This window comes from Pseudomonas sp. AF03-9 (assembly GCF_020515815.1).
Lineage (GTDB): Bacteria > Pseudomonadota > Gammaproteobacteria > Pseudomonadales > Pseudomonadaceae > Aquipseudomonas.
This window is the reverse complement of the sequence record NZ_JAHPJF010000014.1, coordinates 53905-110593: the sequence shown is the minus strand read 5'-3', so window position 1 is coordinate 110593 and position 56689 is coordinate 53905. Positions and strand designations below refer to the sequence as shown.

The following is a 56689-nucleotide window of genomic DNA, read 5'->3' as shown; positions in this document are numbered from 1 at the left end:
ATGGGTGGTGGCGCTTGCCGAGCCATAACCGTACGGAATGCCCGAATCCGGCAGGTCGTTGCTTTCCATGTGGTAGTAGCTGAGGTTGACGCGGGTCGGGGTGCCCAGGCCAAAGGTCAGCGACGGGGCCACGCCCCAACGGTCGTAGTTGACCGCGTCGCGGCCGGCGACGTTTTGTTCGTGGCTCATCAGGTTCAGGCGGAACGCGGCGCTGTCGTCGAGGAACTGGCGGTTGACGTCAAGCACATAGCGGCGGGTCTGGTCGGAGCCGTAGGTGAAGCCGCCGTTGGTGAAGTCCCGCGCTTGTGGGGTCTTGCTGACCAGATTGAGGCTGCCACCGGCCGAACCACGACCGCCGAACGAGGAGTTCGGGCCTTTGCTGACTTCAATCGACTCAATGTCGAAGATCTCACGGCTCTGGCCGCCGGTGTCGCGCACGCCGTCGAGGTAGGTGTCGCCCTGGGCGTCGAAGCCACGGATGAATGGGCGGTCGCCCTGGGGGTTGCCGCCTTCTCCCGCGCCGAAGGTGATGCCCGGTACGGTGCGCAAGGCATCTTGCAGCGAGGTGGCGCCAGTGTCCTTGAGGACTTGCTGTGGCACCACGGTGACCGAACGCGGGGTGTCTACCAGCGGCGCGGTGTACTTCTGCGACGAGGCTTTTTCGACCTGGTAGGAGGTCTGGTCCTGTTCTTCGCCGGTGATGCTGGTGGCGCCCAGGGAGATGGTGTTGCGCTCGCCTTTTTGTTCAGTGTCTTCGGCCGCTTGCGCCAATTGGGCGGCAGAGCTGGCGGTAAGCGCGACGCCGATGGCCGAAGCCAGCAGGCGCGGTGAACTGGCAGGTGTTTTTATTGAAGTGCGCGACATGACGTGTCCTTTCCCCAAGGATGTGAGGCGGCGGAATATAGGGTGAACACGACTTTCTATCAATTGCGATACATTGCTAATTGCATTGAATTTACATTCTTTACACTTTTTGCTTACGGTTTTTACGATCTCATCCGTCCACGGCGTTTTACAGGCTTGATAAGAATCAATACCATTGGCGCCTCTCTGCATTCAGGTACTGCCCATGTTGCTGCACATCCCCGGCCTGTTCTCTCGCGAGGAAGTGCAGCGCATTCGCCAAACCCTGGAAAGCACCGATTGGGCCGACGGTAAAATCACCGCCGGGCACCAGTCCGCCAAGGCCAAGCACAACCTGCAATTGCCCGAAGGCCACCCGCTGGCCAAGGAAATCGGCGCGGCGATGCTTGAGCGCTTGTGGAAAAACCCGCTATTTATGTCAGCGGCGTTACCGCACAAGGTCTTCCCGCCGCTGTTCAACTGCTACACCGCCGGCGGCAGTTTCGATTTCCATATCGACAACGCCGTGCGCCAGGCCCGGGGTAGTTTTGAACGGGTGCGTACCGATTTGTCGTCCACCTTGTTCTTCAGCGACCCGGAGGAATATGACGGCGGCGAGCTGGAGATCCAGGACACTTTTGGCCTGCAACGGGTAAAACTGCCGGCCGGCGACATGGTGCTGTACCCCGGTTCCAGCCTGCACAAAGTCAACGCCGTGACCCGTGGCGCACGCTACGCCTCGTTTTTCTGGACCCAAAGCCTGGTGCGCGAAGACAGCCAGCGCACCCTGCTGTTTGAAATGGACGGCGCGATCCAGCAATTGACCGCCGATGTGCCCGACCATCCGGCGCTGATCCAGCTCACCGGCACTTATCACAACCTGTTGCGCCGCTGGGTCGAGGTCTGACGTGGGTTTTTTGTTACGTCGTGAAGAAGTACTCAACGTCGAACAACTCCAATCCATGCTCGACGACTCCCCGGTGCGTGCAGCCCAGGCCATCCTGATCGCGGCCAAGGCAGGCGTGGTGGATGCCCAGGCGCTGCTCGGCCAAATCCTGCTGGAAGGGCGTGGCATTGAGCGCGATGAAGCCTTGGCGCTGCGCTGGTTCCAGATTGCGGCGCAGGGCGGGCACTTGATGGCGCGCAATATGGCCGGTCGCTGTTTGGAGCATGGTTGGGGCTGCGCGGCGGATGAAGCGGCAGCTGCGCGGGAATACCGCAAGGGCGCCGAGGCCGGGCTGGATTGGGCCCAATACAACTACGCCAATCTGCTGGCGACCGGGCGCGGTGTTGCAGAGGATCAATCGCAAGCGCTGAGTTTTTATCGCCGGGCAGCTGAGCAAGGTCACGCCAAATCGATGAACCTGCTGGGGCGTTATCTGGAAGACGGCCGCTTCTGTGCACAGGATCTGGAGGCTGCCGTGGATTGGTATCGTCGTTCCGCCGAAGGCGGAGATTTTCGCGGGCAGTTCAGCTACGCGGCGGTGCTGGCGGACAGCGGCCAGGTCGATGCGGCGCTGGAGTGGTTGCGCAAGGCATTGGCGGGGGGCAATTTGAAGTTTTTACGCACGGCGTGCAAGGCATTGGCTGCGGCGAATGATGCGCAGATTCGCGCAATGGCCTATGCATACGAGGCGCGTGCTACACAGCTAACTCTGTAAACACCGGCTGTGGCGAGGCAGGCATAACCGGAACACCTGTTACAGCGCATCGATGAGCGCGTGCAAAAGGACCATCGCTACGCCTCGCGATCAGGCTTTTTGGCGACGGCGGCGTTGCGTGAGTTATCGGCTTAGCGGAAACAAAAAAGCCCATGACACGTCATGGGCTTTTTTTCTTGCAGCTTGCGGCTAAAAACTAACCGCTGCTCTTAAACGTAGAAGGATTTCAGTGGCGGGAAGCCATTGAACTCAACCGCGCTGTAGCTGGTGGTGTACGCACCGGTCGACAACCAGTACAAACGATCACCGATCGCCAGGTTCAGCGGCAGGCCGTACTTGTAGTTTTCGTACATGATGTCGGCGCTGTCGCAGGTAGGACCGGCGATGACCACTTCTTCCATCTCGCCTTTCTTCTCGGTCCAGATCGGGAACTTGATGGCTTCGTCCATGGTTTCGATCAGGCCGGAGAACTTGCCCACATCCGTGTACACCCAACGCTCGACGGCGGTACGGGATTTACGTGCAACCAGGACCACTTCGCTGACCAGGATGCCGGCGTTGGCGATCAGCGAACGGCCCGGCTCCAGGATGATTTCCGGCAGGTCGTCGCCGAAATCTTCCTTGAGGAAGCGGATGATTTCTTCGGCGTAGGTTTCCAGGCTGTTGGTGCGGGTGATGTAGTTGGCCGGGAAGCCGCCGCCCATGTTGATCAGCTTGAGGTGAATGCCGTCTTCTTCTTTCAGGCGCTCGAAGATCACTTTGACCTTGGCGATGGCAGCGTCCCACACGCTGATGTCGCGCTGTTGCGAACCGACGTGGAACGAGATGCCGTAAGGCACCAGGCCCAGGTCACGGGCGAGGATCAGCAGGTCCATGGCCATGTCGGTCTGGCAGCCGAATTTGCGTGACAGAGGCCAGTCAGCCGTGGTCGAGCCTTCGGTGAGGATACGCACATACACTTTCGAGCCCGGCGCGGCCTTGGCGATGTTGCGCAGGTCGGCTTCGGAGTCGGTGGAGAACAGGCGCACGCCCTTCTCGTAGAAGTAGCGGATGTCCTTGGATTTCTTGATGGTGTTGCCGTAGCTGATACGGTCGGCGCTGACGCCACGGTCCATCACTTTGTCCAGCTCGTAGATCGAAGCGATGTCGAAGCTCGAACCCTTTTCTTTGAGCAGGTCAATGATCTCGACAGCCGGGTTGGCCTTGACCGCGTAATAGACTTTGGCGAATTCGAAACCGGCGCGCAGGTCGTCGTAGGCCTGGCTGATCATCGCGGTGTCGATCACCACGAACGGGGTTTCTTGCTTGTCGGCGAACGCCTTCATTTTGTCAAATGTGGCGCGCGCGAAATAATCTTCGACCTGGATCGACATGCTGGGAACTCCTAAGGGCAAACTAGATTGATCAATGGGTGCAAATGAACGTCCTCCGTATCCCCACTTTGGTTCGCCTACTTCCCAAGGCATGTCGCCGAAAGCAAAAAGGCCATGGGATCTACCGCTTCCCTTGGCCTTGCTGTCTCGTCGTCAGTACTTGAGCCGGATGGATCGTTTCCAGCATGGACGTTCGGCGCGAACTTTAGGGCGTGAGGGGCTTGAGATCAACTAAAAATGTCGCGTTTTTGCACGCGTTCGTCGCGAGGACCCGTGCAGCTACTTATGTAACCGACAGGTGTGACGGAATGATGTTCCCCGGATGGGGCAAATTGGGGTGTTTCAGACCCAATAGAGATCCAATGTGGGAGCGGGCTTGCTCGCGAAAGCGGAGTGTCAGTCGATAGATGTTTGACTGATACGCCGCTTTCGCGAGCAAGCCCGCTCCCACAGTTTTGACCGAGTGGTGTCAGGTCAAGCCAGTGCGGTTTCGGCAGGCGAAACGATACTGGTCTTGCCACCCCGGGACTTACCGGAACTCAGGTACTCGGCAATCGATTCCTGGGTCACTTCCCCAAGGAACACCCGCTCCGCATCCATCACCGGCAACCACGAGCGATTGAACTCGTACATGCGCGACAACAGGATGCGCAAATGTTCGTCATACGCCGCCGTGGCGTTGAACTCGCGCAGGTATTGGCCGCAAGTACCGCTCTGGCGGTGCAGGTCGCGACGTCGTACATACCCCAGTGCCTTGTTCTCGGCACAGGTCACCACCACGTAGCGGCGGTCGTGTTCGTCCATCAGTTCCAACGCGTCGGCCACTGGGGTTTCCGGGCTCACCGACGGGGCGTTGTCCGCCGCGTCCTCGGCTTTGACCAGCAGCAGGCGCTTGAGAGTGCTGTCCTGGCCTACGAAGTTGCTGACAAATTCGTCGGCCGGGTGGGCGAGCAGGGTGTCCGGGTGGTCGATCTGCAACAGCTTGCCGGCGCGGAAGATGGCGATCTTGTCGCCCAGCTTGATGGCTTCGTCGATGTCGTGGCTGACAATGATCACGGTCTTGTTCAGCGCACGCTGCATCTCGAAGAACTCGTTCTGGATCATCTCGCGGTTGATCGGGTCGACCGCGCCGAACGGCTCATCCATCAACAGCAACGGCGCATCGGCCGCCAGCGCACGGATCACGCCGATCCGCTGTTGCTGGCCGCCCGACAGTTCACGCGGGTAGCGGTGCAGGTACTGCTTGGGCTCCAGCTTGATCATGCTCATCAATTCGCGGGCGCGGTCGTGGCATTTCTGTTTGTCCCAGCCGAGCAGTTTCGGCACGACCACGATGTTTTCCTCGATGGTCATGTTGGGGAACAGGCCGATCTGCTGGATCACATAGCCGATGTTGCGACGCAGGGTCACTTCGTCGAGGTCGGTGGTGTCTTCGCCGTTGATCAGGATCTTGCCCGAGGTCGGCTTGATCAGGCGGTTGATCATTTTCAACGTGGTGCTCTTGCCGCAACCCGAGGGGCCGAGGAATACGCAAATTTCGCCTTCGTTGACGGTCAGGCTTACATCGTTCACGGCGGTGACAGTCTTGCCGTTGCTTTGGAAGGTCTTGGACAGGTTTTGAAGTTCGATCATTTGAGCAATCCTTTTGGAGTCAGCGAGCGTTGCAGCCATTGCAGAAGCAGGTCGGCGAAGATGGCCAGGAGACTGACCAGCACGGCGCCAACGATCAGCATCGACATGTCGCTGCGGCTGATGGAAGCCAGAATAAGTACACCCAGGCCACCGGCGCCGATGGTGGCGGCGATGGTCATGACACCGATGTTCATCACCACTGCGGTGCGCACACCGGCGAGGATCACCGGCACGGCAATGGGCAACTCGACCATGCGCAGGCGCTGGCCGAAGGTCATGCCGATGCCTTTGGCGGCCTCGCGAATGCCCGGTTCCACGCCCGTCAGGGCCAGGTAGGTGTTACGCATGATCGGCAGCAGGGAATAGAGGAACACGGCGGTGATCGCCGGCATTGGCCCCAGGCCCTGGCCGAATTTGGAGTAGAACGGCAGCAGCAGGCCGAACAGGGCGATGGACGGCACGGTCAGCAACACCGTGGCGCTGGCTTGCAAGGGGCCTGCGAGGCTCGGAAAGCGCGTCATCAGGATGCCCAGGGGCACACCGATCAGGATCGCGAGGATCACGGCAATGCCGACCAGGGTGATGTGCTGCCAGGTCAGATGCAGGACTTGGGCCCAATCAAGATGGGAAAAGGCGTTCAGGAATTCCATGTCTTCTCCTCTTTAGTTGAGCGGATGCTGGCGCAGGAAATCGGCGGCAACAGTGGACGGGCTTTCGTGGTCGACATCGACCCGCGCATTCAACTGGCGCATGGTTTCATCGTCGAACAGTGCAGCGAGCGGTTTGAGGTCGGCGGCCAGTTGCGGGTGGGCGTCGAGATAAACCTGACGTACCACGGGCGCTGCGGTGTAGTCCGGGAAGTAGTGCTTGTCGTCCTCCAGCAGCTTCAATTTGAACGCGTTGAGGCGACCGTCGGTGGTGTAGACCAAACCGGCAAACACCTGGCCGTTACGCAGCGCGGTGTAGACCAGGCCGGCGTCCATTTGCCGGGTGTTCTTGCGGGTCAGGTTCATGTCGTACAGCTTGACCATGCCGGCCAGGCCGTCGGAGCGGTTGGCGAACTCAGTGTCCAGGGCCACCAGGCGATGGGCCTTTGCATCGTCCGCCACGGCTTGGGTCAGGTCGCTGATGCTGTTGATCTCGGGGTGCTCGGCGGCCACTTTTTCCGGCAGTGCCAGGGCGTAGGTGTTGCTGAAGCGCGATGGGGAGAGCCAGACCAGGCCTTTTTTCGCGTCGAGTTCTTTCACTCGGGCGTAGGACTGTTCGCTGTCGAGCTTCTCGTCCACGTGGTTGTAGGCCACCAGCGACACGCCGGTGTATTCCCAGATCAGGTCCAGTTGTCCGCTTTCCTGGGCACTGCGCGCCAGGTTGCTGCCCAGGCCGCCGGTCACGCGGGTGTCGTAACCCTTGGTGCGCAGGTACTGGGAGGTGATTTCGGCAAGCAGGGTCTGTTCGGTGAACACCCGGGCGCCGATGCGGATGACCGGTTTTTCAGCGGCTTGCGCAATGCCGGCGAGCAGCAGGACACAGCCTAATATCAAGCTAAGTTTTTTCATGTCGATTCCTTTGCCAAGCCTTAAGACGGACGCAACCCGCGTTCCAGCCAGAGGCGGCTGGCCATGGTCACCAGACCGTCAAGCAGCAATGCCAGCAACGCGGTGCACGCGGCGCCAAGCAGCAATTGCGGCTGATTGTTCAGGGCGATGCCAGGGAAAATCAGGCTGCCCAGGCTGTTGGCGCCAATCAGGAACGCCAGCGGTGCGGTACCGACGTTGATCGCCAGGGCCACGCGCACGCCGCCGATGATGATGGGCACGGCGTTGGGCAATTCCACGCGAAACAGCACCTGGCGCGGGGTCATGCCGATGCCGGTGGCAGCTTCTTTCAGGGAACCCTGGACGTTTTTCAGGCCTTCGTAGGTGTTGCGCACGATGGGCAGGAGGGAGGCGAGGAACAGCGCGAAGATCGCCGGGCCGCTGCCGATACCGAGGACGCCGAGGGCGATGGCCAGGACGGCCAGGGGCGGGACGGTGTTGCCGATGTTGAAGATCTGCATGAAGCGTTCTGCGCGCCCGACCATGTTCGGTCGGCTGAGCAGGATACCGGCGGGGATGCCCACAACGAGGGCGGCCAGCATGGAGACTAGAACGAGGATCAGGTGTGCTTGCAGGTAAAACAACAAATCGTCGCGGTACAGTTCGATCGTGTTGATGCCGATCCAGTGGACCAGCAGGGCCAGGAGCGCGACGACAACCGCACCTCCTATCAGCCCTTTGCCATAGCGAATAGCCACAGGCGGACTCCTTTTTTTCTTCTGTCGGCGAGCACATTCCTTCGTGGCATGCCATTCCTGGCTGTCGGCGAATGTGGTCGCGAAAAGCAGCTCGTCTATACCGGCAACGCGGTATCAATCCGAGCCATGAGCGCAGCCTCGTCAGGCTAACTTGCTGATTTATCAGCCCCTGTTCCGAGTGCGGTAGCAGGGGAGTGGACGTCTCGACCTTTTAAAAGGTTCCATACTTGGCAGCATTTAGCCACCCCCAATCGGGTGAACGGTGGTCCGGTGGCTGGGGTTTGCGCTATACTCGCCGCCCTTTTTTGACTCACCTGCCAGGCGATTTCCCATGACCCACCAGGCCGCCGAAGTCGCGAAACGCCGCACTTTCGCCATTATTTCCCACCCCGATGCCGGTAAAACCACCATCACCGAGAAGCTCTTGCTGATGGGCAAGGCAATCGCGGTGGCCGGCACGGTGAAATCCCGCAAATCCGACCGCCATGCCACCTCCGACTGGATGGAAATGGAAAAACAACGGGGTATTTCCATTACCACGTCGGTCATGCAGTTCCCGTATCGCGAGCACATGGTCAACCTGCTCGACACCCCGGGCCACGAAGACTTCTCCGAAGACACCTACCGCACCCTGACCGCCGTGGACTCGGCGCTGATGGTCCTCGATGGCGGTAAAGGCGTCGAGCCGCGCACCATCGCGCTGATGGACGTGTGCCGTCTGCGTGACACGCCGATCGTGAGCTTCATCAACAAACTCGACCGCGACATCCGCGACCCGATCGAGCTGTTGGATGAAATCGAAGCCGTCCTGAAGATCAAGGCCGCGCCGATCACCTGGCCGATCGGTTGCTACCGAGACTTCAAGGGCGTGTACCACCTGGCCGATGACTACATCATTGTCTACACCGCCGGCCACGGTCACGAGCGCACCGAAACCAAGATCATCGAGAAACTCGACTCGGACGAAGCCCGCGCCCATCTGGGTGACGAGTACGACCGTTTTGTCGACCAACTGGAACTTGTGCAGGGCGCTTGCCACGAGTTCAACCAGCAGGAATTCCTCGACGGCCAGTTGACCCCGGTGTTCTTCGGTACGGCCCTGGGCAACTTCGGTGTTGACCACGTACTCGACGCGGTCGTCGACTGGGCGCCGAAGCCGTTGGCCCGTGTGGCCAACGAGCGCACCGTGGAGCCTGTGGAAGAGAAATTCACCGGCTTTGTGTTCAAGATCCAGGCGAACATGGACCCCAAGCACCGCGACCGCATCGCCTTTATGCGCATCTGCTCCGGCAAATACGAAAAAGGCATGAAAATGCGCCACGTGCGGACCGGCAAGGACGTGCGCATCGGCGACGCCCTGACGTTCTTCTCCTCCGAGCGTGAACAGCTCGAAGAAGCCTACGCCGGCGACATCATCGGCCTGCACAACCACGGCACCATCCAGATCGGCGACACCTTCACCGAAGGCGAAGCGCTGGGCTTCACCGGAATCCCGCACTTCGCCCCGGAACTGTTCCGTCGCGTACGCCTGCGCGACCCGCTCAAATCCAAGCAGCTGCGCCAGGGCCTGCAGCAGCTCGCGGAAGAGGGCGCCACCCAGGTGTTCTTCCCGGAGCGCAGCAACGACATCATCCTCGGCGCCGTCGGTGTGCTGCAGTTCGATGTAGTGGCCAGCCGCTTGAAAGAGGAATACAAGGTTGAGTGCTCGTATGAGCCGATCACCGTGTACTCCGCGCGCTGGATCGATTGCAGCGATAAGAAGAAGTTGGAAGAGTTCTCCAACAAGGCCGTGGAAAACCTCGCGGTGGACGGCGGTGGGCACCTGACCTACCTGGCCCCGACCCGGGTGAACCTGGCGCTGATGGAAGAGCGCTGGCCGGATGTGAAATTCCGCGCGACCCGCGAGCACCACTAAGGGCTGAGCGGTAAATAAAGGGTGAAGCTGTGATGGCTTCACCCTTTTTCATGCCCACACAAAACCAACGGTGGGAATGGGCTTGTGTGGGAGCGGGCTTGCTCGCGAATGCGGTGGATCAGCCAGCATAGCTGTGAATGACACACTGCATTCGCGAGCAAGCCAGCTCCCACATTTTGGTCTTCATCAGGCTTGGGATTGGCGAGAACCGTACATCGAGTCTAGTTTTTACCCAACGACTGAGAAGGAGACCGCTGTGTCGAGTGTCAAACATGCCATCCGTCTGGTCCTGCTAACAGGCCTGTTGCTCCCCACCGCACACGCCCAGGCCGATGCCGGAACGCCCCAGTGGAAAGACACCGGCCCCGTCACCAAGCGCAAGCAACAAGAGGTCAACTCCGGCAGCTGGCAGCCCCAGGCCCAGCCCGCGCCCAAGGAAGACGCCGAAAACCCCTATAACGAAGGGGAAGACAGCGAAACCTACGATGACGGCGATACCTGACAGGCGATTGGCGTAAACCTCGGATCGCAACTAGCTTGAATCACAGCGCCAGTTGAACGCTGGCGCACGTGACTCACTGACTGGACGGAAATCGACCATGACTACCTTTCAACGTTTAGTGCTGCTGCTGAAAGTGCTGGTGCTGTTAACGCTGGGTACCACCACCGCATGGGCCAATACCGCGGTGCAAAGCCAGGCGCCCGGGTTTGTGGCGGCGAAGCACTTGCAGCTGGCCCAGAGCGAATCGGAAGCCGGTGACAAAGGCCAAGGCGGCTCCGAGGATGACGACGACCAACAAGCCCCACCGGATGACGATGACAGCGAAGGCGACAGCGATACCTGAGTCGAGACGAAAAAAAGCCCCACCTGCCGGACTGATGCGCAATCCGACGGGTGGGGCGGTAGAACTCCTGTCATGCCCTGGGCTTAATCAGCCCAGGGCATTTTTGTTGCGATCTCACGCCACGAATTGCTCCGCGTAGTGGCAGGCCACCTGGCGGTTATCCAAGGCCCGCAGTTGCGGCTCCTCGCTGCTGCAGCGTGCGGTCGCGTACGGGCAACGCTTGTGGAACGCGCAGCCCGGCGGCGGGTTCAGCGGGTTGGGCAGTTCACCGACGATCTTGATCTTCGGCTTGTTCGGGTCCGGGTGGATGGTCGGGGTGGCCGACAGCAGCGCCTGGGTGTAGGGGTGCAAGGGGCGTGCGTAGATGTCTTCCTTGGGGCCGACTTCCACGGGGCGGCCGAGGTACATCACCATCACGTCATCGGCAACGTGCTGCACCACCGCGAGGTTGTGGGAAATGAACACGTAGGCGGTGTTGAATTCCTGCTGCAGATCCATGAACAGGTTGAGCACCTGGGCCTGGATCGACACGTCCAGTGCCGAGGTCGGTTCATCCGCCACCAGCACTTTCGGTTGCAGCATCATCGCCCGGGCCAGGGCGATGCGCTGGCGCTGGCCGCCAGAGAACATGTGCGGGTAGCGCTGATAGTGCTCAGGGCGCAGGCCCACTTGCTTCATCATCGCCTGCACTTTCTCGCGGCGTTCGGCGGCGGACAGGTTGGTGTTGATCAGCAGCGGCTCGCCCAGTTGATCGCCGACTTTCTGCCGTGGGTTCAACGACGCGTACGGGCTCTGGAACACCATCTGCACGTCTTTGCGCAATTGCTTGCGCTGGGCCTTGTCGGCGCCGGCTACTTCCTGGCCGGCGATTTTCAGCGAGCCTGAAGACGGTTCCTCAATCAGTGTGAGTGCACGGGCCAGGGTGGATTTGCCGCAACCCGACTCGCCCACCACGGCGAGGGTCTTGCCGGCTTCCAGCTCGAAGGACACGCCATTGAGTGCGCGCACCAACGCGTTGCCCTTGAACAGGCCACGGGACACTTCGTAGTGACGGGTAAGGTCGCGGGCGGTAAGAACGACGGCCATTACGCCACCTCCTGGTTCAAGGGGTAGAAGCAGCGCGCAAGGCTGTTGGTTTTCGGGTCCAGCCCAGGTCGCTGGGCGCGGCAGGCGTCCTGCACATACGGGCAGCGCGGCGACAGCAGGCAGCCCTGCGGACGGTCATAACGACCGGGCACGATACCCGGCAGCGTGGCCAGGCGCGTGGCACCGAGGCTGTGCTCGGGGATCGCCTTGAGCAGCGCTTCGCTGTACGGGTGCGCCGGGATGTCGAACAACTGCGGCACCTGGCCGACCTCTACAGCCTGGCCGGCGTACATCACGCACACGCGCTGGGCGGTTTCAGCCACCACCGCGAGGTCGTGGGTGATCAGCACCAGGCCCATGTTCTGCTCTTTCTGCAGGGCCAGCAGCAGCTCCATGATCTGTGCCTGGATCGTTACGTCCAGCGCAGTGGTCGGTTCGTCCGCGATCAGCAGTTTCGGCTCACCGGCAATTGCCATGGCGATGGCCACGCGCTGGCTCATACCGCCGGACAGTTGGTGCGGGTAGGCATCCATACGGCTGGCAGCGCCCGGGATTTCAACCTTTTCCAACAGCTCGATGGCACGCTTGCGCGCTTGTTTGCCGGACATTTTCAGGTGCAGGCGCAGCACTTCTTCGATCTGGAAACCCACGGTGTAGCTGGGGTTCAGCGCGGTCATCGGGTCCTGGAACACCATCGCCAGGTCTTTGCCGACGATCTGGCGGCGTTGGCGGTTGCTCAGCTTGAGCATGTCCTTGCCGTCGAAGTTCAGGGCGTCGGCGGTGACGATGCCGGGGTGCTCGATCAGGCCCATCAGCGCCATCATGGTCACGGATTTACCCGAACCCGACTCGCCAACGATGGCCAGTACCTCGCCTTTGTCGACGGAAATGTCGAGGCCATCGACCACCGGCACGGCGGTCTTGTCGCCGAAGCGCACATTGAGATTCTTGATTTCTAACAGTGACATGGGAATCTCCTCAGGCGGCGTTCTTGAGTTTCGGGTCCAGCGCATCGCGCAGGCCGTCGCCCATCAAGTTGATTGCCAGCACGCTGAGCAAAATGGTCAGGCCCGGCAGGCTTACCACCCACCAAGCGCGTTCGATGTAGTCACGGGCCGAAGCCAGCATGGTGCCCCACTCCGGGGTTGGCGGTTGTACGCCAAGGCCAAGGAAGCCCAGCGCCGCAGCGTCGAGGATCGCCGACGAGAAGCTCAAGGTGGCCTGCACGATCAGCGGCGCCATGCAGTTGGGCAGCACGGTGATGAACATCAGGCGTGGCAGGCCGGCGCCAGCGAGGCGCGCAGCGGTCACGTAGTCACGGTTGAGTTCGCCCATCACCGCTGCGCGGGTCAGACGCACATAGGACGGCAGCGAGACGATGGCGATGGCAATCACGGTGTTGATCAGGCCAGGGCCGAGGATCGCGACGATGGCCACGGCCAGCAGCAGCGACGGCAGGGCCAGCATGATGTCCATCAAGCGCATGATGGTCGGGCCGAGCAAGCGCGGGAAGAACCCGGCGAACAGGCCCAGCAGGATGCCCGGGATCAGCGACATCACCACCGACGACAGACCGATCAGCAATGACAGGCGCGAGCCCTGGATCAGGCGCGAGAGCAGGTCACGGCCGAGTTCGTCGGTGCCGAGCAGGAACTGGATCTGCCCGCCTTCCAGCCACGCCGGCGGGGTCAGCAGGAAGTCGCGGTATTGCTCGCTCGGGTTATGCGGCGCGACCCAGGGGGCAAAGATCGCGCAGAACACGATCAGCAACATGAACGCCAGGCCGGCAACCGCGCCTTTGTTCTTGGAAAAGGCTTGCCAGAATTCTTTGTACGGGGACGGATACAGCAGGCTTTGATCGACTGCTGACACGGGAGTAGGTGTGGTCATGGTCTTGATCTCAGCGCTGGTGACGGATGCGTGGGTTGGCGAAGCCGTAGAGGATGTCCACCACGAAGTTCACCAGGATCACCAGGCAGGCGATCAGCAGGATGCCGTTTTGCACCACCGGGTAGTCCCGTGCGCCAATGGCTTCGATCAGCCATTTGCCGATGCCGGGCCACGAGAAGATGGTTTCGGTCAGGACCGCACCGGCCAACAGCGTGCCGACTTGCAGGCCGACCACGGTCAGCACCGGGATCAGCGCGTTGCGCAGGCCGTGGACGAATACCACGCGCGCCGGCGACAGGCCCTTGGCCTTGGCGGTGCGGATGTAGTCTTCACGCAGCACTTCGAGCATCGACGAACGGGTCATCCGCGCAATCACCGCCAGCGGGATGGTGCCAAGCACGATGGCTGGCAGGATCAGGTGGTGCAGCGCGTCCCAGAAAGCGTCCGGCTCGTCAGCCAGCAGGGTGTCGATCAGCATGAAGCCGGTGCGCGGCTCGATGTCGTAGAGCAGATCGATCCGCCCGGACACCGGGGTCCAGCCCAGGCTCACCGAGAAGAACATGATCAGGATCAGGCCCCACCAGAAGATCGGCATCGAATAGCCCGCGAGGGAGATGCCCATCACCCCGTGGTCGAACAGCGATCCTCGCTTCAAGGCCGCGATCACCCCGGCCAACAGGCCCAGGATACCGGCGAACAGCAGGGCGGCCATGGACAGTTCCAGGGTCGCCGGGAAGAGGGCGGTGAATTCAGTCCACACGCTGGTGCGGGTACGCAGGGATTCGCCGAGGTCGCCTTGGGCGAGCTTGCCAACGTAATCCAGGTATTGCGCATACAGCGGCTTGTTAAGGCCGAGGCGTTCCATTGCCTGTGCGTGCATCTCGGGGTCGACGCGCCGCTCGCCCATCATGACTTCGACGGGGTCGCCAGGGATCATGCGAATCAACGCAAACGTGAGCAACGTTATGCCGAAAAACGTGGGGATCAATAACCCCAGTCGGCGGGCAATAAAACTAAACATCTTGTCGTGTACCTCAATCAGCCGGTTAGGCAGGTCCGGCACCGTCAGTGTCGACGGCGCCGAGCGTTTTTCTTATTACTTCACCTGGGTGGTGGCGAAGTTATTGGTCCCCAGAGGGCTTTGGGTGAAGCCTTCTACGTTCTTGCGCATGGCGGTGAACAGTTTCGGGTAAGCCATGGGAAGCCATGGTTGGTCCTTCTCGAAAACGTCCTGCGCTTGTTCATAGAGTGCAGCGCGCTGGCTGGGTTCAGCGGTGGCGCGGGCCTTGTCGATCAAGTCTTGAAATTCTTTGTTACACCAGCGTGCGTAGTTTTCGCCGTTTTTCGCAGCGTCGCAACTCAGGTTGGGTGTCAGGAAGTTGTCCGGGTCGCCGTTATCACCGACCCAGCCAGCCGAAACCATGTCGTGCTCGCCGTTTTTAGCACGCTTGAGCATTTCGCCCCATTCCATAACTTTGATATTCACTTTCAGGCCGATCTGCGCGAGATCTGCCTGCATGCGCTGGGCGCCGAGCATCGGGTTAGGGTTGGTCGGGCCACCGCCGTTTCGGGTGAACAGGGTGAATTCGGTGCCTTCCGGTACGCCGGCTTCCTTGAGCAGGGCGCGGGCCTTGTCCAGATCGCGGGGCGGGTTCTTCAGTTTTTCGCTGAAACCCAGCAAGGTCGGCGGATAGGGGCCGGTGCCTACCACCGCATTGCCTTTGCCGAACAGGGCTTCGGTATAGCCGGCCTTGTCGAACGCGATGTTGATCGCGTGACGCACTCGCGCATCGCTCATGTATTTGTGGGTGGTGTTCAACGCGGTGTAACTGGTGGTCATCGCCGCCAGTTCATCGACTTTCAGGTTCGGGTCTTTCTTGATGCTTGGAATGTCATCCGGCTTGGGAAACAACGCGATCTGGCATTCGTTGGCCTTGAGTTTCTGCAGGCGCACGTTGTTGTCGGTGGTGACTGCCAGGATCAGCGGGTCTACCGCCGGTTTGCCGCGGAAGTAGTCGGGATTGGCCTTGAATCGAGCCTGGGCATCTTTCTGATAACGGTTGAAGACGAACGGGCCTGTGCCGATGGGCTTGGCGTTGAGGTCTTCAGTCTTGCTGGACTTGAGCAACTGGTCGGCGTATTCCTTCGAGTGGATCGAAGAGAATGCCATGCCCAGGTCGGCCAAAAACGGTGCTTCAGGACGGGTCAGGGTGAAGACAACCGTGTGATCGTCGAGCTTCTCGACACTCTTGAGCAGTTCCTTGAAGCCCATGCTTTCGAAATACGGGTAGCCCACGAGGGACTTTTTATGCCACGGATGATTCGGGTCCAGCTGGCGCTGGAAGCTCCAAAGCACGTCGTCGGCGTTCATGTTGCGCGTGGGTTTGAAGTAGTCGGTGGTGTGGAACTTGATGTCGTCACGCAGATGAAAGGTGTAGGTCAGGCCATCGGCGCTGATCTCGGGCAGGGCCTTGGCCAGCGCGGGGATCACTTCGGTGGTGCCGGGCTTGAAGTCCACCAGGCGGTTGAACATGGTTTCGGCGGCGGCGTCAGCGGTCACGGCCGTGGTGTACAGGACCGGGTCGAAACCTTCCGGGCTGGCTTCGGTGCAGACCACCAGCGGTTTGGCCGAAATGCCGACGGCCACGCTCAACAACGCGGCAGCCATGGCGGCTTGGAGTGGGAGCATTTTCATTCAGAGCCCTCTGCAATCGGTGGGACCAGACAAGCGTAGACGGCAGGCTCGTCCTGAGCCTGCCGTCTACCTGGCGCTAATTAAAGAATGTTGAACGGGATGGTGGTGACCAGGCGGAACTCTTTGATGTTGCCGTCAGCTTGTTGGGCGCTGGCTCGGTGAGTCACGTAGGTGCCACGGATCGTAGTGGCCTTGAGCGGGCCGCTCTGAATTGCGTAGGAAGTACCAACGCCGTATTCCTGGTGTTTCTCGCCGTCCATCAGGCGCAGGTCGCTACGCGATGCGCCGGCTTCGCCGTAGGCGGTGCCGTTGTAGTGAGTACCGTCGATGCCCCAACCGCGAGCCGAGTACACGTTGAACTTCAGGCCTGGCACGCCGTATTCGGCCATGTTGATGGCATAGGCGATCTGGAAAGACTTCTCGTTCGGGCTGTTGAAGTCCGAAGTCAGGGAGTTTGCCAGGTAGATGCCGTTGGTTTCGTGCAGGTAGTCGAAGTACTCGTCACCGTTCACTTCCTGGTACGAGAAGGTCAGGCTGTGGGCCTGGTGGGTCAAGCCCAGGGACAACGAGTAAGTGTCGTTGTCGATGTTGCCCATCTTCTTGCTGCCGGTGTCGGTGGTCTTGTAGTAGTTCAGGCCGGTGGTCAGTGCCAGGGTTTGAGCATCACCCAGTTCGTGGGTTGCGCCGAAGTAGTACTGGTTCCAGAAGTCTTCGACGTTGGCGGCGAACACGCTGGTTTTCAGGCTCTTGAACGGCTGGTAGTTGAAGCCCAGGGTCTTGACCTTGTCGGTTTCCTGGCCATTGCCGTATTCGGAGCGGAATTTCGACAGGCTCTGCTCGGTACGCGGCGAAACGCGGTCGAAGATGCCGCCCTGGAACGACAGGTTGCTGAACTCTTCGCTGTTGAAGCTCACACCTTCAAAGCTCGAAGGCAGCGCACGATTGCCGATGGTGTCGACGATACCGGTGCTGAAGTTCTGGCGACCGGCGGTCAAGGTGGTGTTGGAAACACGGAACTTGACGTTGGCCAGGCCCAGTTTGCTCCACTGACCTACAGCGTCGCCGCCGGAATCCGCCAGGGTACGGTTGGAACCGCCGGCGATATCTTTGCGGTCGCGGTCGAGGGCGATGAAGTTGTAGGCAGCGACTTCAGTGCTGACCCCGACAGTGCCTTGGGTGAAGCCCGAGGTGTAGTTGAGGATGGTGCCCTGGGCCCAGTTGATACGGCGCGAGATCGGCGTCTTCACGCCGTCTTTGCGATAGCTGAAGCGGTCGTTGCGAAACTTCATTTCGTTCGCATACCAGTTGCGAGTGGTACCGCCCAGGCTTTGACCGTCGATAAAGCCCTTGGCCTCGCTTTGCGCGCTGGTGCCGGCCAGTGTAGTCGGCACGAAATCCTGGCTGGCGGGTTCCGCGTAGGCGGTCGCCGTGATGCTGCTGATGGCCAGGGCCAGAAGCGCTTTGCTGCTCAGTTTCATGTGTGAAGCTCCTTTGGTTCTCTTTTTTATGCCGGCCTTATCAGGTGAACCGGCTATTGGGTGTAACTCGTTCAAGCTGTTGCAAACGTTTGCCGTAGGAAATTTCCTGAAATTTGGCTGCACGTTTGCTGGAGAGCCAGTTTGGCTCTCCATCATCCGGTTATGTTTTTATGGGGTGATACTGACGCCCGAGAACACGTTGCGGCCGAAGGGGCTCACTTGGAAACCTTCGACTTTGGCGCTTAACGGCTGGTTGACCGTCGAGTGGGCGACCGGCGTGATCGGCACCTGCGCTTTAAGCAGTTGCTGCGCCTGTTTGTACAGAACAGTCCGTTGTTCGCGGTCGGTCACGACCTTGGCTTGCTTGATCAGCTTGTCGTACGCCGGGTCACACCACATGGAGTAGTTGTTCCCGCCGATGGCGTCGCAGCTGTACAGGGTGCCCAGCCAGTTGTCCGGGTCACCGTTGTCGCCGGTCCAGCCGATCAGGCTCACATCGTGCTCACCGTTCTTGGTGCGCTTGATGTATTCGCCCCACTCGTAGCTGACGATCTTCACTTTCAGGCCGATCTTGGCCCAATCGTTCTGCAGCATTTCCGCCATCAGCTTGGCGTTGGGGTTGTAGGGGCGTTGCACCGGCATCGCCCACAGGGTGATTTCGGTGCCTTCCTTCACGCCGGCAGCCTTGAGCAGTTCCTTGGCTTTTTCCGGGTTGTAGGCGGCGTCCTTGATGCTGTCGTCGTAGGACCATTGCGTCGGCGGCATGGCGTTGACCGCCAGTTGCCCCGCGCCCTGGTACACGGCGTTCAGGATGCTCTGCTTGTTCACCGCCATGTCCAGCGCCTGGCGGACTTCGAGCTGGTCGAACGGCTTGTGGCGCACGTTATAGGCGATGTAGCCGAGGTTGAAGCCGGGCTTGGTGAGCAATTGCAGGTTCGGGTCGGCCTTGAGGGCGTCGACGTCGGCCGGACGTGGGTGCAGGGTTACCTGGCATTCGCCAGCCTTGAGCTTTTGTACACGTACCGAGGCGTCAGTGTTGATGGCGAAAATCAGCTGGTCGAGCTTGACCTTGCTCGGGTCCCAGTACTGTTTGTTGGCCACATAGCGGATCTGCGAATCTTTCTGGTAACGCTGGAACACGAAGGGGCCGGTGCCGATCGGCTTCTGGTTGATGTCGCTGGGCTTGCCGGACTTGAGCAATTGTTCGGCATATTCGGCCGACAGGATCGCGGCGAAGCTCATGGCGATGTTCTGGATAAACGCGGCGTCGACCGTGTTCAACGTCATCACCACGGTGTGCGGGCCGGTTTTCTCGACCTTGGCGATGTTCTTGTTCAGGCTCATCCCGTTGAAGTACGGAAACTCGGTGGGGTAGGCCTTGCGGAACGGTTGGTCGGGGTCAAGCATGCGGTTGAAGGTGAACAGCACGTCGTCGGCGTTGAAGTCGCGCGTCGGCTTGAACTCCTTGTTACTGTGGAATTTCACCCCTTCACGCAGATGGAAGGTGTAGGTCAAACCGTCTTCGGAAATATCCCACTTGGTTGCCAGGCCCGGTACCACGTTGGTCGCGCCTTTTTCAAATTCGACCAGGCGGTTGTACAGCGGCTCGGCCGCGTCGTTGTCGGTGGCGGTGGTGTATTGCGCGGTGTCAAAGCCTGCGGGGCTGCCTTCAGAGCAGAACACCAGGCTCTTTTTCTCGGCGGCTTGGCCCATCGTGGCCACAGCCAGCAGGCTGGTGGCAAACAGTGCGGATAGAACGGTGGTATGGCGCATGACGATCCCGATCCTTGTTTGTAGTTGTCGTCAGCGTGCAATCACCCGGCCATTTACCGGCCGGGATGCATGGCTGACCCCACGCAGCAAGTGCCCATCAGATTGCAGCCTCTGCTGTCCTACGACGTTATGGGCCGTGGACTTCGCAGTAAATGCGCAAAATCTGACTGACTTTGTAGGTAACGTAGACAGGGATCGCAGTTTATTGCTGTAGGACGGCAACGAATGCGACTGTGGTCTGTTTCCTACTGTCATGGCGGATGCAATAACGGCGACGTTATGAAACGTCGCCGTTATTGATTTTTACTTGCCGCTTACGCTCACGCCGTAGAAGGAGTTCAAGCCAAACGGGCTGATCTTGAAGTCCTGCACGGTGTTGCGCATGGGTTGATACACCGTCGAGTGTGCGATAGGTGTCATCGGGACAGCATCTTTGAGGATGTGTTGCGCCTGCTTGTACAGCTCGGTGCGTTTGGCGACGTCGGACGTAGCCTTGGCTTCTTTTACGATGCCGTCGAATTTCTTGTCGCACCATTTGGAGAAGTTGTTGCCGGCCAGCGAATCGCAGCCGAACAGCACGTTCAGCCAGTTGTCCGGGTCACCATTGTCGCCGCTCCAGCCAATGATCATGGCCTGGTTCTCGCCGCCTTTGGAGCGCTTGATGTACTCGCCCCACTCGTAGCTGGTGATCTTGACCTTCAGGCCGATCTTGGACCAGTCGTTTTGCAGCATTTCAGCCATCAGCTTGGCGTTCGGGTTGTACGGACGCTGAACCGGCATGGCCCACAGCACGATCTCGGTACCTTCCTTGACGCCGGCTTCCTTGAGCAGCGCCTTGGCTTTTTCAGGATCGTACTTGGCGTCCTTGACGGTGGTGTCATAGGACCACTGGGTCGGCGGCATGGCGTTGGTGGCCAGTTGGCCGGCGCCTTGGTATACGGAGTCGATGATCTGCTGCTTGTTTACCGACATGTCCATTGCCTGGCGTACGCGCAGGTCCGCCAGTGGGTTTGGCTGGTCGCTGCCCTTGACCTTGTCCATCACGTTGTAGGCAACGTAGCCCAGGTTGAAGCCCGCCTGGTGCGGCAGTTTCAGGTCCTTGTCTTCGCCCAGCGCCTTGAGGTCGGCCGGACGTGGGAACAGGGTGACCTGGCATTCGTTTTTCTTCAGCTTCTGGATACGCACCGACGGGTCGGTGGTGATGGCGAAGATCAGGTTGTCGATCTTCACGTCTTCAGGTTTCCAGTAGTCCTTGTTGCCGGTGTAACGGATGTTCGAGTCTTTCTGGTAGCTCTTGAACACGAACGGGCCAGTGCCGACCGGCTTCTGGTTGATGTCCTGCGGCGTGCCGTTTTTCAACAGCTGCGCGGCGTATTCGGCGGACTGGATCGAGGCGAAGCTCATGGCCAGGTTCTGGATGAAAGCGGCGTCCACGGTGCCAAGGGTGAACTTGACGGTGTGGTCATCGACTTTCTCGATGTTCTTGATGTTGGTGTCCATCCCCATGTCCGTGAAGTACGGGAACTCGGTGGGGTAGGCCTTACGGAAAGGATCGTCTTTGTTGATCATCCGATTAAAGGTGAACAGTACGTCGTCAGCCGAAAATTCACGAGTTGGCTTGAAGTACGGGGTGGTGTGGAACTTGACGCCTTCGCGCAGGTGGAAGGTGTAGGTCAGGCCATCCGGGGACACGTCCCAGCTGGTGGCCAGGCCAGGAACAACGGCGGTGCCGCCGCGCTCGAACTGGCTGAGGCGGTTGAACATGGTCTCTGCCGAAGCATCGAAGTCTGTTCCGGTGGTGTACTGGCCTGGGTCAAAACCGGCCGGGCTCCCTTCGGAGCAGAACACCAGGTTAGTCGCCGCTTGGGCGAAAGGGGCTGCGGCCATAAGGCCAGCGCTAACTAAAAGCGGAAGGACTGCGTGTTTAAGCATGTTGGCCTCATGATTTGTTGTCATTTTTGGTAGTGAGGGCGACCTCGTGAGTCGACCTGCGGATACTTATGCAGGGGCCATACCCATTGCAAGACGCAGAACCGATACGAGGTTAAAAGAGTGGTACGAACGTACAGGAATGTCGCAAATATGAAAGTTCGTACATGATTTCGTACATTTCGAGGGTTTTTTCGGTGCGCCAGGCGCACCAAAAAAGACCTGGCGAGGCGTCTGGCGCACCCGCTTGGGGCGTTGCTGTTACTTATCTAGACTGACGCCGTAGAACGGCGTGAGCCCAAACGGGCTGATCTTGAAGTCGCGCACTTCCTTGCGCAGGGGTTGGAAAACCGTCGAGTTCGCAATAGGTGTTATAGGTGCTTGTTCTTTAAGTATTTTTTGCGCCTGTTGATACCACTTGATGCGCTGCTCGCGGTCACTGCTGACCTTGGCCTGCTGCACCAGCTTGTCGTAGGCCGGGTTACACCATTTGGCGTAGTTGCTGCCCTTCACTGCGGCACAACTGTAGAGCACGCCGAGCCAGTTATCCGGGTCGCCGTTGTCGCCGGTCCAGCCATAAATCATCGCGTCGTGTTCGCCGTTTTTGGCGCGCTTGATGTATTCGCCCCACTCATAGCTGACGATGTTGGCCTTGATGCCGACCTTGTCCCAATCCTGTTGGATCATTTGTGCCGACATACGCGCATTCGGGTTGGACGCGCGTTGGACCGTCATGGCCCACAGGTTGATGGTGGTGCCTGGCGCAATGCCTGCTTCTTTTAGTAGCGCCTTGGCTTTGGTGGGATCGTAGGGCGCGTCCTTGATATTCGGGTCATAAGACCACTGCGCCGGTGGCAGGGCGTTCTGCGCCAATTGCCCGGCGCTCTGGTATACGGCTTTGATGATCGCCGGCTTGTCGATGGCCATGTCCAGGGCCTGGCGCACCTTGAGTTGGTCCAGCGGCGGATGGGTCACGTTGTAGGCCAGAAAGCCCAGGTTGAAACCCGCCTGTTGCAGCACGCGCAGGTTGGGGTCCAGCTTCATCACTTCGATGTCGGACGGGCGTGGGTAGCCGCTGACCTGGCATTCGCCGGCCTTGAGCTTTTGCAGGCGCGAGGCGGCATCGGGGGTGATGGCGAACACCAGGTTGTCGAGTTTCACGTCCTCGGGTTTCCAATACTGTTTATTGGCCACGTAGCGAATCTGCGAGTCTTTCTGGTAGCGCTTAAACACGAACGGCCCGGTGCCGACGGGTTTCTGGTTGATGTCGGAGGCTGCGCCGTCTTTCAACAGTTGCGCGGCATATTCGGCGGACTGCACCGAGGCGAAACTCATGGCCAGGTTCTGCACGAACGCGGCATCGACGTTGTTCAGGTTGAAGCGCACGCTGTGCTCGTCGAGTTTTTCGACGCTCTTGATCGTGGTGTTCAAGCCCATGTCGGTGAAATACGGCGACTCGGATGGGTAGGCCTTGCGAAACGGGCTGTCGGCATCCAGCAGGCGGTTGAAGGTGAACAGCACATCATCGGCGTTGAAATCGCGGGTCGGGGTGAAGAAATCCGTGGTGTGGAACTTGACGCCATCCCGCAGGTGGAAGGTATACGTCAGGCCGTCACTGGACACGTCCCAGCTTGTGGCCAGGCCGGGTTCCACTTCGGTGCCGCCGCGCTTGAACTGGGTCAGGCGGTTGAACACGGTTTCGGCCGATGCATCGAAATCGGTGCCGCTGGTGTACTGGCTAGGGTCGAAACCGGCGGGGCTGGCTTCGGAGCAGTAGACCAGGGTGCTGGCCGCCTGGGCCATTGGCATGAAGGCCAGCAGGCCCGCGACGAGGAGGAGCGGTTTGAAGGTGATTCTTTCCATGGAGACGAGATGGCAGGCATAGATTCGCTGCCCAAACGAAAACGGCGGTCACCGAGGTTACCGCCGTTCAGTAGGACGTGATAGGGAGGAGCGCCATCAGCCTTGCGTAGGTCTAACCTCTATACGTGTCGGCGAAGAGGGGTCCAAGACATAGCCGTCACTGTCCAGTTCATTGCTGCGACGGAGGGTGAGTGTTCTGGATGCTTTTACATCCAGATCATTAAGGCGCTCAAGCTCACCATTCTGTTCATCTAGTTTGGTGACTATAAAATCGGACTTGGCCGTGACCGTGGTTGCATCGTTTGCCGGATCATAGTTGACGTAAAAATGCGGGTCACGTCCGCTTCCAAAAAACTCACCTTTGAATCGAGACGTTCTGAATTCATCCGTGGCCGCGCCGAGTGCCCATTGATTGGCAAGTTCAGATATGCGTCTTCTCAGCGCGGGGTCAGGAATAAGCTTCTCAATCGATTCGATAGCTTTTTGTTTGAGTTCATCCATTTCGGCCGTGGATAGGAATCTGCCCTTTTCCAATTCAAGCTCTCGTATTTGTTTACCGATATCAATTTCCAGTTTGATGTCACCGGGGGCTTGTATGGTGAGCTTGCTGCGGTTTAAATCTTTAAGGAACTGTTCTGTGTATTCATTGGTGCCGAACGCCGAATTGTATTCGGTAGGTGGTGGAGTGGCTAATGCGGGATTCTCTTCAGATGTCCAGGAAATTTGCGGGATGACTTCACCGTCATCGCCCACAGCAATGCCGTAAACGTAGTCGTTGCCATCAAGATTGAAGTAATTGTCCAGTTTTTCGGAGCCCTTGATTTTTGTGCCATCGACTTCAAGGAACTGATCCGATAGTTTTGGCGGTGTCCTGGGTTCCAGGCTTGGTGTTGGCGAAGGTGTACGTTTCCACCATGTACCGCCATCGGCTGGAGCTCGCGCCCACTCGCCATTGCGGCCGGGTGTTATCACTATCAGACCCGCGCCATTATTGGGATCAATGATTTTGGCGAATGAGTTCCCCGTCCTGTAGCGACCTGATATTTCAAATACCTTACTTGTGCCTGTTTCATCGGTCAGGCGCACGTATTGATGCAGCACCCCGTCGCTGTCGCTCACTCGATAGACCCCCTTCGCGTCGGCGGTGGCGTTCTTTATCAGCGCTTCGCCTTCCGGAACAGCGTATTGAGCCAAGGGAATGAGCGATTTGGATCTGGCCGCAGGCCCCGCCTCAGGGGCGGGCACAACGGGCTTACCGCTGGATGACCCCGGTTGTGGCTCTTCACCGGCATTGACGTCAGGTCGAGGCATCGGCTCCTGCGCAGCTATTTCATTCTCGGGAGGTAGAGCAAAAGGATCTTTGGGGACGGCGCTGGCGCCGGCCGAGAACAACACGTTCAGCACACCATCGAATGCCTTGGACGCACCGTCTTTGCGTTCAGCCTGGGTGTCACCGGATGATGCCTTTTCTGCTCCCAGCGCCACCTCAGCCAAGCCTGTGATGACTGCGGCAGCCGCTACCGGTGCCGCGATGGGGGCAAGCTTGGCCAGTAAGCCTGCGGCCACGGTAATGTCGTTCAGCCAAGTATCCCGGATCACCTCGCTGTTGGATTTGATCACGATGTCTGCATCGCTGCTCATACGCACCTTGCTGGCAGATGTCAGTGTGGAAAACACATCGCCCTCGATCTTTGAGTGGCTGGCACTGACGGCCGGCCCCTTCAGGCTACCGTCTGCCATTTCGCTGAGTACGGTGTCCAGACCTTTGGATTTAATCACCGAAGTCGCAAGAGCGAGTCCTGGGATCAACCCCTCAAGAATACTCTCACCCACGCCTGGCTTATGCGCATGGTCTTGTCGAGAGGCCAGCGGAAAATGAGCGGCCAAGGCCTCGCGTTTTTTAGGGTCATCGGCTTGGTTAGTGATCCACTTGTTCAACTGGTCGAGAGAATCAAATCTCAGAAACGCCGGCACGGCTCCGGGTATGTAGATGACTTGCCGACTACCGTCGTCCGCACTGAATCGCACAATATCGCTGGACGTAATCCCGTGGATGTTGAGGGCGTACGCCTTCACAACTCCGTTGGCTGGAGCCTTGGCCTTGAGCTGCTCAACGCTTAGCGGCGCGTTTTCATCGAGTGGCAGGTTGGACACGGCGCCCATAACCAAGCGGTAGTCGTCGCGCGTAAATCGATGTTCGGGAGCCTGCACCGCTTGTTCTGCCGCGGGCCTGGCCTCGGCCTCCTTCAATTGTTTGCGGGCCTGGTAGGTGAACTCTCCTTTGATGGCGGTCTCATAGCTTTCGGTATGCGTGCTCCAGAACTTGTCGATCTTCTTGTCCATTTGGCCTTGGAAATCGGTTTTCCAGCTCTCGTGCATGAGTTTGGATGGGGCCAAGGGGAATTCGTTACGGGCGCCGTATCCGCCTGTTGCACCTGCGCCGTATCCGACGGTGTATATACCGGCGTGAGCATCCAGTTCGCCTGGAATTGCGTCATGTTCGGAGAAGTTTTTCAGCAGTGCATCGGGCAGGCGCAACGACGATTTTGGCTCATCGTTGAAATGCTCGGTGCCTGAGGCGGTGGCTCCGAACATCGGTGTGTTGTAGTTGTCGAAGCGATTGAAATAGAGGGTGTCCGCGTCGACATGTTTGCCGGTCAACTTGAAAATGAGTGCCTCTGCCCACTTCTTTGCTTCTGCCCGTGTGTCAGGCAGGTTAGTCGCAACATCGACTGCCAGATGCTTGTACTCCAGCGCTTGCGGAGCACTGCTGTAGAACGTGGCTGCATTTTTTTTGTGCACCTCCAGGGCTTCCGCTGAACGGCTGCTGGCCGGGCGCACACGGTCGTCCGCCGGGATAGGGTCGAAGGCTTTTTGCTGCTCCAGATGCCTGATTTGGTCACTGGCCTTGGAACGGTTTGTAGGAAGCGCGATGCCCTGGAAGTTCGCCACCACTTTGGCGCTGACCTGTGTGTAGCCATCACCGAATCGTACGCGCAAGGCACCTTTGTTTTCGGGAGCGATCACTTTTGCAGCGGCCAGCAACGGGCCAGAAACCTGGCCCCAGCCGGAGGTGTCCGAGAGCGAAAAGGTTTTGTTCTGTGCGTCGACCCCGACGGTCAGCGTGCCCTTGAAGGGGTCGATTGAAAGCAGGGCAGAGGGATCGATCTTCTGATCGTGCATCCAGCGTTGCACAACCGGGTGTTCCACTTGGGCCCGATACAGCTCCAGCCATTGGCCCAGGGTGCTCTGGGGCGGCACCTTCACCAGACCGGCATCGTTGTGCAGTACTTTACGTTGTACCGCTGCAATGTAGGCGTTGAGCAGAGCGGTCTCGTGGGGCGACGCCGTTGTACCGGCGCCGGCCTGTGGCACCGGCGCTACGGGAGAGGGCGTGGGTAAATGGGTGGAATGTTGTTGGAGAGGCGCGGTGTAAATTGCAGAGATAGACATGAGCTGGGTTCTCGTGAGGTAGACAATATGCCTACGCAGCACTCCCTGTCGCTGCGGCACTCTCTGTGTCGGGAAAATCCTGCCGGGGATTCCAGAGAACATGCTGCGGCATATGACGACGCCCAAGAAAAAGGCGCAAACCTGCGAGGAATGCGCCGTTGTTACCGCCTGTTCGTGAAGTTATTGCAAGACTTCAATCACCCCGTCGGCACTCATGTTGACCTGGCTGGTGCCAGCCTCCACGTCCGGTGTCGGCGCCGAGTCCATCGCAGCGGCTTTCATCATCATTCCACCGCGTGCGTAGGGTTGCGGATAGCCGTTGGTGTTGAAGTTCAGGTTGACGATCTTGTAGCCCTTGCCACCCAACGCGTCGGTGGCCAGTTGCGCACGGGCCTTGAAGGCGGCGACGGCGTCCTTGAGCAATGAATCTTCGCTGGCCTTGCGCGTGGCATCGGCGATGGCGAAATCCATGCTGTCCATTTTCAGCGTGTTGAGCAGTTCGCCGGTGAGCTTGGACAGTGCCGGGAAGTCCGCGCTTTCCAGGCGTAGTTCGGCACGCTCGCGCCAGCCGGTGATCTTCTGGTTCTTGTTGTCGTAGATCGGGTAGCTGTTGCGGCTGCCCTGGCGCAGGGTCACGCCTTTGACTTCGCGCGCCTGGCCCAGGGCCTTGTTCATGGTGGTGGTGATTTCAGCGGCGAGCTTGGCCGGGTCGCTGTTCTGGGATTCGGTGTAGAGGGTCACGATCATCTTGTCGCGGGCAACTTCCTGGCTGACCTCGGCGCGCAGGGAAATCTGGTTGTAGTTCAGTGCGTCGGCGGCCAATGCAGGCACGCTGACCAGGGTGCCGACGCTGAGGGTGATGACGGCTGCGCTGCGAGTGAAACGAGACATGAGAGCTCCTTGGGATAGTCGTGTTCGATAAGACTGTAGACGGTGGCATCGGGTTCTTCGGGTTTACACATTCGCTACAAGTTGTGTGGGGCCGACGAACGGTCATTCGCCGGCCCTGCGGCAAAGAGCCACACGCGCCGTGCCAGCCGGCCGGCATCGTTTATACTCCTGCCGATCCGCCTGCAGCGCTCACCGGGAGAGCTCATGCTCGCCGCCGTAAAACTGACTTCCGCCACTCGCCAGAACCTCTGGCGCCTGACGTTCATCCGCACGCTGGTCCTGGCCGCACAGGCCGGCTCCGTTGGGCTTGCCTATTGGTTCGACCTGTTGCCACTGCCGTGGCTGCAACTGGGTGTGACTCTGGGTTTTTCCACCGTGCTGTGCGTGTTTACCGCGATCCGCCTGCGCACCACGTGGCCGGTGACCGAGTTGGAATATGCGCTGCAATTGGCCTGCGACCTGTTTATCCACAGTGTGTTGCTGTATTTCTCCGGCGGTTCCACCAATCCGTTCGTTTCGTATTACCTGGTGCCGTTGACCATCGCCGCCGTGACGTTGCCGTGGCGCTATTCGGTGGTGCTGTCGGGCATCGCCCTGACCCTCTACACCTTGTTGCTGGCGCGCTTCTATCCGCTGCAGACCTTTCCCATTGCCCGGGAAAACCTGCAGATCTACGGGATGTGGTTGAGTTTTGCCCTGTCCGCCGCGGTCATCACCTTTTTCGCTGCGCGCATGGCCGAAGAGTTGCGCCGCCAGGAACAGCTGCGCGCCATTCGGCGGGAAGAAGGCCTGCGCGATCAGCAACTGCTGGCCGTGGCCACCCAGGCCGCCGGTGCGGCGCATGAGTTGGGTACGCCGCTGGCGACCATGAGCGTACTGCTCAAGGAAATCATTCAAGACCACCACGACCCTGCCCTGCAGGAAGACCTCGGGGTGTTGCAGGAGCAGGTCAAGCAATGCAAGCAGACCTTGCAGCAACTGGTGCGCGCCGCCGAAGCCAATCGCCGCCTGGCGGTGGAGATGCAGGACGTGACCCAGTGGCTCGACGAAGCCTTGAACCGCTGGCACCTGATGCGCCCCGAAGCCAGTTACCGCTTCCACCTGCTTGGGCAAGGCACCGTCCCGCGCATGGCGCCGCCGCCCGACCTGACCCAGGCGTTGCTCAACCTGTTGAACAATGCCGCTGACGCCTGCCCCGAAGGCCTGGGCGTGCAGTTGGACTGGGATGCGGAACACGTGACCATCAATATTCGTGACCACGGCGCGGGCGTGCCGTTGGCCATTGCCGAGCAGATCGGCAAACCATTCTTTACCACCAAGGGCAAAGGCTTCGGCCTCGGCCTGTTTTTGAGCAAGGCCAGCGTGACCCGCGCGGGCGGCTCAGTGAAGCTCTATAGTCATGAGGAAGGTGGCACGCTCACCGAGCTGCGCCTGCCCCGTGTCGCACGAGGAGATATCGATGAGTGACGAGATCCAAGTCGAAGGCGAAGAACTGCCGCACCTGTTGCTGGTAGATGACGACGCCACCTTTACCCGCGTGATGGCACGCGCCATGAGCCGTCGCGGTTTCCGCGTGAGCACCGCCGGTTCCGCCGAAGAAGGCCTGACCATCGCCCAGGCCGACCTGCCGGACTACGCCGCGCTCGACCTGAAAATGGACGGCGATTCCGGCCTGGTGCTGTTGCCCAAGCTGCTGGAGCTCGACCCGGAAATGCGCGTGGTGATCCTCACCGGCTACTCCAGCATTGCCACCGCCGTCGAGGCGATCAAGCGCGGCGCGTGCAACTACCTGTGCAAACCGGCGGACGCCGACGACGTGCTGGCCGCCTTGCTTTCCGAGCATGCCGACCTCGACACCCTGGTGCCGGAAAACCCGATGTCGGTGGACCGCTTGCAGTGGGAACACATCCAGCGGGTGTTGACCGAGCACGAAGGCAACATCTCCGCCACTGCCCGCGCCCTGGGCATGCACCGTCGGACCTTGCAGCGCAAACTGCAAAAGCGTCCGGTACGCCGCTGAACGAAGTCTGAACAACCCGCTTCAGGCCGCACGGAGCCCTGAACCGATCGTCTATGATCGGTTCAAACGTCTGTTACATTTCCTTACAGAGCCTGAACGATGAATCAGAACGCTGAGTATTGCGCGGTCAATGACGCGGTGCGTGGGCAATTCCTGCGCCGAACCTGGGCGATGATCACGCCGTATTGGCGCAGTGAAGAGAAGGGCAAGGCGTGGCTGCTGCTGGCGGCGGTGATTGGCTTGTCGCTGTTCAGCGTGGCGATTTCGGTGTGGATCAACCACTGGTACAAGGATTTCTACAACGCCCTTGAACACAAGGACACCGCCGCGTTCTGGCAGTTGATCGGCTATTTCTGCGCGATTGCCGCCGTGGCGATTCTGGGGGCGGTGTACCGCCTGTACCTGACCCAGATGCTGACCATCCGCTGGCGGGCCTGGCTTACCGAAAAACACTTCGCCCGCTGGCTCGCCGACAAAAACTATTACCAGCTGGAGCAGGGCGGTTACACCGATAACCCGGACCAGCGGATTTCCGAAGACCTCAACAACTTCACCTCCAGTTCCTTGAGCCTGGGCCTGGGGTTGTTGCGCAATGTGGTCAGCCTGGTGTCGTTCTCGATCATCCTGTGGGGCGTGTCGGGCAGTATCGACGTGTTTGGCATCACCATCCCCGGCTACATGTTCTGGTGCGCGTTGCTGTACGCCGCCGTGGGCAGTTGGCTGACCCACCTGATCGGCCGTCGCTTGATCGGCTTGAACAACCAACAACAACGCTTTGAAGCGGACTTGCGTTTCTCCATGGTGCGGGTGCGTGAGAACGCTGAGAGCATCGCGCTGTATAACGGCGAACCGAATGAAAAACAGCGCTTGAGCGCACGTTTCAGCAAGGTCTGGCACAACTTCTGGGACATCATGAAAGTGTCCAAGCGCCTGACGTTTTTCACTGCCGGCTACAGCCAGATCGCGATCATCTTCCCGTTTATCGTCGCCGCGCCGCGTTACTTCGCCGGCAAGATCGAGTTGGGCGAGCTGATGCAAATCAACTCGGCGTTCGGCAACGTGCAAGAGAACTTCAGCTGGTTTATCAACGCGTACTCGGACCTGGCGTCGTGGCGTGCCACCAGTGATCGTCTGCTGAGCTTTCAACAGGCCATGAGTGACAACGAGCAGCGCCCGCCGGCGATCGATGTGCGTTCGGAAGGCGAGCGCCTGGTGGTGCAAGGGCTGCGGATGGACCTGGCCGATGGCCGCCACCTGCTGAGCGATGCCGACATGAGTGTCGAGCCCGGCCAGCGCGTGATGCTCAGCGGGCGTTCCGGCAGCGGCAAAAGTACCTTGCTGCGTGCGATGGGGCATTTGTGGCCAGCGGGGCACGGCAGCATTCGCCTGCCGGCGGCGCGTTATCTGTTCCTGCCGCAAAAGCCTTATCTGCCGATTGGCACCTTGAAAGCCGTACTGAGTTATCCACAGGACGACAGCGCCTACCCGGCGCAACGTTATGCACAGGTGCTGCAGACCTGCCGCTTGCCCCATCTGGTGGCGCGCCTGGACGAAGCCAACCACTGGCAGCGCATGCTTTCGCCGGGTGAGCAGCAGCGTTTGGCGTTTGCCCGCGCGCTGTTGTTTGCGCCGCAGTGGCTGTACATGGACGAAGCGACCTCGGCCATGGATGAAGAGGATGAGGCGACGCTGTACCAGGCGTTGATCGATGAATTGCCGGGGTTGAGCATCGTCAGCGTGGGCCATCGCAGCAGCCTCAAGCGCTTCCATGGGCGGCATGTGCGGATTGAGGGTGGGTTGTTGCAGGAACAACAACCGGCTTGAGGCTGCACCCGGTCCCACATTGGATCTCCACTGTTCTGTAAAATGAAGCCAACAAAAAGCCCGGCTGATCATCGATCAGCCGGGCTTTTTAGTGCTTGAAGAAAACTTACTTCTTCAAGCCGTAATGCTCATCCAGCATGCCTGGGGCGTTCGGCGTTTTTGGCGCGTAGTCCCGTGGTGGCTCCTGGTTTTCCCGTGGCGGGGTCAGGCGCTCCCGTGGGGTTTGGGCATCGGAATGCAGCGCGGCCAGCAGACGCTGGCGGGTGATGTCGTCGAGGGCGAGGCGGTTGGCGCCGTCCGCGAGGTGATCCTGTACTTCCTGATAGCTCTGGGTGAGTTTCTTGACCAGATTTGCGGTGCTGTTGAAGTGGGTAACCACCTCGTTCTGATAACTGTCAAAACGTTCCTGAATGTCATCCAGCTGACGCTGCGTGCGGTTAGGCGCGGCATTCGGCAGCAGGCGAGCGACCAGGAATCCAATGGCGACACCGGCAACCAGGGCAAGAGTCGGCAACAACCAAACTAAGAGCGAGTGTTCCACGAGTCCTTCCTCTATAAACGGCTTTGCTTTACGTTAACGGCTCAAACCTGCGCTGTATACCGCGATTAACCTCGCAATGATGCCATGCACAGACTTTTAGCTAGACGAGTCGACCCTTTGAGAGGTCACGGAGTTCATCTCTTGCTCATGCGTGAAACCCCTGTTTTGATCGATGGCCCGGTAGGCCAATTGGAAGCCTTGTACCTGGATCACCCCGAGCCACGTGGCCTGGCGCTGATCTGCCATCCTAACCCGGTGCAGGGCGGGACCATGCTCAATAAAGTCGTATCGACCCTGCAACGCACCGCCCGCGATGCCGGTTTGATCACTTTGCGTTTCAACTATCGTGGCGTCGGCGCGAGCGCCGGCAGTCACGACATGAGCACCGGCGAAGTGGACGATGCCGAAGCGGCCGCCACCTGGCTGCGGGAAAAGCACCCCGGTTTGCCGCTGACCCTGCTCGGTTTTTCCTTTGGCGGTTATGTCGCCGCCAGCCTTGGCGGGCGTCTGGAAGCCAAGGGCGAAAAACTCGCGCACCTGTTCATGGTCGCCGCGGCAGTGATGCGCCTGCGTGATACCGATGTGTTGCCACAGGGCTGCCCACTGACCCTGATCCAGCCGGAAACCGACGAAGTGGTCGATCCGCAGACTGTCTACGACTGGTCCGCCGCCTTGAATCGCCCCCATGAGCTGCTGAAAGTGGCAGAATGCGGGCACTTTTTTCATGGCAAGCTCACCGATCTCAAGGATCTGGTGCTGCCGCGCCTCTCGAATTGATAGCAGTCTGATAAGCGATTACCCATGACGACTCGTACCCGTATCCTCACCGGCATCACCACCACCGGCACGCCGCACCTGGGCAACTACGCCGGTGCGATCCGCCCGGCGATCCTCGCCAGCCAGGATGCCAATGCCGACTCCTTCTACTTCCTGGCCGACTACCACGCCCTGATCAAATGCGATGACCCGCAGCGCATCCAGCGCTCGCGCATGGAAATCGCCGCGACCTGGCTGGCCGGTGGCCTGGATGTGAACCGGGTGACCTTCTACCGCCAGTCCGACATCCCGGAAATCCCCGAGCTGACCTGGCTGCTCACCTGCGTTGCCGCCAAGGGCCTGCTCAACCGCGCCCACGCGTACAAGGCCTCGGTGGACAAGAACGTGGAAGCCGGCGAAGACCCGGATGCGGGCATCACCATGGGCCTGTACAGCTACCCGGTGCTGATGGCGGCGGACATCCTGATGTTCAACGCGCACAAGGTGCCGGTCGGCCGCGACCAGATCCAGCACGTGGAAATGGCCCGTGACATCGGCCAGCGCTTCAACCACCTGTTCGGCAAGGGCAAGGAGTTCTTCACCATGCCCGAGGCGCTGATCGAAGAAAGCGTCGCCACCTTGCCGGGCCTGGATGGCCGCAAGATGTCCAAGAGCTACGACAACACCATCCCGTTGTTCACCAGCGCCAAGGACATGAAGGACGCGATCTCGCGGATCGTCACGGACTCCCGTGCGCCGGGCGAAGCCAAGGACCCGGACAACTCCCACCTGTTCACCCTGTACCAGGCGTTTGCCAGCAAGCCCCAGGAAGAAGAATTCCGCGCTGAGCTGCTGCAAGGTCTGGGTTGGGGCGAGGCCAAGGCCCGTCTGTTCCAATTGCTGGACGGTCAACTGGGCGAAGCCCGCGAGCGTTATCACCAACTGATGTCGCGCCCGTCGGACATGGAAGACCTGTTGTTGGTCGGCGCCAAGAAAGCCCGCGCCGTGGCGGCACCGTTCCTCGCCGAGTTGCGTGAGGCGGTGGGCCTGCGTTCGTTCGTCGAGCAGGCCGCGGCACCGGTCGCGACCAAGAAGAAAGCGGCGAAAGCGGCGCGTTTCGTGAGCTTCCGCGAGGATGACGGCAGCTTCCGCTTCCGCCTGCTGGCCGCCGATGGCGAGCAATTGTTGCTGTCGCGCAACTTTGCCGACGGTAAAGCCGCTGGCGCCGTCACCAAGGCGCTGCAAAACGGCGACGCACTGGACGTACGCACCGAAGCCCTGGGCTTCAGCGTATGGCTGGACGGCGCGGCCGTGGCCGACAGCGCGCAGTTCGCTGACGACGCCTCCCGTGACGCCGCCATCGCCGCCTTGCGCGTTGCGTTGACCCCCATCGAGGATTGACCCGACCAAGGGTTGATTGCCATTAATCAGGGCCGTCGTTACAGTGACGGCCCGTTTTTGTTGCCTTGCTAACGAAATTATGACGCCCCTAGAACGATACCAAGCTGATCTGAAACGCCCTGAATTCTTCCATGACGCAGCCCAGGAAACGGCGGTGCGTCATTTGCAGCGCCTGTACGACGATCTCGTCGCGGCCTCGCAAAGCAAGCCAGGGATGCTCGGCAAGCTGTTCGGCAAGAAAGACCGCACGCCAGTCAAAGGCCTGTATTTCTGGGGCGGCGTCGGCCGCGGCAAGACCTATCTGGTGGACACCTTCTTCGAAGCGCTGCCGTTCAAGGAAAAGGTCCGGACGCACTTCCACCGCTTCATGAAGCGCGTGCACGAAGAAATGAAGACCCTGCCGGGCGAGAAAAACCCGCTGACCATCATTGCCAAGCGCTTCTCCGACGAAGCGCGGGTGATCTGCTTCGATGAGTTCTTCGTCTCCGACATCACCGATGCCATGATCCTTGGCACCCTGATGGAAGAGTTGTTCAAGAACGGCGTGACCCTGGTCGCCACCTCGAACATCGTGCCCGACGGCCTGTACAAGGACGGCCTGCAACGCGCGCGCTTCCTGCCGGCCATCGCGCTGATCAAGCAGAACACCGAAATCGTCAACGTCGACAGTGGCGTCGACTACCGCCTGCGTCACCTTGAGCAAGCGGAACTGTTCCACTTCCCGCTCAACGAAGCGGCGCACGAAAGCCTGAAAAAGAGCTTTCGCGCCCTGACGCCGGAATGCACCCAGGCGGTGGAAAACGACAAGTTGATCATCGAAAACCGCGAAATCATCGCGTTGCGTACTTGCGATGACGTGGCGTGGTTCGACTTCCGCGCCCTGTGCGACGGCCCGCGCAGCCAGAACGACTACATCGAGCTGGGCAAGATTTTCCATGCGGTGATCTTGAGCGGTGTGGAGCAGATGAGCGTGACCACCGACGACATCGCGCGGCGGTTTATCAACATGGTCGATGAGTTCTACGACCGTAACGTGAAGCTGATCATCTCGGCGGAAGTCGAGTTGAAGGATCTGTACACCGGCGGTCGATTGACCTTTGAATTCCAGCGGACCCTGAGTCGCTTGCTGGAAATGCAATCCCACGAGTTCCTCGCGCGCGGCCATAAGCCCTGAGAACGCTATAGATCAAATGTGGGAGCGGGCTTGCTCGCGAATGCGGACTGTCAGTCACTGATGATGTTGACTGACCCACCGCATTCGCGAGCAAGCCCGCTCCCACTTTTTTTACCGCGTTCAGCCTTGCCTATGCCGCCTGCTGGAACTGCTGGCGGTATTGGTTCGGCGACAGTTCCGTGTGCTGCCTGAACAACCGCGCAAAGAAGCTCGCATCGTCGTAACCCACCTCGTAACTGATGGTCTTGATGCTCTTGCGACTGCCTGACAGCAGTCCCTTGGCCGTCTCGATGCGCAGGCGTTGCAGATAGTGCAATGGCTTGTCGCCCGTCGCCGTCTGGAAGCGGCGCATGAAGTTGCGGATGCTCATGCCGTGTTCCCGGGCGACGTCTTCGAAGCGGAACTTGTCGGCGAAGTGCTCTTCGAGCCAGTGCTGGATCTGCAGGATGATCACGTCCTGGTGCAGCTTCTGCCCACCGAAACCGATACGTCCCGGCGAATAGTTGCGTTGCACTTCGTAGAGAATGTCGCGGGCTACGGCCTGGGCGATGTTGGCGCCGCAGAAGCGTTCGATCAGGTAGATGTAGAGGTCGCACGCCGAGGTGGTGCCGCCGGCGCAGTACAGGTTGTCGGCGTCGGTGAGGTGCTTGTCCTGGTTGAGTTGTACCCGTGGGAAGCGTTCGCTGAAGGCGTTGAAAAAGCGCCAATAGGTGGTTGCCTCCTTGCCATCGAGCAAGCCGGCTTCGGCCAGCCAGAACACCCCGGTGGCTTCGCCGCAGAGCACGGCGCCGCATGCGTGTTGCGCGCGCAGCCACGGCAGCACTTGCGGGTAGCGGCTGCAGAGGGCGTCGAAGTCGTCCCAGAAGGCCGGGAGCACGATGATGTCGGCGTCTTCCAGGCCGCCATCCACCGGCATGATCACATCACTGAAGCTGCGTACCGACTGCCCGTCGGGGCTGACCAGGCGCGTTTCGAACGCCGGGATCAGGCCCAGACCTTGTTGCTTGCCGTAACGCAGGCTGGCGAGGTGGAAGAAATCCTTGGCTTGCATGAGGGTTGAAGCGAATACCCGATCAATGGCCAAAATGCTGACGCGTCGCAAGGGCGTGGAGATTTGGTTAGACATAATTTCATTTATTCTTATAGGGGAAAGTGGTCACCAGACGGCTGGATCGTCTTATTTTTTGTCGCATGTGTCCAGTGTCCCGTGCTGCCTTCGCGGCATAGTCTCTGTGGGCTCGTCTTTGTCCGACAATCCTCGCAGGTGACCCATGATTCCCAGAACCTTGTACAGCCCGGAGCACGAACTCTTTCGCGAGAGCGTGCGCACCTTCCTCGAAAAAGACGCGGTGCCGTTCCATGGGCAATGGGAGAAGCAGGGCTATATCGACCGAGCCTTGTGGAGCAAGGCGGGGGAGGCGGGGATGTTGTGTTCCCACCTGCCGGAGGCATACGGCGGGTTGGGTGCGGACTTTCTGTACAGCGCGGTGGTGATCGAGGAGGTTGCCCGGCTGGGGCTGACCGGGATCGGTTTTTCCCTGCATTCGGACATTGTCGCGCCGTACATCCTGCATTACGGCAGCGAGGCGTTGAAGCACAAATACCTGCCCAAACTGATCTCCGGTGAGATGGTCACGGCGATTGCGATGACCGAGCCAGGTGCCGGTTCCGACCTGCAAGGGGTCAAGACCACCGCCGTGCTGGATGGCGATGAATATGTGATCAACGGTTCGAAGACCTTTATCACCAACGGCTATCTGGCTGAGTTGGTGATCGTGGTGGCCAAGACCGATCCCAAGGCGGGCGCCAAGGGCACCAGCCTGTTTCTGGTGGAGGCCGACACACCGGGCTTCGCCAAGGGCAAGCGCCTGGAGAAGGTCGGCATGAAGGCCCAGGACACCTCGGAGCTGTTCTTCCAGGACGTGCGCGTGCCCAAGGAGAACCTGCTGGGCCAGGCCGGTGCGGGGTTCGCGTATCTGATGCAGGAGTTGCCTCAGGAGCGTTTGACGGTGGCAATCGGCGCCGTGTCATCGGCCGAGGCGGCACTGCAATGGACCCTGGAATACACCCGCGAGCGCAAGGCGTTTGGCAAGGCGATTGCGGATTTTCAGAACACTCGCTTCAAGCTGGCGGAAATGGCCACCGAGATTCAGATCGGCCGCGTGTTTGTCGACAAGTGCATAGCGTTGCATCTGGAGGGCAAGCTGGACGTGCCGACTGCCGCAATGGCCAAGTATTGGGCCACGGACCTGCAATGCAAGGTGCTCGATGAGTGCGTGCAGTTGCACGGTGGCTACGGCTTTATGTGGGAATACCCGATTGCGCGGGCCTGGGCGGATGCGCGGGTGCAGCGGATTTATGCGGGGACCAATGAGATCATGAAGGAGATCATTGCGCGGGCGCTTTGAGTGATGCGGTGTGTTTGAGGGCCTCATCGCAGGCAAGCCAGCTCCCACATTTGACGGTGTTCACCCGTCAAAATGTAGGAGCTTGCCTGTGATGGCGGTCTACAGATCAATCAAGGCGCAGGGTTCGGATGATCCTTCTGAATCGCCTCAATCCCCTCCAACACCTCTTTGGACAGTTTCAGATCGGCACTGGCAATGTTGCTATCCAATTGCTGAAGCGACGTGGCGCCAATGATGTTGCTGGTCACAAACGGCTGCTGGGTCACAAATGCCAACGCCATCTGCGCCGGGTCCAGACCATGTTCTCGGGCCAGCGCTACATAACGGCTGCACGCCGCTTCCGACTGCGGGTTGAAGTAGCGGCTGAAGCGGCTGTATTCGGTCAGCCGCGCCTTGGCCGGGCGTGCGCCATTTTCGTATTTGCCACTGAGCATGCCGAACGCCAGGGGCGAGTAGGCCAGCAGGCCGCATTGCTCGCGAATCGCGACTTCCGCCAGGCCCACTTCAAAGCTGCGGTTGAGCAGGTTGTAGGGGTTCTGGATCGATACCGCACGGCTCCAGCCACGGGCTTCGGCCAAGGCGAGGAATTTCATGGTGCCCCAAGGGGTTTCGTTGGACAGGCCGATGTGGCGGATCTTGCCGGCCTTGACCTGTTCGTCCAGCGCTTCGAGGGTTTCCTCCAGCGGGGTGAGGTCGTCTTCGTCCTTGTGCTTGTAGCTCAGTTGGCCGAAGAAGTTGGTGCTGCGTTCCGGCCAGTGCAGTTGGTAGAGGTCGATCCAGTCGGTCTGCAAGCGCTTGAGGCTGGCGTCCAGGGCGGCGGCGATGTGCTTGCGGTTGTGGCGCAGGTGGCCGTCGCGGATGTAGTCGATGGTGTTGCCGGGGCCGGCGATCTTGCTGGCGAGGATCCAGTCGGCACGATCGCCACGGCTTTTGAAGTAATTACCGATGTAGCGCTCGGTGGTGGCATAGGTGTCGGCCTTGGGCGGCACCGGGTACATTTCCGCTGTGTCGAGGAAGTTGATCCCCGCGGCCTTGGCCCGTTCGATCTGGGCGAAGGCCTCTGCTTCGCTGTTCTGCTCGCCCCAGGTCATGGTGCCCAAGGCTATCGCGCTCACGTTCAGATCCGTACGGCCCAGCTGTCGATAATCCATCGGGTACTCCTTCAGGGAAAACAATCATAAAAGCAGGTTGAATTTTTTTTCGCAATCTGCATAATTGCCCACCTCTTTCTGCAGTGGAAGTGATGCGCCGCCTGCCGAAGAATCTTGCCGTTGAACGGACGCGCCGACCCGAGCCCCCGATAGCGTCTGTATCCGGCTGCCTTTGACTTGTCAAAGTACGCACTATTCAGTAAGATCCGCCGTCTAATTTACAGGGCGGCCCCTGAGGCTATTAAAGAATGTCTACTTATACTGCAAAACCGGAAACAGTTCAGCGCGACTGGTTTGTCGTCGACGCCGCTGGTCAGACTCTGGGTCGTCTGGCCACTGAAGTCGCTAGCCGTCTGCGTGGCAAGCACAAGCCTGAATACACCCCTCACGTTGATACCGGTGACTACATCGTGATCATCAACGCTGAGCAGGTACGTGTTACCGGCAACAAAGCTCAAGACAAAATGTACTACCGTCACTCCGGTTTCCCAGGTGGCATCAAGTCTTCGAACTTCGAAGGCCTGATCTCCAAGAAGCCTGAAGCCCCGATCGAAATCGCGGTCAAAGGTATGCTGCCTAAGGGCCCACTGGGTCGCGATATGTTTCGCAAGCTGAAAGTCTATGCGGGCGCTGTACACCCTCATGCTGCTCAGCAGCCCCAAGAACTGAAGTTTTAACGGAATAGTTCATTATGTCGGCGACTCAAAATTACGGCACTGGCCGTCGCAAAACCGCAACCGCACGCGTTTTCCTGCGTCCGGGCACTGGTAACATCTCGATCAACAACCGCTCCCTGGACAACTTCTTCGGCCGCGAAACTGCCCGCATGGTAGTTCGTCAGCCGCTGGAACTGACCGAGACCGTTGAAAAGTTCGACATCTACGTCACCGTTATCGGTGGCGGTGTAAGTGGTCAAGCTGGCGCAATCCGCCACGGTATCACTCGCGCTCTGATGCAGTACGACGAAACCCTGCGTGGCGCTCTGCGCAAAGCTGGCTTCGTGACTCGCGATGCTCGTGAAGTTGAACGTAAGAAAGTCGGTCTGCGTAAAGCGCGTAAGCGTCCGCAGTACTCGAAGCGTTAATTCGCTTTACGTTCCACAAAAGCGCCCAGCCTCCTTACGGAGCTGGGCGTTTTTTATTGCCTGCGATTTATGCACAAATTTGTGCGTGACAACTTGCCACATCCGTAGACCCCCTATACTACAGGGCCTGGAGGCTGAGCCCCGGGCAATTCCCTTGTCATACGTGGGGCTTTTCATTACCATTCGGCAAAATTTTTATAAGCAAAGATTCAACACTTAGTAGACGCCTGATTTAACAGGCCAAAAAGCTGATGGGAGAGGACTGAATGAGCAATGACGGCGTGAATGCAGGCCGGCGTCGCTTCTTGGTAGCAGCCACATCCGTGGTGGGTGCTGCAGGAGCGGTGGGGGCTGCGGTCCCGTTCGTGGGGTCATGGTTTCCCAGTGCCAAGGCGAAAGCCGCAGGTGCACCGGTGAAGGTGAATATCAGCAAGATCGAACCAGGTCAGCAGATGATTGCTGAGTGGCGCGGCCAGCCGGTCTTCATTGTTCGTCGTACTGAGGAAATCCTGGGCAATCTCAAGAAGATCGAAGGCCAGTTGTCTGACCCGAAATCCGAGAAGTCCGACCAACCCGCCTACGCCAAAAACGAAGCGCGTTCGATCAAGCCAGAGATTCTGCTGTTGGTCGGTCTTTGTACTCACCTTGGATGCTCGCCGACGTTCCGTCCGGAAGTCGCCCCGGTCGATCTGGGCAAAGACTGGGTTGGCGGTTATTTCTGCCCCTGCCACGGCTCGCACTACGACCTCGCCGGTCGCGTCTACAAGTCTCAGCCCGCGCCTTTGAACCTGCCCGTGCCTCCGCATACTTACGAAACTGACGACCTCATTGTCATTGGCCTCGATAAGGAGAACGCGTGATGAGCAAGTTCATGGATTGGGTGGATGCGCGCTTCCCCGCCACTAAAATGTGGGAAGACCATCTCAGCAAATATTACGCACCAAAGAACTTCAACTTCTTCTACTTCTTCGGTTCCCTGGCGCTGCTGGTGTTGGTCAACCAGATCGTCACCGGGGTCTGGCTGACGATGAGCTACACGCCGTCGGCTGAAGAAGCGTTCGCCTCCGTCGAATACATCATGCGTGACGTCGAGTACGGCTCGATCCTGCGCCTGCTGCACTCCACTGGCGCGTCGGCGTTCTTTATCGTCGTCTACCTGCACATGTTCCGCGGCTTGCTCTACGGCTCGTACCAGAAGCCTCGCGAACTGGTATGGGTGTTCGGCATGCTGATCTACCTGGCGCTGATGGCGGAAGCCTTCATGGGCTACCTGCTGCCTTGGGGCCAGATGTCGTACTGGGGCGCCCAGGTGATCATCTCGTTGTTTGGTGCGATCCCGGTGATCGGCAACGACCTGACCCAGTGGATCCGTGGTGACTACCTGATCTCGGGGATCACCCTGAACCGCTTCTTCGCCTTGCACGTGGTGGCCTTGCCGATCGTGATCCTGGGCCTGGTGGTGTTGCACATCCTGGCACTGCACGAAGTGGGTTCGAACAACCCGGACGGTGTGGACATCAAGAAGCACAAGGACGAGAACGGCATCCCGCTGGATGGCATTCCGTTCCACCCTTACTACACCGTGAAAGACATTGTCGGCGTAGTGGTGTTCCTGTTCGTGTTCTGCTCGATCGTGTTCTTCTTCCCGGAGATGGGCGGCTATTTCCTCGAGAAGCCTAACTTCGAACAGGCCAACGCCTTCAAGACCCCTGAGCACATTGCCCCGGTCTGGTACTTCACGCCGTTCTACGCAATTTTGCGTGCGATCCCCGACAAACTCATGGGCGTGATCGCCATGGGCGCGGCCATCGCGGTGCTGTTCGTGTTGCCTTGGCTCGACCGCAGCCCGGTCAAGTCCATGCGCTACAAGGGTTGGCTGAGCAAAATCTGGCTGTGGGTGTTCTGCATTGCCTTCGTGATCCTGGGTGTCCTCGGCGTGTTGGCGCCAACCCCTGAGCGTACGTTGCTGTCGCAGGTCTGCACCTTCCTGTATTTCGCCTACTTCATTCTGATGCCGTTCTATACCCGGCTAGAGAAGACCAAACCGGTTCCGGAAAGGGTGACTGGCTGATGAAAAAATTATTCGTTGCATTGATGCTTGCGGCCCTGCCGTTGCTGTCCTTCGCTGCCGAGCACGGTGGCCCTGAGCTGGAAAAGGTCGACATCGACGTGTCCGACAAGGCCGCCATGCAGGATGGTCTGCGCACCTTTACCAACTACTGCATGGGCTGCCACAGCGCCAAGTTCCAGCGTTACGAGCGTGTCGCCGATGACTTGGGTATCCCCCATGACGTGATGCTCAGTCACGCGGTGTTCAGCGGCGCCAAGATCGGCGACCACATGAGCATCGGCATGCAGCCGGCTGACGCCAAGACCTGGTTCGGTGCGGCACCGCCCGACCTGACCCTGGTCGCCCGTGTACGTGGCACCGATTGGCTCTACGGCTACCTCAAGTCGTTCTATGAAGACCCGTCGCGCCCATACGGCGTGAACAACAAAGTCTTCCCGAACGTCGGCATGCCGAACGTTCTGGTCGGCCTGCAGGGTCGCCAAGTGGTAGGATGCAAGCAGGTTCAGGTCGTTGAAAACGGTAAGAAGCAATATGACCCGTTGACTGGCACGCCTTTGACTCACGAAGCGTGCGATCAACTGACCATCGTGCCCAAGACCGGAGCGCTGAATGAAGAGCAGTTCGACGAGAAAGTAAAAAACCTCGTGACCTTCCTGGCCTACTCGGCCAACCCGGTCAAACTGCAGCACCAGCGCATCGGTACGTATGTGTTGCTGTACCTGGCCTTCTTCTTCGTATTCGCCTATCTGCTCAAACGCGAATACTGGAAGGATGTGCATTGATCCAACCGTAAGCAATTGCTGTTAATCTTGCGCGCCCAGCGGCATCTCTGAATACGTAGCGACCCGGTTCAACAGGTTGTTACAGAGATGCTCTCTGGGCGCGCTCGTTTTTGAGCTTTCGATAATTTCAACAAGCGAGGAGGACCGCCATGGGCGTGACCAATCGGTTGGCCTGTTACTCCGACCCCGCCGACCACTATTCCCACCGAGTGCGTATCGTGCTCGCCGAGAAGGGTGTCAGCGCCGAGATCATCAGTGTGGAGGCGGGCCGTCATCCGCCGAAACTGATCGAAGTGAACCCGTACGGCAGCTTGCCCACCCTGGTCGATCGTGACCTGGCGTTGTGGGAGTCGACCGTAGTGATGGAATACCTGGATGAGCGTTACCCGCATCCGCCTTTACTGCCGGTGTACCCGGTGGCACGTGCCAACAGCCGCCTGCTGATCCATCGGATCCAGCGTGACTGGTGCGGGCTGGTGGACGTGATTCTGGATTCGCGCACAAAAGAAGCTGTTCGCACGCAAGCGCGTAAGGAATTGCGCGAAAGCCTGACCGGCGTTTCGCCGTTGTTCGCCGATAAACCTTTTTTCCTCAGTGAGGAACAAAGTTTGGTCGATTGCTGCCTATTACCGATACTCTGGCGTTTGCCGATTCTTGGTATTGAACTGCCGCGGCCGGCCAAGCCGCTGCTTGATTATATGGAGCGCCAGTTTGCGCGTGAGGCTTTCCAGGCGAGTCTGTCTGGTGTCGAACGCGATATGCGCTAAGGCTTAAGGAGCCGCTGATGAACTCCAGTCGACCCTACTTGGTCCGCGCGCTCTATGAGTGGATTGTGGACAACGATTGCACCCCGCACATGCTGGTCAATTCCGAATTTCCTGCGGTTCAGGTTCCGCAGGGTTTTGCCAGTGACGGACAGATTGTGTTGAACGTATCGCCCAGTGCCGTGCGCCACCTGCACATGGACAACGAGGCGGTGAGCTTCGAAGGGCGTTTCGGCGGTGTGCCGCATACGCTGTTCGTGCCGATTGGCGCCATCCTCGGCATCTATGCCCGGGAAAATGGCCAAGGCATGGTGTTTGATCTGGAGTCGCCTTTCGAGGATGACGAATCGATCGACAGCGAAGACGGCGATGATCTGCCACCGGATACCGAGCCACCGCGCCCAAGCGGCCGGCCGAGTTTGAAAGTGGTGAAGTAACCGGCTGCCGCCTTCGGGCCAGCCATGAAAGATGCCTCGGCTTGTGCCGGGGCATTTTTTTTGCGCTCGGGATATAGATGAAAGTCGTGCCTGGACGGTGATCGTACAACCGCCATGGGCTATGATGCTCCCTCAAGCTCACCGAGAAAGATGATTCATCATGGAAAACGCCAACACCGCCCCGCGTCTCCCCCGCAAGCGCCGCAGCCTTGCCCAGGAATTGGTCACGGTGTTGTCCGAGCAGATCCGCGACGGCGAACTCAAGCGTGGCGACAAGCTGCCCACCGAGTCGGCGATCATGGAAGCCCATGGCGTCAGTCGCACCGTGGTACGTGAAGCGATCTCGCGCTTGCAGGCCGCCGGACAAGTCGAAACCCGCCACGGGATCGGCACCTTTGTGCTGGATACCCCAAGCCCTAGCGGTTTCCGTATCGACCCGGCCACCGTCGTGACCCTGCGTGATGTGCTGGCGATCCTCGAGCTGCGGATCAGCCTGGAAGTCGAGTCTGCCGGCCTGGCCGCCCTGCGCCGCACCGACGCGCAACTGGCGACCATGCGCGCAGCCCTCGATGCCCTGAATGAAAGCGCGGCCCACGCCGGCGACGCGGTGGCCTCCGACTTCGCTTTCCACCTGGAAATTGCCCTGTCCACCGGCAACCGCTACTTCACCGACATCATGACCCATCTGGGCACCAGCATTATTCCGCGCACGCGGCTGAATTCGGCACGCCTGGCCCATGATGACCAGCAGCACTACATGGGGCGCCTGAGTCGTGAGCACGAAGAGATCTACGAGGCGATTGCCCGTAAGGATTCGGATGCGGCACGTGCGGCGATGCGCTTGCACCTGACCAACAGCCGTGAGCGACTGCGCCATGCCCACGAAGAGGCAGAAGCGCAGCGCGGTTAAAGCAGGCAACCGAGTTGTGCCGGGTGTAAAGCAATCCAAGTGTGGGGGCGGGCTTGCTCGCGAATGCGTCCTTTAAGTTAATGCATGTGCAGACTGACACACCGCCTTCGCGAGCAAGCCCGCTCCCACATTTTGATCTCCAGTGTCTCGGATGGCGTGTTTACTTAACTGGCCGGTTGGTTGGGCTTGTAGTCCTTGAGCAACAGATACGTACTCCACCCCCACCAATCATCCGTCCAGTGCTTGTCGTTCAGGTCATTCACGTCCTTGCGGCGCAGCACCTTGTCACCCTCCATCTTGAACAGTGGCGAAAAGTTGTTCGCCGGGTTTTGTACGGCGTTCAAGTCGGGCACATACAACGGCGCCTTGAAATTGGCCGGGGAGGGCGCCACGCCGCTGATAAACGTTTCGAAGACTTCATCGGCTGAGGCCTGCACCGCACGTTTGACTTGCGTCCGATTGTCCGCATCGATGGCGTCGAAGTAGCGTTTGTCCCCATACGCGTGCCATTGATCCCCCAGCGCATTGCGCACCTTGAGCCCGAACTTGCTGTCTTCGTCGTGCATAAAGCGGCTGATCAGCGAACCCAGCTCACCCGGCGTGACCACGGCGGCTAGCTGTTTGCGTGGAACGCGCAAGTGCCCGGCGGAAAACAGGTCGGTCAAAAAGTGATCGGCAAAACTGTTCATGGCGTAGGCCAGTTCCAGTGCCTGGTCGGTGCCGGTCTGATGCGCCACCACCGCCTGCTGCAAGGCCGCCGTGTGCCCTGCTAGATACGCCGACAACGCCCACTCGCCGAAGTGGTCGGCATTGTCGGCCGCCAACTTCAAATAACGCCCCAATGGCACCAGGGCCGAAACCGCGCTGCCGCCGCCGGTGATGCGGTTCCACTCTTCGGACAACGTATCACCGAGTGCGTCGTAGGCTTCATGGGCTTGCTTGCCGTCCCTGATCGCCTGGTTGACCGCATTGATCTCCTTTTGCATCACCGCGAGGATCTTGCCTGCTTCCTCTCGCGAGGCCGGCAACACCGCCAGCGAGTTGAACGCGGCCGTGAAGCGTTGCACGCGTTCGGCAGGGGAGGCGCCATCGCTGATGGGCTGGCCCGGGATGCCATAGAAATCACCGCCCAACGCAATCATCTGGCCGTAGGTCAGTGCCAGCCCGTTGGGCAGGTGCAACTGCACTTGTCGGGCTGGGATGGCCGCAGCGTCCTTGGCGAAACGCAACAGGGTATCGTCGCCGATGGCAGTGTGTTCGCCGCCTTCGAAGCGCAGGACAGGAGGGTTTTTTACGGGTGCTGCGAGTTCAAGACCTGACATGTTAGCTCCTTGCTATGTCGTAGGAATTTTCCTTAATAACTGTATGTATATACAGTTATCGCAAGCATAGAGGAATACTTTCCTACGTCAAGCGAAGATGCAGAACACCCACTCGTGGATCAACGTCGACGAATTGCAGTTGACGAATCTTTTTATAGTTGTACGATGACGTACGACATCATCAAAACCAACAACAACCTTTCGCCAGAAAGTCTTTGCCCAGGGTGTTCGAATAATGAATCCACAAGAACTGAAGTCCATCCTCTCCCACGGCCTGCTGTCTTTTCCCGTGACCGATTTCAACGCCCAGGGTGATTTCCACCAGGCGGGTTACATCAAACGTCTGGAGTGGCTGGCCCCTTACGGCGCCACGGCGCTTTTCGCTGCCGGCGGCACCGGTGAGTTTTTTTCCCTCGCCGCCAGCGAATATTCCCAAGTGGTGAAGACCGCGGTTGATACCTGCGCCACCAGCGTGCCGATTCTTGCCGGTGTCGGTGGTTCGACCCGCCAGGCCATCGAGTACGCCCAGGAAGCCGAACGTCTCGGCGCCAAAGGCCTGTTGCTGCTGCCGCACTACCTCACCGAAGCCAGCCAGGACGGGGTTGCCGCCCACGTTGAAGCCGTGTGCAAATCGGTAAAAATCGGTGTGGTGGTGTACAACCGCAACGTCTGCCGCCTGACCGCACCACTGCTGGAACGCCTGGCCGAACGCTGCCCGAACCTGATCGGCTACAAAGACGGCCTGGGCGACATTGAGTTGATGGTCTCGATCCGCCGTCGCCTCGGTGATCGTTTCAGCTACCTCGGCGGCTTGCCGACTGCAGAGGTTTACGCCGCTGCCTACAAGGCCCTGGGCGTGCCGGTGTACTCCTCGGCGGTGTTCAACTTCATCCCGAAAACCGCGATGGACTTCTACCACGCGATTGCCAAGGACGATCACGCCACGGTCTCCAAGATCATCGACGACTTCTTCCTGCCTTACCTGGACATCCGTAACCGCAAGGCCGGGTATGCCGTGAGCATCGTCAAGGCTGGCGCCAGGATCGCCGGCTACGACGCAGGCCCGGTGCGCACCCCGCTGACCGACCTGTTGCCGGAAGAATATGAAGCCCTGGCCGCGCTGATCGACAAGCAAGGCGCGCAATAACTTATCTACAAGGCCGCTGAGAGATCAGCGGCCTTTTGCGTCAGGAGAAGATTCGTGTCCCAAGCCCAGCGTTTTGAAAACTACATCAACGGCCAATGGGTGGCCGGTGCCGACTATTGCGTCAACCTCAACCCGTCGGACTTGTCCGATGTGATTGGCGAATACGCCAAGGCCGATGTCAGCCAAGTCAACGCCGCCATCGATGCGGCACGTGCCGCCTTTCCGGCGTGGTCCACCTCGGGAATTCAGGCGCGCCACGATGCCCTGGATAAAGTCGGCAGTGAAATCCTCGCCCGCCGCGAAGAACTCGGCACGCTGCTGGCCCGAGAAGAGGGCAAGACCCTGCCCGAAGCCATTGGCGAGGTGACCCGTGCCGGCAACATCTTCAAATTCTTCGCCGGTGAATGCCTGCGTTTGTCCGGTGACTACGTGCCGTCGGTGCGCCCGGGCGTCAATGTTGAAGTGACCCGCGAAGCCCTCGGCGTAGTCGGCCTGATCACCCCGTGGAACTTCCCGATCGCCATCCCTGCGTGGAAGATCGCCCCGGCCCTGGCCTACGGCAACTGCGTAGTGATCAAGCCCGCTGAATTGGTGCCGGGCTGTGCCTGGGCCCTGGCGGACATCATCTCCCGCGCCGGTTTCCCCGCCGGCGTGTTCAACCTGGTGATGGGCAGCGGCCGTGTGGTCGGCGACGTATTGGTCAACAGCCCGAAAGTCGATGGCATCAGCTTTACCGGCTCCGTGGGTGTCGGGCGCCAGATCGCGGTCAGTTGTGTGTCGCGCCAGGCCAAGGTGCAGTTGGAAATGGGCGGCAAGAATCCGCAGATCATTCTCGACGACGCCGACCTCAAGCAGGCCGTCGAGTTGGCGGTGCAAAGCGCGTTCTACTCCACCGGCCAACGCTGCACGGCCTCCAGTCGCCTGATCGTCACCGCCGGTATCCACGACCAATTCGTCGCGGCCATGGCTGAACGCATGAAGTCGATCAAAGTCGGCCACGCCCTCAAAAGCGGGACCGACATCGGCCCGGTGGTTTCCCAGGCCCAGTTGGACCAGGACTTGAAGTACATCGACATCGGCCAAAGCGAAGGCGCGCGGCTGGTCAGCGGTGGCGGCCTGGTGACGTGCGACACCGAGGGTTACTTCCTCGCGCCGACGCTGTTTGCCGACAGCGAAGCCGCGATGCGCATCAGCCGTGAAGAGATTTTCGGCCCGGTGGCCAACGTGGTGCGCGTAGCCGATTACGAGGCGGCGCTGGCCATGGCCAACGACACCGAGTTCGGCCTGTCGGCGGGTATCGCCACCACCTCGCTCAAGTACGCCAACCACTTCAAGCGTCATTCCCAGGCCGGGATGGTGATGGTCAACCTGCCGACTGCCGGTGTGGACTATCACGTTCCATTCGGTGGCCGTAAGGGCTCATCCTATGGTTCGCGTGAGCAAGGTCGCTATGCGCAAGAGTTCTACACCGTCGTAAAAACCAGCTACATCGGTTCGTAACACGCACTACCTGTTGGCACCGGTTCCTGTGGGAGCTGGCTTGCCTGCGATAGCATCACCGGTGTGTGCCTGACACACCGAGGTGCCTGTATCGCGGGCAAGCCCGGCTCCCACATAAAAGCGGTCCTCAGAGACAACCAGACCATTACCCGCAAAAAAAATAATTAGTGGGAGTACTTCTACATGCAAGCGACCAAGCCGACCCACGTCCGCTATTTGATATTGCTCATGCTTTTTCTGGTGACCACGATCAACTACGCCGACCGGGCCACCATCGCTATCGCGGGCTCCAGCCTGCAAAAAGACCTCGGCATCGACGCGGTCACCCTCGGTTACATCTTCTCTGCATTCGGTTGGGCCTACGTGGCAGGGCAAATTCCTGGCGGCTGGCTGCTGGACCGGTTTGGCTCGAAAAAAGTCTATGCCCTGAGCATCTTCACCTGGTCACTGTTCACTGTGCTGCAAGGCTATGTGGGTGAGTTCGGTGTCTCCACCGCCGTGGTCGCGCTGTTTATGCTGCGCTTTATGGTGGGCCTGGCCGAAGCGCCGTCGTTCCCCGGAAATGCCCGTATTGTGGCGGCGTGGTTTCCTACGGCGGAGCGCGGCACGGCCTCGGCGATTTTCAACTCGGCGCAGTACTTCGCCACGGTGTTGTTCGCGCCGTTGATGGGCTGGATCGTCTACAGCTTCGGTTGGCAGCACGTGTTTATCGTGATGGGGGTGATTGGCATCCTGTTCTCGCTGATCTGGCTGAAAGTTATCCACAGCCCGCGCCAGCATCCGCTGATCAACGAAGCCGAGTTCAATCACATCGCCGCCAATGGCGCGATGGTCGATATGGACCAGGACAAGGGCAAAGGTAAGAAAACCGACGGGCCGAAGTGGGATTACATTCGTCAGTTGCTGACCAATCGCATGATGCTCGGTGTGTACCTGGGCCAGTACTGCATCAACGGCATCACGTATTTCTTCCTGACCTGGTTCCCGGTGTACCTGGTGCAGGACCGTGGCATGACTATCCTCAAGGCCGGTTTCATCGCCTCGTTGCCGGCGATCTGCGGGTTTATCGGTGGTGTGCTGGGTGGGGTGATTTCCGACTACCTGCTGCGCAAGGGCCATTCCCTGACCTTCGCCCGCAAGGCGCCGATCATTGGTGGCCTGCTGATCTCCAGCAGCATCGTGGCGTGCAACTACGTGGATATTGAATGGATGGTGGTGGGCTTCATGGCGTTAGCCTTCTTTGGCAAAGGCGTTGGCGCACTGGGTTGGGCGGTGGTGTCCGACACCTCGCCGAAACAGATCGCCGGCCTTAGTGGCGGCTTGTTCAACACCTTCGGTAACCTCGCGTCGATCACCACGCCGATTGTCATCGGCTACATCATCAGCACCACTGGGTCGTTCAAATGGGCCCTGGTGTTTGTCGGCGCCAACGCGCTGGTGGCGGTGTTCAGTTACCTGGTCATCGTCGGCCCGATCAAGCGCGTAGTGCTCAAGGAGCCGCCGAGCAAGGGCCCTGAGCTGACCAATCTTTCCCAAGCGCATTCCTGAGGGGCGATGTAATGCAGTTGATTGAACATGCCGACTCGCCGCGCTCCATCCGTTTGCACGAGCGCGACAACGTGGTGATCGTGGTCAATGACCAGGGCGTACCGGCCGGGACCGAGTTCCCGGACGGCCTGGTGACCGTGGATTTCATCCCCCAGAGCCACAAGGTGACCCTGGAAGATATTCCCGAGGGCGGTCAGATTATTCGCTACGGCCAGACCATCGGCTACGCCTTGGCGCCGATTCCCCGTGGCAGTTGGGTCCAGGAAGATCAACTGCGCATGCCCACCGCGCCACCGTTGGACAGCCTGCCACTGTCCACCGAGGTGCCTGAAACCCAGGCACCGTTGGAGGGTTTCACCTTCGAAGGGTATCGCAACGCCGACGGCACCGTCGGTACGCGCAATATCCTCGGTATCACCACCACGGTGCAGTGCGTTACCGGGGTGCTGGACCATGCGGTCAAGCGCATCAAGGACGAGTTGCTGCCCAAGTACCCCCATGTCGATGACGTGGTGGCGCTGACCCACAGTTACGGGTGTGGCGTGGCCATTACCGCGACGGATGCCTACATCCCGATCCGCACCGTGCGTAACCTGGCCCGCAACCCGAACCTGGGGGGCGAAGCCCTGGTGATCAGCCTGGGCTGTGAGAAATTGCAGGCCGGGCAGGTGATGCACGACAACGACAGCTCGGTCGATTTGAGCGAGCCGTGGTTGTATCGGCTCCAGGATTCCAGCCATGGCTTTACCGAGATGATCGAGCAGATCATGGCCCTGGCTGAGACGCGCTTGAAGAAACTCGATCAACGCCGCCGCGAAACCGTGCCAGCCTCGGAACTGATCCTGGGCATGCAGTGCGGGGGCAGCGATGCGTTTTCCGGGATCACCGCCAACCCGGCGCTGGGTTATGCCTCGGATTTGTTACTGCGGGCCGGGGCGACGGTGATGTTTTCCGAAGTGACTGAAGTCCGCGATGCCATCTACCTGCTGACTTCGCGCGCCGAGAGCAAGGAAGTCGCCGAGGAACTGGTCCGGGAAATGGACTGGTACGACCGCTACCTGGCCAAGGGCGAGGCCGATCGCAGTGCCAATACCACGCCGGGCAACAAGAAGGGCGGGTTGTCGAATATTGTCGAAAAGTCCCTGGGTTCGATCGTCAAATCCGGCAGTAGCGCGATCAGTGGCGTGCTGGGTCCGGGCGAGCGCTTCAAGGGCAAGGGCCTGATTTTTTGCGCGACGCCGGCCAGTGACTTTGTTTGCGGCACCTTGCAGTTGGCGGCGGGGATGAACCTGCATGTGTTCACCACAGGGCGTGGCACGCCTTACGGGCTGGCGATGGCGCCGGTGGTGAAGGTGTCGACGCGCACGGAGTTGGCGCAGCGCTGGCCGGACCTGATCGATATCGACGCTGGGCGTATTGCAACTGGGCGGGCGAGCATCGAGGAGCTGGGTTGGGAGTTGTTTCACTTCTATCTGGACGTGGCCAGCGGCAAGAAGCAAACGTGGGCTGAGCATCACAAGCTGCATAACGACATCACCTTGTTCAACCCAGCACCCATTACCTGAGACCGCCGCGGACCTTGTGGGAGCAGGCAAGCCAGCTCCCACATATGATCAGCGTTGCCGGGACGAAGTGGGCTGCATGGCTTATCATTAGCCACCTAACGACGCTCACCAAGGTTCTCCCCGGCATGCTGGCAATTTTCCTCACCACCCTGTCCATCACCGCGCCGGTGTTTGCCATGCTGTTTCTCGGTGTGCTGCTCAAGCGCATCGACTGGATCAACGACAACTTTATCCACACGGCGTCGTCCCTGGTGTTCAATGTCACCATGCCGGCGCTGCTGTTTCTTGGCATCCTGCATGCCGACCTGCACTCGGCACTCAAGCCGGGTTTGCTGATCTATTTTGCCGTCGCCACGCTGCTCAGCTTTGCCCTGGCCTGGGGCTGGGCGCTGTTTCGCTGCCCGCGTGAAGACCGCGGCATCTATACCCAGGGCGCCTTTCGCGGCAACAACGGGGTGATTGGCCTGGCGTTGGCGGCCAGCATGTACGGCGATTACGGTATCTCCCTCGGCGCGATCCTCGCCGCGCTGGTGATCCTGTTCTACAACACGCTGTCGACCATTGTGCTGGCGGTGTACAGCCCGGTGATCAAGTCCGACCCATGGAGCATCTGCAAGAGTGTGGTGGCCAACCCGTTGATCATCAGCGTGATCGTGGCCACGCCGTTCGCGGTGTTCCAGATTGGCCTGCCGGGTTGGTTGGAGTCTTCCGGCCGCTATCTGGCAGACATGACCTTGCCGCTGGCACTGATCTGCATCGGTGGCACCCTGTCGCTGGCGGCGCTGCGTAAAAGCGGGAGCATGGCCTTGAGCGCGAGCCTGGTGAAGATGATCGGGTTGCCGCTGGTGGCCACGCTGGGCGCCTGGCTGTTGGGTTTCCGGGGGCCGGAGTTGGGGATTCTGTTCCTGTATTTCGGCGCGCCGACGGCAGCGGCCAGTTTTGTGATGGCCAGGGCAGCGGAGGGCAATCACGAGCTGGCGGCGGCGATTATCGTGATCACCACGCTGATGGCGGCGGTGACCACGAATATCGGGATTTTCGTGTTGCAGGCGGGTGGGTGGATCTGAATTTTGTGGGGGCCATTCGCGAGCAAGCCCGCTCCCACATCCGGCCGCGTTCTCAGGTTGAAGCTTGGCCAACTGGGGGAGCGGGCTTGCCCGCGAATGCTAGCTAGCCGTCACTGCTGATCGGCCTGATACGCCTCAATCACTTCCTGCGCCGCCCTGAACGCATCGATCGCCGCCGGTACACCCGCATACACCGCGCAATGCAGCAGTGCCTCGCGAATCTCTTCCACCGTACAGCCATTGTTCAACGCACCCCGTACGTGCCCCTTGAGTTCCTGCGGGCACTTGAGCGCGGTGAGGGCGGCGAGAGTGATCAGGCTGCGGGTCTTCAGCGGCAAGCCTTCGCGATTCCACACACCGCCCCATGCATGTTCATTGACGAAATCCTGCAACGGTTGTGTGAATTCGGTGGCGTTGCCCAAGGCGCGGTCGACGAACACGTCGCCCATGACCTGGCGACGCATTTCAACCCCGGACTTCTTCTGATCGGTCATTGCGATTCCCTCTTGTGTTGACGGCGCCAGGCTCGCAGCGTGCTGAACAACAGGAATGCCACCAGCACTGGCAGGACGTAATACAGCATCAGGTGTTCAAGCTTGGTGGCCAGCGGCATGCCAGTGGTGAACGACATCACATGCAGCCCATACGCCAGGTACAGGCCCAGCAGCACCAGGCCTTCGGCGCGGGTTACGCGGTAGCCGCTGTAGAACACCGGCAGGCACAGCGCCGCGGCGGCGAGCATCACCGGCAGGTCGAAATCCAAGGCATTGGGCGATACCGACAGCGGCGTGGGCGCCACCAGGGCGGTGAACCCCAGCACACCCAGCAGGTTGAACAGGTTGCTGCCGATCACGTTGCCCACGGCGATTTCCCGCTGGCCGCGCAGGGCGGCGATCAGCGAGGTCGCCAGGCACGGCAGGGAGGTGCCGACGCCGATCAGCGTCAGGCCGATGATGCGCTCCGACAAGCCCAAGTCCGCCGCTACATCCACCGCCCCAGCGAGCAGCAGGTGGCCGGCAAGCAGCAGGATCAGCAGCCCACCGACTATCAACAGCACGCTGCTCAGCCAGGGCGCGCGGGCCACGGTGTCCAGGGTGCGTGGGCGGCGAGAGTGGCGGGTCTGGTAGTGCAGCACGCCGAGGTAGGCGATCAGCGCGCTCAGCAACAACAGGCCATCGGCCGGTGTGAGTGCTTCATTGGCCGCCAGCGTGAACACCAGCAGCGCGGCGAGAATCATCACCGGGATGTCCAGGCGTACCAGCTGGCGCGAGACCCGCAGCGGGATGATCAGCGCCGACAGGCCCAGGGTGACGAGGATATTGAAGATGCTGCTGCCGATCACGCTGCCCACCGCGATGTCGGTGTTGCCTGCCAGGGTGGCTTGCAGGCTGACGCTCATCTGCGGCGCGCTGCTGCCGAAGGCGACGATCGTCAGGCCGATGATCAGTGGCCGCACCTTGAGGCTGGCAGCCAGGCGCACCGCCGCGCGCACCAGGATTTCGGCGCCGGTGATCAGCAGCAGCAGGCCGCCGACTAGTTCGAGCAGGCTCCAGGGGGAGAGGGCTGTCAGTAATCCGAAAATGGCCAGGGCTCCTCAGTTGCCAAGGGCTTGTACCCGCACGCGTGCGGTCCCGCTGCTGATCATGCCCAACTGCTCGGCGGCCTTGCGTGAAAGATCGATCAAGCGCCCACGGGTATGCGGGCCGCGATCATTGATGCGCACCACCACGGATTTGTCGTTGTTCAAGTTGGTGACCTTGACCTGGGTGCCGAACGGCAGTTGCCGGTGGGCGGCGGTCAGGGCGTTCTGGTTGAAGGGTTCACCGCTGGCGGTCTTTTTGCCGTGGTGCTTGGCGCCGTAATAGGAGGCGGTGCCGGTTTCGTCGTAGCCGTTGGGGTTGATGACGCCGCTGGCGCAGCCGGCCAACAGCGAGAACAGGGCCAGAAGGGCAAATAGACGCTGCATTTTCAAGGATACCCCCTTATCAAATGTGGGAGCGGGCTTGCTCGCGAAGGCGGTGTGTCAGCCAAGTATTCCTTCACTGATCAACCGCCTTCGCGAGCAAGCCCGCTCCCACAAAGGGTCCGAGTTGAGCATGGGATCTCACTCGGACCATTCGTCGCTATCAGCCTTCGAGCTTGCTTTTGAGCAATTCGTTCACCTGTTGCGGGTTGGCCTTGCCTTTGGAGGCTTTCATTGCCTGGCCCACAAAGAAGCCGAACATCTTGCCGCGCTTGGCTTCGTCTGCCGCACGGTACTGTTCGACCTGCTCGGCGTTGGCCGCGAGCATTTCGTCCAGCACGGCCGAGATCGCGCCGCTGTCGGTGACTTGCTTGAGGCCGCGGTTCTCGATGATCTCGTCGGCGCTGCCTTCACCGCTGGCCATGGCTTCGAACACGGTCTTGGCGATCTTGCCGGAGATGGTGTTGTCCTTGATGCGCAGCAGCATGCCGCCCAACTGCTCGGCAGTGACCGGGGCTTCGTCGATTTCCAGGCCCTGCTTGTTCAACAGGCTGCCCAGCTCGACCATCACCCAGTTGGCCGCCAGCTTGGCGTCACCGGCAATGCTAACGACTTTTTCGAAGTAGTTGGCTTGCTCACGGCTGGAGGCCAGCACGCTGGCATCGTAGACCGACAGGCCGAACTGTGCCTGGAAGCGCTCGCGCTTCTGCTGCGGCAATTCCGGCAGGGTGGCGCGTACGTCATTGAGGAACGCGTCCTCGATGACCACCGGCAACAGGTCCGGATCGGGGAAGTAACGGTAGTCGTTGGCTTCCTCCTTGCTGCGCATGGCGCGGGTTTCGTCTTTGTTCGGGTCGTACAGGCGGGTCTGCTGGATGACCTTGCCGCCGTCTTCGATCAGCTCGATCTGGCGACGCACTTCACTGTTGATCGCTTTCTCGATGAAGCGGAACGAGTTGACGTTCTTGATCTCGCAGCGGGTGCCGAACTCGACCTGGCCCTTTGGACGGATCGACACGTTGCAGTCGCAACGCAGCGAACCTTCTGCCATGTTGCCGTCGCAGATGCCCAGGTAGCGCACCAGTGCGTGGATGGTCTTGACGTAGGCCACGGCTTCCTTGGCGCTGCGCATGTCCGGTTCGGAAACGATCTCCAGCAGCGGCGTACCGGCACGGTTCAGGTCGATGCCGGTGGCGCCCGGGAATTCTTCGTGCAGGCTCTTGCCGGCATCTTCTTCCAGGTGTGCGCGGGTGACGCCGACGCGCTTGATGGTGCCGTCTTCCAGAGGGATGTCCAGGTGGCCCTTGCCGACAATCGGCAGTTCCATCTGGCTGATCTGGTAGCCCTTGGGCAGGTCCGGGTAGAAGTAGTTCTTGCGCGCGAACACGTTGTGCTGGCCGATCTCGGCGTCTATCGCCAGGCCGAACATCACCGCCATGCGCACCGCTTCCTGGTTCAGCACCGGCAAGACACCGGGCATGCCCAGGTCGACCAGGCTGGCCTGGGTGTTGGGCTCGGAGCCGAACGTGGTGGCGCTACCGGAGAAAATCTTCGATTGGGTGGCGAGCTGGGTATGAATCTCCAGCCCGATCACGACTTCCCATTGCATAGTGTTCTCCTCAGAAGCCGGTAGG

Annotated in this window: 51 protein-coding genes and 1 pseudogene (2 of these 52 running past the window's edge); 26 read left to right on the top strand and 26 right to left on the bottom strand. The window is 59.9% G+C overall.

What is annotated here, in order from left to right; all coding sequences use genetic code 11:
- Window positions 1–864, bottom strand: partial view of a TonB-dependent receptor gene (locus tag LIY36_RS18240; RefSeq protein WP_226456499.1) — the start only. The gene continues 1437 nt to the left of window position 1, outside the view; the window shows 864 of its 2301 coding nt (coding positions 1–864); its start codon is at window positions 862–864; the stop codon falls past the left edge of the window.
- A gap of 205 nt (window positions 865–1069) precedes the next feature.
- Between LIY36_RS18240 and LIY36_RS18235 the strand changes: the two genes are divergently transcribed.
- The 3 genes and pseudogenes from LIY36_RS18235 to LIY36_RS18225 all read left to right on the top strand — a co-directional run.
- Window positions 1070–1750: a Fe2+-dependent dioxygenase gene (locus LIY36_RS18235; protein WP_226456497.1), complete on the top strand. Its 681-nt coding sequence runs from the start codon at window positions 1070–1072 to the stop codon at window positions 1748–1750.
- 1 nt (window position 1751) lies between these two features.
- The gene (locus LIY36_RS18230; RefSeq protein WP_226456496.1) at window positions 1752–2504 is read left to right on the top strand and encodes a tetratricopeptide repeat protein; all 753 of its coding nucleotides are present in this window, start codon (window positions 1752–1754) and stop codon (window positions 2502–2504) included.
- A gap of 27 nt (window positions 2505–2531) precedes the next feature.
- Window positions 2532–2639: pseudogene (locus tag LIY36_RS18225) on the top strand (type II toxin-antitoxin system HicB family antitoxin); the annotation flags it as partial.
- A 74-nt stretch (window positions 2640–2713) separates the two neighbouring features.
- On the opposite strand, the gene LIY36_RS18220 reads toward LIY36_RS18225, so the two are convergent.
- The 5 genes from LIY36_RS18220 to LIY36_RS18200 all read right to left on the bottom strand — a co-directional run bounded on the left by LIY36_RS18220 (window position 2714) and on the right by LIY36_RS18200 (window position 7802).
- Window positions 2714–3877, bottom strand: coding sequence for a type III PLP-dependent enzyme (locus LIY36_RS18220; protein ID WP_016986476.1), 1164 nt, complete (start codon window positions 3875–3877; stop codon window positions 2714–2716).
- Between the two features lie 474 nt (window positions 3878–4351).
- Window positions 4352–5509, bottom strand: coding sequence for an osmoprotectant ABC transporter ATP-binding protein OsmV (locus tag LIY36_RS18215; protein ID WP_226456495.1), 1158 nt, complete (start codon window positions 5507–5509; stop codon window positions 4352–4354).
- Window positions 5506–6159, bottom strand: coding sequence for an ABC transporter permease (locus LIY36_RS18210; RefSeq protein WP_226456494.1), 654 nt, complete (start codon window positions 6157–6159; stop codon window positions 5506–5508). Before LIY36_RS18210 ends, LIY36_RS18215 begins: the two co-directional genes overlap by 4 nt.
- A 12-nt stretch (window positions 6160–6171) precedes the next feature.
- Window positions 6172–7065, bottom strand: coding sequence for a glycine betaine ABC transporter substrate-binding protein (locus LIY36_RS18205; RefSeq protein ID WP_226456493.1), 894 nt, complete (start codon window positions 7063–7065; stop codon window positions 6172–6174).
- Between the two features lie 20 nt (window positions 7066–7085).
- Window positions 7086–7802, bottom strand: coding sequence for an ABC transporter permease (locus tag LIY36_RS18200; protein WP_025856261.1), 717 nt, complete (start codon window positions 7800–7802; stop codon window positions 7086–7088).
- A gap of 331 nt (window positions 7803–8133) precedes the next feature.
- Here LIY36_RS18200 and LIY36_RS18195 point away from each other — a divergent pair, with 331 nt between their 5' ends.
- From LIY36_RS18195 to LIY36_RS18185, 3 genes are all read left to right on the top strand, one after another.
- Window positions 8134–9717: a peptide chain release factor 3 gene (locus LIY36_RS18195; RefSeq protein WP_192297717.1), complete on the top strand. Its 1584-nt coding sequence runs from the start codon at window positions 8134–8136 to the stop codon at window positions 9715–9717.
- A gap of 256 nt (window positions 9718–9973) precedes the next feature.
- The gene (locus tag LIY36_RS18190) at window positions 9974–10219 is read left to right on the top strand and encodes a hypothetical protein (protein WP_226456491.1); all 246 of its coding nucleotides are present in this window, start codon (window positions 9974–9976) and stop codon (window positions 10217–10219) included.
- 97 nt (window positions 10220–10316) lie between these two features.
- The gene (locus LIY36_RS18185; RefSeq protein ID WP_192297715.1) at window positions 10317–10562 is read left to right on the top strand and encodes a hypothetical protein; all 246 of its coding nucleotides are present in this window, start codon (window positions 10317–10319) and stop codon (window positions 10560–10562) included.
- A 114-nt stretch (window positions 10563–10676) separates the two neighbouring features.
- Here the strand turns inward: LIY36_RS18185 and LIY36_RS18180 are convergent, their stop codons facing one another.
- The 11 genes from LIY36_RS18180 to LIY36_RS18130 all read right to left on the bottom strand — a co-directional run bounded on the left by LIY36_RS18180 (window position 10677) and on the right by LIY36_RS18130 (window position 27620).
- Window positions 10677–11648: a peptide ABC transporter ATP-binding protein gene (locus LIY36_RS18180; RefSeq protein WP_226456490.1), complete on the bottom strand. Its 972-nt coding sequence runs from the start codon at window positions 11646–11648 to the stop codon at window positions 10677–10679.
- Entirely contained in the window at window positions 11648–12616 is a 969-nt protein-coding gene (locus LIY36_RS18175; protein WP_192297714.1) for an ABC transporter ATP-binding protein, read from the bottom strand. The genes LIY36_RS18180 and LIY36_RS18175 overlap by 1 nt, the downstream gene beginning before the upstream one ends.
- Before the next feature lie 10 nt (window positions 12617–12626).
- Window positions 12627–13538: an ABC transporter permease subunit gene (locus LIY36_RS18170; protein WP_105520930.1), complete on the bottom strand. Its 912-nt coding sequence runs from the start codon at window positions 13536–13538 to the stop codon at window positions 12627–12629.
- 10 nt (window positions 13539–13548) lie between these two features.
- Window positions 13549–14559 carry an ABC transporter permease subunit gene (locus LIY36_RS18165; RefSeq protein ID WP_003171721.1) on the bottom strand — a complete coding sequence of 337 codons (1011 nt, stop codon included), beginning with the start codon at window positions 14557–14559 and terminating at the stop codon, window positions 13549–13551.
- Window positions 14560–14634: 75 nt separating this feature from the next.
- Window positions 14635–16233, bottom strand: coding sequence for an ABC transporter substrate-binding protein (locus tag LIY36_RS18160; RefSeq protein WP_226456489.1), 1599 nt, complete (start codon window positions 16231–16233; stop codon window positions 14635–14637).
- An 80-nt stretch (window positions 16234–16313) separates the two neighbouring features.
- Entirely contained in the window at window positions 16314–17711 is a 1398-nt protein-coding gene (locus LIY36_RS18155) for an OprD family outer membrane porin (RefSeq protein WP_092240692.1), read from the bottom strand.
- A 168-nt stretch (window positions 17712–17879) separates the two neighbouring features.
- Complete coding sequence (locus tag LIY36_RS18150) at window positions 17880–19424, bottom strand: ABC transporter substrate-binding protein (RefSeq protein WP_370694907.1); 1545 nt, start codon at window positions 19422–19424, stop codon at window positions 17880–17882.
- Between the two features lie 363 nt (window positions 19425–19787).
- Window positions 19788–21416 (bottom strand): ABC transporter substrate-binding protein, encoded by a 1629-nt coding sequence (locus LIY36_RS18145; protein WP_226456487.1) that lies wholly within the window; start codon window positions 21414–21416, stop codon window positions 19788–19790.
- A 258-nt stretch (window positions 21417–21674) separates the two neighbouring features.
- Complete coding sequence (locus LIY36_RS18140) at window positions 21675–23276, bottom strand: ABC transporter substrate-binding protein (protein WP_226456486.1); 1602 nt, start codon at window positions 23274–23276, stop codon at window positions 21675–21677.
- Window positions 23277–23372: 96 nt separating this feature from the next.
- The gene (locus LIY36_RS18135) at window positions 23373–26729 is read right to left on the bottom strand and encodes a dermonecrotic toxin domain-containing protein (RefSeq protein ID WP_226456485.1); all 3357 of its coding nucleotides are present in this window, start codon (window positions 26727–26729) and stop codon (window positions 23373–23375) included.
- 180 nt (window positions 26730–26909) lie between these two features.
- Window positions 26910–27620 carry an SIMPL domain-containing protein gene (locus LIY36_RS18130; RefSeq protein ID WP_226456484.1) on the bottom strand — a complete coding sequence of 237 codons (711 nt, stop codon included), beginning with the start codon at window positions 27618–27620 and terminating at the stop codon, window positions 26910–26912.
- A 204-nt stretch (window positions 27621–27824) separates the two neighbouring features.
- On the opposite strand from LIY36_RS18130, the gene LIY36_RS18125 reads away from it, so the two are divergent.
- From LIY36_RS18125 to LIY36_RS18115, 3 genes are all read left to right on the top strand, one after another.
- A complete protein-coding gene (locus LIY36_RS18125; RefSeq protein WP_192297707.1) occupies window positions 27825–29087 on the top strand; it encodes an ATP-binding protein in 1263 nt (420 codons plus the stop codon).
- On the top strand, window positions 29080–29640 hold the full coding sequence (locus LIY36_RS18120; protein ID WP_003171731.1) for a response regulator transcription factor: 561 nt from the start codon (window positions 29080–29082) through the stop codon (window positions 29638–29640). Before LIY36_RS18125 ends, LIY36_RS18120 begins: the two co-directional genes overlap by 8 nt.
- Window positions 29641–29739: 99 nt before the next feature.
- On the top strand, window positions 29740–31464 hold the full coding sequence (locus LIY36_RS18115) for an ABC transporter ATP-binding protein/permease (protein ID WP_226456483.1): 1725 nt from the start codon (window positions 29740–29742) through the stop codon (window positions 31462–31464).
- Between the two features lie 106 nt (window positions 31465–31570).
- On the opposite strand, the gene LIY36_RS18110 is transcribed toward LIY36_RS18115, so the two are convergent.
- Complete coding sequence (locus LIY36_RS18110; protein WP_226456482.1) at window positions 31571–32005, bottom strand: YhcB family protein; 435 nt, start codon at window positions 32003–32005, stop codon at window positions 31571–31573.
- A gap of 147 nt (window positions 32006–32152) precedes the next feature.
- On the opposite strand from LIY36_RS18110, the gene LIY36_RS18105 reads away from it, so the two are divergent.
- The 3 genes from LIY36_RS18105 (at window position 32153) to zapE (ending at window position 35336) form a co-directional block, all read left to right on the top strand.
- Window positions 32153–32782 carry an alpha/beta hydrolase gene (locus LIY36_RS18105; RefSeq protein ID WP_192297705.1) on the top strand — a complete coding sequence of 210 codons (630 nt, stop codon included), beginning with the start codon at window positions 32153–32155 and terminating at the stop codon, window positions 32780–32782.
- A gap of 24 nt (window positions 32783–32806) precedes the next feature.
- Window positions 32807–34162 carry a tryptophan--tRNA ligase gene (locus LIY36_RS18100; protein WP_226456481.1) on the top strand — a complete coding sequence of 452 codons (1356 nt, stop codon included), beginning with the start codon at window positions 32807–32809 and terminating at the stop codon, window positions 34160–34162.
- A 79-nt stretch (window positions 34163–34241) separates the two neighbouring features.
- Window positions 34242–35336 carry a cell division protein ZapE gene (gene zapE / locus LIY36_RS18095; RefSeq protein ID WP_192297703.1) on the top strand — a complete coding sequence of 365 codons (1095 nt, stop codon included), beginning with the start codon at window positions 34242–34244 and terminating at the stop codon, window positions 35334–35336.
- 130 nt (window positions 35337–35466) lie between these two features.
- Here zapE and LIY36_RS18090 read toward each other — a convergent pair whose 3' ends face one another.
- Window positions 35467–36387: a GlxA family transcriptional regulator gene (locus LIY36_RS18090; protein ID WP_226456593.1), complete on the bottom strand. Its 921-nt coding sequence runs from the start codon at window positions 36385–36387 to the stop codon at window positions 35467–35469.
- Window positions 36388–36607: 220 nt separating this feature from the next.
- Between LIY36_RS18090 and LIY36_RS18085 the strand changes: the two genes are divergently transcribed.
- Window positions 36608–37744 (top strand): acyl-CoA dehydrogenase family protein, encoded by a 1137-nt coding sequence (locus LIY36_RS18085; RefSeq protein ID WP_226456480.1) that lies wholly within the window; start codon window positions 36608–36610, stop codon window positions 37742–37744.
- 110 nt (window positions 37745–37854) lie between these two features.
- Here the strand turns inward: LIY36_RS18085 and LIY36_RS18080 are convergent, their stop codons facing one another.
- Window positions 37855–38895, bottom strand: a complete 1041-nt coding sequence (locus tag LIY36_RS18080) for an NADP(H)-dependent aldo-keto reductase (RefSeq protein ID WP_192297701.1) — start codon at window positions 38893–38895, stop codon at window positions 37855–37857.
- A gap of 248 nt (window positions 38896–39143) precedes the next feature.
- Here LIY36_RS18080 and rplM point away from each other — a divergent pair, with 248 nt between their 5' ends.
- From rplM to LIY36_RS18040, 8 genes are all read left to right on the top strand, one after another.
- Entirely contained in the window at window positions 39144–39572 is a 429-nt protein-coding gene (gene rplM, locus LIY36_RS18075; RefSeq protein ID WP_226456479.1) for a 50S ribosomal protein L13, read from the top strand.
- 14 nt (window positions 39573–39586) lie between these two features.
- Window positions 39587–39979: a 30S ribosomal protein S9 gene (gene rpsI, locus LIY36_RS18070; RefSeq protein WP_002555064.1), complete on the top strand. Its 393-nt coding sequence runs from the start codon at window positions 39587–39589 to the stop codon at window positions 39977–39979.
- Window positions 39980–40245: 266 nt separating this feature from the next.
- Window positions 40246–40839 carry a ubiquinol-cytochrome c reductase iron-sulfur subunit gene (gene petA, locus LIY36_RS18065; RefSeq protein ID WP_027604843.1) on the top strand — a complete coding sequence of 198 codons (594 nt, stop codon included), beginning with the start codon at window positions 40246–40248 and terminating at the stop codon, window positions 40837–40839.
- On the top strand, window positions 40839–42050 hold the full coding sequence (locus tag LIY36_RS18060; protein WP_003171746.1) for a cytochrome b: 1212 nt from the start codon (window positions 40839–40841) through the stop codon (window positions 42048–42050). Before petA ends, LIY36_RS18060 begins: the two co-directional genes overlap by 1 nt.
- Entirely contained in the window at window positions 42050–42832 is a 783-nt protein-coding gene (locus tag LIY36_RS18055; RefSeq protein WP_192297699.1) for a cytochrome c1, read from the top strand. The genes LIY36_RS18060 and LIY36_RS18055 overlap by 1 nt, the downstream gene beginning before the upstream one ends.
- 149 nt (window positions 42833–42981) lie before the next feature.
- Entirely contained in the window at window positions 42982–43599 is a 618-nt protein-coding gene (locus LIY36_RS18050; protein WP_192297698.1) for a glutathione S-transferase N-terminal domain-containing protein, read from the top strand.
- A gap of 17 nt (window positions 43600–43616) precedes the next feature.
- Window positions 43617–44033: a ClpXP protease specificity-enhancing factor gene (locus tag LIY36_RS18045; RefSeq protein WP_192297697.1), complete on the top strand. Its 417-nt coding sequence runs from the start codon at window positions 43617–43619 to the stop codon at window positions 44031–44033.
- Window positions 44034–44193: 160 nt separating this feature from the next.
- Window positions 44194–44943 carry a FadR/GntR family transcriptional regulator gene (locus LIY36_RS18040; RefSeq protein ID WP_226456478.1) on the top strand — a complete coding sequence of 250 codons (750 nt, stop codon included), beginning with the start codon at window positions 44194–44196 and terminating at the stop codon, window positions 44941–44943.
- A 164-nt stretch (window positions 44944–45107) separates the two neighbouring features.
- Here LIY36_RS18040 and LIY36_RS18035 read toward each other — a convergent pair whose 3' ends face one another.
- Window positions 45108–46265, bottom strand: a complete 1158-nt coding sequence (locus LIY36_RS18035) for a phospholipase (RefSeq protein ID WP_226456477.1) — start codon at window positions 46263–46265, stop codon at window positions 45108–45110.
- Between the two features lie 235 nt (window positions 46266–46500).
- Between LIY36_RS18035 and kdgD the strand changes: the two genes are divergently transcribed.
- The 5 genes from kdgD (at window position 46501) to LIY36_RS18010 (ending at window position 53092) form a co-directional block, all read left to right on the top strand.
- A complete protein-coding gene (gene kdgD / locus LIY36_RS18030) occupies window positions 46501–47412 on the top strand; it encodes a 5-dehydro-4-deoxyglucarate dehydratase (RefSeq protein ID WP_192297694.1) in 912 nt (303 codons plus the stop codon).
- A 54-nt stretch (window positions 47413–47466) separates the two neighbouring features.
- Window positions 47467–48912, top strand: a complete 1446-nt coding sequence (locus LIY36_RS18025; protein WP_192297693.1) for an aldehyde dehydrogenase family protein — start codon at window positions 47467–47469, stop codon at window positions 48910–48912.
- A gap of 183 nt (window positions 48913–49095) precedes the next feature.
- Complete coding sequence (locus LIY36_RS18020) at window positions 49096–50460, top strand: MFS transporter (RefSeq protein ID WP_192297692.1); 1365 nt, start codon at window positions 49096–49098, stop codon at window positions 50458–50460.
- Window positions 50461–50471: 11 nt separating this feature from the next.
- A complete protein-coding gene (garD, locus tag LIY36_RS18015; RefSeq protein WP_226456476.1) occupies window positions 50472–52025 on the top strand; it encodes a galactarate dehydratase in 1554 nt (517 codons plus the stop codon).
- Between the two features lie 125 nt (window positions 52026–52150).
- Entirely contained in the window at window positions 52151–53092 is a 942-nt protein-coding gene (locus LIY36_RS18010; RefSeq protein WP_192297690.1) for an AEC family transporter, read from the top strand.
- Between the two features lie 110 nt (window positions 53093–53202).
- Here the strand turns inward: LIY36_RS18010 and LIY36_RS18005 are convergent, their stop codons facing one another.
- The 5 genes from LIY36_RS18005 to gatA all read right to left on the bottom strand — a co-directional run.
- On the bottom strand, window positions 53203–53586 hold the full coding sequence (locus LIY36_RS18005; protein ID WP_124527480.1) for a carboxymuconolactone decarboxylase family protein: 384 nt from the start codon (window positions 53584–53586) through the stop codon (window positions 53203–53205).
- Complete coding sequence (locus LIY36_RS18000) at window positions 53583–54662, bottom strand: calcium/sodium antiporter (RefSeq protein WP_192297836.1); 1080 nt, start codon at window positions 54660–54662, stop codon at window positions 53583–53585. The genes LIY36_RS18005 and LIY36_RS18000 overlap by 4 nt, the downstream gene beginning before the upstream one ends.
- Before the next feature lie 24 nt (window positions 54663–54686).
- Complete coding sequence (locus LIY36_RS17995; protein ID WP_192297689.1) at window positions 54687–55058, bottom strand: septal ring lytic transglycosylase RlpA family protein; 372 nt, start codon at window positions 55056–55058, stop codon at window positions 54687–54689.
- 160 nt (window positions 55059–55218) lie between these two features.
- Window positions 55219–56664 carry an Asp-tRNA(Asn)/Glu-tRNA(Gln) amidotransferase subunit GatB gene (gatB, locus tag LIY36_RS17990; protein ID WP_226456475.1) on the bottom strand — a complete coding sequence of 482 codons (1446 nt, stop codon included), beginning with the start codon at window positions 56662–56664 and terminating at the stop codon, window positions 55219–55221.
- Window positions 56665–56674: 10 nt separating this feature from the next.
- Window positions 56675–56689, bottom strand: partial view of an Asp-tRNA(Asn)/Glu-tRNA(Gln) amidotransferase subunit GatA gene (gene gatA / locus LIY36_RS17985; protein WP_192297687.1) — the 3' portion only. It continues 1437 nt past the right edge of the window; 15 of the gene's 1452 nt are visible here — the last part of the coding sequence; its start codon lies off the right edge, out of view — the gene reads right to left on this strand; the stop codon is at window positions 56675–56677.

What these genes read in the sequence shown, in the direction of transcription:
- LIY36_RS18215 (WP_226456495.1), bottom strand. Translation starts at nt 5,509, where the DNA reads ATGATCGAACTTCAAAACCTGTCCAAGACCTTCCAAAGCAACGGCAAG.
- rplM (WP_226456479.1), top strand. Translation starts at nt 39,144, where the DNA reads ATGTCTACTTATACTGCAAAACCGGAAACAGTTCAGCGCGACTGGTTT.
- LIY36_RS18055 (WP_192297699.1), top strand. Translation starts at nt 42,050, where the DNA reads ATGAAAAAATTATTCGTTGCATTGATGCTTGCGGCCCTGCCGTTGCTG.
- rpsI (WP_002555064.1), top strand. Translation starts at nt 39,587, where the DNA reads ATGTCGGCGACTCAAAATTACGGCACTGGCCGTCGCAAAACCGCAACC.
- petA (WP_027604843.1), top strand. Translation starts at nt 40,246, where the DNA reads ATGAGCAATGACGGCGTGAATGCAGGCCGGCGTCGCTTCTTGGTAGCA.
- LIY36_RS17995 (WP_192297689.1), bottom strand. Translation starts at nt 55,058, where the DNA reads ATGCAGCGTCTATTTGCCCTTCTGGCCCTGTTCTCGCTGTTGGCCGGC.
- LIY36_RS18005 (WP_124527480.1), bottom strand. Translation starts at nt 53,586, where the DNA reads ATGACCGATCAGAAGAAGTCCGGGGTTGAAATGCGTCGCCAGGTCATG.
- LIY36_RS18180 (WP_226456490.1), bottom strand. Translation starts at nt 11,648, where the DNA reads ATGGCCGTCGTTCTTACCGCCCGCGACCTTACCCGTCACTACGAAGTG.
- LIY36_RS18105 (WP_192297705.1), top strand. Translation starts at nt 32,153, where the DNA reads ATGCGTGAAACCCCTGTTTTGATCGATGGCCCGGTAGGCCAATTGGAA.
- zapE (WP_192297703.1), top strand. Translation starts at nt 34,242, where the DNA reads ATGACGCCCCTAGAACGATACCAAGCTGATCTGAAACGCCCTGAATTC.
- LIY36_RS18175 (WP_192297714.1), bottom strand. Translation starts at nt 12,616, where the DNA reads ATGTCACTGTTAGAAATCAAGAATCTCAATGTGCGCTTCGGCGACAAG.
- LIY36_RS18045 (WP_192297697.1), top strand. Translation starts at nt 43,617, where the DNA reads ATGAACTCCAGTCGACCCTACTTGGTCCGCGCGCTCTATGAGTGGATT.
- LIY36_RS18035 (WP_226456477.1), bottom strand. Translation starts at nt 46,265, where the DNA reads ATGTCAGGTCTTGAACTCGCAGCACCCGTAAAAAACCCTCCTGTCCTG.
- LIY36_RS18100 (WP_226456481.1), top strand. Translation starts at nt 32,807, where the DNA reads ATGACGACTCGTACCCGTATCCTCACCGGCATCACCACCACCGGCACG.
- LIY36_RS18195 (WP_192297717.1), top strand. Translation starts at nt 8,134, where the DNA reads ATGACCCACCAGGCCGCCGAAGTCGCGAAACGCCGCACTTTCGCCATT.
- LIY36_RS18170 (WP_105520930.1), bottom strand. Translation starts at nt 13,538, where the DNA reads ATGACCACACCTACTCCCGTGTCAGCAGTCGATCAAAGCCTGCTGTAT.
- LIY36_RS18115 (WP_226456483.1), top strand. Translation starts at nt 29,740, where the DNA reads ATGAATCAGAACGCTGAGTATTGCGCGGTCAATGACGCGGTGCGTGGG.
- kdgD (WP_192297694.1), top strand. Translation starts at nt 46,501, where the DNA reads ATGAATCCACAAGAACTGAAGTCCATCCTCTCCCACGGCCTGCTGTCT.
- LIY36_RS18185 (WP_192297715.1), top strand. Translation starts at nt 10,317, where the DNA reads ATGACTACCTTTCAACGTTTAGTGCTGCTGCTGAAAGTGCTGGTGCTG.
- LIY36_RS18235 (WP_226456497.1), top strand. Translation starts at nt 1,070, where the DNA reads ATGTTGCTGCACATCCCCGGCCTGTTCTCTCGCGAGGAAGTGCAGCGC.
- LIY36_RS18160 (WP_226456489.1), bottom strand. Translation starts at nt 16,233, where the DNA reads ATGAAAATGCTCCCACTCCAAGCCGCCATGGCTGCCGCGTTGTTGAGC.
- LIY36_RS18085 (WP_226456480.1), top strand. Translation starts at nt 36,608, where the DNA reads ATGATTCCCAGAACCTTGTACAGCCCGGAGCACGAACTCTTTCGCGAG.
- garD (WP_226456476.1), top strand. Translation starts at nt 50,472, where the DNA reads ATGCAGTTGATTGAACATGCCGACTCGCCGCGCTCCATCCGTTTGCAC.
- LIY36_RS18010 (WP_192297690.1), top strand. Translation starts at nt 52,151, where the DNA reads ATGCTGGCAATTTTCCTCACCACCCTGTCCATCACCGCGCCGGTGTTT.
- LIY36_RS18050 (WP_192297698.1), top strand. Translation starts at nt 42,982, where the DNA reads ATGGGCGTGACCAATCGGTTGGCCTGTTACTCCGACCCCGCCGACCAC.
- LIY36_RS18040 (WP_226456478.1), top strand. Translation starts at nt 44,194, where the DNA reads ATGGAAAACGCCAACACCGCCCCGCGTCTCCCCCGCAAGCGCCGCAGC.
- LIY36_RS18020 (WP_192297692.1), top strand. Translation starts at nt 49,096, where the DNA reads ATGCAAGCGACCAAGCCGACCCACGTCCGCTATTTGATATTGCTCATG.
- LIY36_RS18210 (WP_226456494.1), bottom strand. Translation starts at nt 6,159, where the DNA reads ATGGAATTCCTGAACGCCTTTTCCCATCTTGATTGGGCCCAAGTCCTG.
- LIY36_RS18130 (WP_226456484.1), bottom strand. Translation starts at nt 27,620, where the DNA reads ATGTCTCGTTTCACTCGCAGCGCAGCCGTCATCACCCTCAGCGTCGGC.
- LIY36_RS18145 (WP_226456487.1), bottom strand. Translation starts at nt 21,416, where the DNA reads ATGCTTAAACACGCAGTCCTTCCGCTTTTAGTTAGCGCTGGCCTTATG.
- LIY36_RS18080 (WP_192297701.1), bottom strand. Translation starts at nt 38,895, where the DNA reads ATGGATTATCGACAGCTGGGCCGTACGGATCTGAACGTGAGCGCGATA.
- LIY36_RS18140 (WP_226456486.1), bottom strand. Translation starts at nt 23,276, where the DNA reads ATGGAAAGAATCACCTTCAAACCGCTCCTCCTCGTCGCGGGCCTGCTG.
- LIY36_RS18150 (WP_370694907.1), bottom strand. Translation starts at nt 19,424, where the DNA reads ATGGGCCAAGCCGCCGAGAAAAAGAGCCTGGTGTTCTGCTCTGAAGGC.
- LIY36_RS18165 (WP_003171721.1), bottom strand. Translation starts at nt 14,559, where the DNA reads ATGTTTAGTTTTATTGCCCGCCGACTGGGGTTATTGATCCCCACGTTT.
- LIY36_RS18125 (WP_192297707.1), top strand. Translation starts at nt 27,825, where the DNA reads ATGCTCGCCGCCGTAAAACTGACTTCCGCCACTCGCCAGAACCTCTGG.
- LIY36_RS18205 (WP_226456493.1), bottom strand. Translation starts at nt 7,065, where the DNA reads ATGAAAAAACTTAGCTTGATATTAGGCTGTGTCCTGCTGCTCGCCGGC.
- LIY36_RS18060 (WP_003171746.1), top strand. Translation starts at nt 40,839, where the DNA reads ATGAGCAAGTTCATGGATTGGGTGGATGCGCGCTTCCCCGCCACTAAA.
- LIY36_RS18220 (WP_016986476.1), bottom strand. Translation starts at nt 3,877, where the DNA reads ATGTCGATCCAGGTCGAAGATTATTTCGCGCGCGCCACATTTGACAAA.
- LIY36_RS18155 (WP_092240692.1), bottom strand. Translation starts at nt 17,711, where the DNA reads ATGAAACTGAGCAGCAAAGCGCTTCTGGCCCTGGCCATCAGCAGCATC.
- LIY36_RS18135 (WP_226456485.1), bottom strand. Translation starts at nt 26,729, where the DNA reads ATGTCTATCTCTGCAATTTACACCGCGCCTCTCCAACAACATTCCACC.
- LIY36_RS18120 (WP_003171731.1), top strand. Translation starts at nt 29,080, where the DNA reads ATGAGTGACGAGATCCAAGTCGAAGGCGAAGAACTGCCGCACCTGTTG.
- gatB (WP_226456475.1), bottom strand. Translation starts at nt 56,664, where the DNA reads ATGCAATGGGAAGTCGTGATCGGGCTGGAGATTCATACCCAGCTCGCC.
- LIY36_RS18090 (WP_226456593.1), bottom strand. Translation starts at nt 36,387, where the DNA reads ATGCAAGCCAAGGATTTCTTCCACCTCGCCAGCCTGCGTTACGGCAAG.